The following is a 57,671-nucleotide window of genomic DNA, read 5'->3' as shown; positions in this document are numbered from 1 at the left end:
TTCCCGTTCACGCCTGCTGGACGCCAGGCTGTGGGCGAAACGTCCGCTGTGGCAGCGAATTGCCGAACGACTGTTTTACTTCTTTAGTCCGTTGCTGTAAAACGTGCCCAACGATGTTTAACAGGTAGTCATCATGGAAATGGATCTGAACAATCGCCTGACCGAAGACGAAACGCTCGAGCAGGCCTACGATATTTTTCTCGAACTGGCGGTCGATAATCTCGACCCGGCTGACGTGATTCTTTTCAACCTGCAATTTGAAGAGCGTGGCGGCGCCGAGCTGTTCGATCCGTCTGAAGACTGGGCCGAACACGTCGATTTTGACCTCAACCCGGATTTCTTTGCCGAAGTGGTGATTGGCCTGGCGGACGAAGACGGCGGCGAAATTAACGACATCTTTGCGCGCGTGCTGCTGTGCCGCGAAAAAGACCACAAGCTGTGCCATATTCTCTGGCGCGAATAAAAAAAAAGGCTGCCATCGCAGCCTTTTTTAATTAATCCGGTAAGGCATTTCCACAGCGGTGACAAAACCGCGCGCCGGGTTCATGATTCCCCTGCTGACACCGCGTGCATTTACGCTGCCGTTTGCTGCCCTGAAACGCGCTGCTCATGTGGGTGGTAATTAGCCCCGTCGGGATCGCTATCACCGAATAGCCGATCAGGATCAGAACGGATGCCACGATTCTTCCGAGCGGCGTATGCGGCGTGATATCCCCGTAGCCCACGGTCGTTACCGTGACGATGGCCCAGTAAACGGAAGCATTAAGCGTGGTAAACCCGTACTTCGGCCCTTCAATTAAATACATCAGAGAGCCAAAAACGATCATCACGATGGCAATAAACGAATAGAAGAGAATAAGCTGGTGGCGGGCGCTAACAATCGCGACCCAAAACACCCGCAGCGACGGCATAAAGCGCAGCAGCTTCAGTATGCGCAACACGCGAATCGCCCGCATTGCGCGCCAGGCAAACACATAGTTCAGGCTTATTTCCGGCCACAGCCACATAACGTACAGCGGCAGAATGGTGGCTAAATCAATAAAACCCCAAAAGCTAAAAACATATTTTGCCGGATTTGGCCAGCTAATGACCCTGAGCACATATTCTGCGGTAAACACCAGCGTGACGATTAATTCCAGCCAGACAAAAACGTGCCACTCATCATACGTCATGTGGTACTGCGTGCCGGCGCCGGATTCGATAAAGATAATAATGACGCTAATCAGCGCAAATAAACCGCACAGTCCTTCGAAGCGGCGACCGGAAACCGTTTGAGGATCAAATAAGAAATGATACAGCCGCTGACGGGCCGACGTGAGTAATCGCGACACATTAACCTCGAAAATAAGGGCTGACATCATGTCAGCCCTTGCGATTATAACGGGTCTACTTTCAGGCAGGAAACCGCATGTCGGAAACTGCCTTCCAGAACCGGACGCGTTTTTGCACATTCCGGCCCGGCGATGGGGCACCGCGTACGGAATACGCAGCCTGAAGGCGGATTGATTGGCGAAGGCAGTTCACCTTCCAGAAGCTGAATGGTTTTATTCTTTTCCAGATCGGGATCCGGAACGGGAACCGCAGACATCAGCGCTTTGGTGTAAGGATGCAGCGGATTGTGGTACACCTCATCATAGGTGCCCAGCTCCACGGCGTGCCCCAGATACATTACCAGCACACGGTCTGAAATATGTTTTACCACCGCCAGATCGTGGGCGATGAAGATCAGCGATAGCCCCATTTCCCGTTGCAGTTTCTGGAGCAGGTTAACAACCTGAGCCTGAATGGAAACGTCCAGCGCCGAAACCGGCTCATCACAGATAATCAGTTTCGGCTCAAGGATCAACGCACGTGCGATGCCGATACGCTGACACTGACCGCCGGAAAACTCGTGTGGATAGCGGTTGATGAGGTTAGGCAACAGACCCACCTTGAGCATCATCGCTTTCACGCGGTCGCGCACTTCCTGACGCGGCATCTTCGGATGATAGGTGCGCAGCGGCTCGGCAATGATTTCACCGATGGTCATGCGCGGGTTCAGGGACGCCAGCGGATCCTGGAAAATCATCTGGATATCGCTGCGCACGTCGCGCCACTCATCCGGCTTCATCCCCAGCAGATCTTTGCCCAGCCAGGCCACTTTGCCGTCGGTGGCTTTTACCAGGCCGATGATCGCACGCGCAAACGTCGATTTGCCGCAGCCGGATTCGCCCACCACGCCCAGAGTTTCCCCTTCGTACAGGCGCAGCGTAACGCCATCCACCGCTTTCAGGGTTTTGGCAGGCTGCCAGAACCACTGTTTGCCGTCTTTGATATCGAAATGGACCTTCAGGTCAGCGATTTCGAGCAGCACATTTCTTTTTTCGTCGATTGCGTTCATACCAGCTCCTCCTGCGGCTTAAAGCAGGCGCGCAGACGGCCTGGGGCAAACGCTTCCAGCGGCGGTGCGCTGTTACAAATTTCCATCGCGTGCGGACAACGCGGCTGGAACGGACAACCTTTCGGCAGACGCAGCAGGTTTGGCGGGTTGCCCGGGATGGTCAGCAGGGACTCCCCTTCCGCATCAAGGCGCGGTACGGCATTCAGCAGGCCAATAGAGTATGGATGGGCGGGCTGGTAGAAGACATCGCGTGCATTACCGTATTCCATCGTGCGGCCTGCATACATGACTAACACTTTGTCGCAGATCCCGGCAACGACGCCCAAATCGTGGGTGATCATGATTATCGCGGTGTTGAACTCACGCTTAAGCTCGTTCAGGAGCGTCATGATCTGCGCCTGTACGGTCACGTCCAGGGCGGTGGTCGGTTCATCGGCGATCAGCAGTTTTGGCCGACAAAGCAACGCCATCGCGATCATGACGCGCTGACGCATCCCGCCGGAGAATTCGTGCGGGTACATGCGCATGCGCTTGCGTGCTTCAGGCATTTTCACCGCATCCAGCATTTTGACAGACTCTTCAAACGCTTCGGCTTTGCCCAGGCCCTTGTGGAGCATCAGCACTTCCATCAGCTGCTCGCCCACACGCATATAGGGGTTCAGGGAGGTCATCGGATCCTGGAAAATCATTGAGATTTGCTCGGCGCGCAGCTTGTTCAGCTCATGCTCCGGCAAATTCAGGATATCTTTCCCGTTGAACTTCGCTGAACCGCCGATCGCACCGTTTGACGCCAGCAGGCCCATCAGCGCAAATGCGGTCTGGGATTTACCGGACCCGGATTCGCCCACAATGCCCAGCGTTTCACCGGCACGCAGGTCGAAGTTGAGATCGTTAACGGCAGTCACATCGCCGTCGGGGGTTTTAAACGTCACACGGAGGTCTTTTACGTCCAGCAGTGCACTGGACCGCTGTTGCGCCTGTGGCGCGGTTGCCGTTTCAATAATGGTCATGACGGCGCTCCTTAACGGTCTTTCGGGTCGAGGGCATCACGCAGGCCATCGCCGATAAAGTTGAAACAGAACAGAGTAACCACCAGGAAGCCCGCCGGATACAGCAGTAGCCACGGTGATACTTCCATGGAGTTTGCGCCATCGCTTAACAGCGCGCCCCAGCTGCTCAGCGGCTCTTGCGTACCTAATCCCAGGAAGCTCAGGAAGGATTCAAACAGAATCATACTTGGCACCAGCAGGGAGGCGTACACCACGACCACGCCCAGCACGTTAGGAACGATATGACGCACCACGATATTGGCGGTAGAAACCCCACCAACCTGTGCCGCTTCGATAAACTCCTTACGTTTAAGGCTCAGCGTCTGGCCGCGCACAATACGCGCCATGTCCAGCCAGGAGACCATCCCGATGGCCACGAAGATCAACAGGATATTTTGACCAAAGAAGGTCACCAGCAAAATAACGAAGAACATGAACGGGAAGGAGTTCAGGATTTCAAGCAGACGCATCATTACGGAGTCCACTTTCCCACCAAGGTAACCGGAAAGCGAACCGTATAGCGTGCCGACGATTACCGCCACCAGCGCCGCCGCAATGCCGACCATCAGGGAAATGCGGCCACCGATCGCCACGCGCACCAGCAGGTCACGGCCGGATGAATCGGTACCAAAATAGTGCCCGGACTCCATATCCGGCGCGCTGGACATCATGCCCCAGTCCGTATCGAAATAGGTGAACTGCGACAGCATTGGCGCCAGGGTGACGAACAGCGCGATAAGCACCAGCACGACCAGGCTGGCAACGGCGGCGCGGTTATGCATAAAACGACGGCGGGCGTCCTGCCAAAGGCTACGACCTTCAACCTCCAGCTTTTCACTGAAGTTTTCCAGCGCCTCGCTGTTTTTCTTACTCAACATCATGGCGTGCTCCAGTTAGTAACGGATTTTCGGGTCGATAACGGCATACAGCACATCGACAACGGCATTAAACAGAATGGTCAGCGCGCCCACGAGGATCGTAAGGCTCAGCACCAGCGAGTAGTCACGGTTAAGCGCCCCGTTAACAAACAGCTGTCCGATGCCCGGCAGGCCATAAATGGTTTCGATTACCATTGAACCGGTGATAATGCCGACGAAAGCAGGCCCCATGTAGGAGAGCACCGGTAACAGTGCAGGCTTGAGCGCATGACGGAAAATAATCCGGCGCATCGGCAGCCCTTTCGCACGGGCGGTACGGATGAAGTTCGAGTGCAGAACTTCAATCATTGAGCCGCGGGTAATACGGGCGATGCTGGCAATGTACGCCAGAGATAATGCCACCATCGGCAGTATCATGAACTTCAGGGCTCCGCCGTTCCAGCCGCCTCCGGGCAGCCATTTCAGGGTGATGGCGAATATCATGACCAGCAACGGCGCGACAACGAAGCTGGGAATAACCACCCCGGTCATTGCGACCCCCATGACGGTATAATCCCATCGAGTATTTTGTTTTAGCGCGGCGATAACGCCCGCAGTGACCCCGAGAACAACGGCCAGGATAAATGCAGCAGCCCCTAATTTAGCCGATACCGGGAAGCTGGACGCCACCAGGTCGTTAACGGAATAGTCTTTATATTTGAATGACGGTCCAAAATCACCGTGTGCAAGTTGCTTCAGATAATTGAAGTACTGCGTGGTAATGGGATCGTTTAAATGGTATTTCGCTTCGATGTTGGCCATGACTTCTGGCGGCAGCGTACGTTCACCGGTGAATGGACTGCCCGGCGCAAGGCGCATCATGAAGAAGGAAATTGTAATTAGAATAAATAACGTTGGAATCGCTTCAAGACAGCGACGCAGGATAAATTTCAACATTGCCCGTACCTTCTGGCGTGTGCCTGATGAATGTTACAAAGTAGACACAGTGGGGCAAGCTCGCTCGCCCCACGTATTGCCATTAATGCTTGATAATATAAAGATTCTTAACGGAAATATTATCCAACGGGTCTTTACCGGTATAACCCCCTACCCACGGTTTCACCAGGCGGGCGTTGACGTAGTAGTAAACCGGCACGATCGCAGAGTCTTTATCGAGCTGTTGTTCTGATTTCGCGTACAGATCGGCGCGCTGGGCGTCATCTGCCACTTTCAGGGTGTCGCCAATCAGCTTATCAAACGCCGGGCTCTTATAGTGTGCCGTGTTGTTTGAGCTGTCGCTGAGCATGGTGTTCAGGAAGGAGGTCGGTTCGTTATAGTCCGCACACCAGCCGGCGCGCGCCACGTCAAACGTTCCCTGGTGGCGCGTATCCAGGAAGGTTTTCCATTCCTGGTTTTCCAGCTTAACGTTCACGCCCAGGTTTTTCTTCCAGATTGACGCCACGGCGATAGCCAGTTTTTTATGCAGATCCGAGGTGTTGTACAGCAGGTTAAACGTCAGCGGCTTATCAGCGGTGTACCCGGCTTCAGCCAGCAGTTTTTTCGCTTCTTCGTTACGTTTTTCCTGGGACCATTTGAACCACTCAGGCTCAACCAGTTTCATACCGTCAGTATAAGGCGGGGTGTAGCTGTAAGCTGGCAGGTCGCCCTGATTCTTCACTTTATTAACGATAATATCGCGATCCAGAGCCAGCTTCAGCGCGGTACGCACGCGCACGTCGGTGAACGGTGCTTTCTGGTTGTTAATTTCGTAGTAGTAGGTGCACAGATAAGGATCGACGTGCACTTCTTTCGGGATCTCTTTTTTCAACTTCTGGAACAGTTCAATCGGCATGTTGTTATAGGTCATGTCGATTTCACCGCTGCGGTAGCGGTTGACGTCGGTCACTTCTGAAGAAATTGGCAGGTAGGTGACCTGATTGATGACGGTCTTCGCGTTATCCCAATACTGCGGGTTGCGCTCCAGTACCATACGTTCGTTAACGACCCAGCTTTTCAGCTTGTACGCACCGTTGGTCACGATATTCGCAGGCTGCGTCCATTTTTCACCAAATTTTTCTACAGCGGATTTTGGTACCGGGGAAACAGACGGGTGAACCAGCAGCTTATAGAAGTACGGAACAGGCTCGCTCAACGTCACTTCAAAGGTGTTGGCATCAATGGCTTTTACGCCCAGATCGGTAACAGGCTTCTTGCCCGTGATGATGTCATCAATATTGGCAATATGACCGTACTGAAGGTAACTCGCATACGGGGAGGCGGTATTCGGATCCGCCAGACGCTGCCAGCTGTAAACGAAATCTTCGGCGGTAACCGGCGTACCGTCGGACCATTTGGCATCTTTACGCAGATGGAAGGTCCAGACTTTAAAATCTTTATTGTCCCATTTTTCCGCCACGCCCGGCGCCGGATGGCCGTCTACGTCCGTCACCAGCAGACCTTCAAACAGATCGCGGTTAACGTTAGACTCTGGAACACCTTCAATTTTGTGCGGATCGAGAGACTGCACTTCCGCACCGTTATTACGCACCAGCGTTTGCTTCTCAGCCAGCTGAACACCGGCAGGAACGTCCGCAGCCATTGCAGCGTTCCCCGCGATTAGCGCAGTTAAAATCCCCGCCGCTACCAGACTTTTTTTTGTGATGATGGACATTGTGTTGATACTCCACTCATTATAATGACTGGCCTTCGCCAGTTGTGTAATCCCCTGTCGGGGCCTGTACAGCGCAGGAGTTTTTTTTGCTACTGTCAGGTTCTTTTTTTACTTCTTGCTATCACCGACTTCATTATTACTGACCGCTCGTACGGCGATCTTGCGTCGATTCTTTACACCTCTCCCCTGTCAGAGAGATGCATTGGATATCTTTCGTGAGGCCTATATGAAAATAGTTCTCATCAACTTGATTAATGCTGCGAAATATAAGGCCGGAAAGTACCAAATGGTGCCAACTCTCGCCAATACATTTTGCAAATTTGTTAAGTATTTCTCTTTTACGGTGGATGGCTCATCTAAGCCATAAATCTTCAACCCCACCAATACAAAATAAACACACTTAAAATCAAAGGATTACAAGATTGCATCGCTGAGAGCGTAATGCCATGACCAATCTGAACGATTTTTCACGAAAATTTAACAATTGGTTATTATTTAGCACATTCGTCTGGGTCAGCCTCGAAATTACTAATATCATTTCGGTTATCTGTCAGCAAGCCCCAGAGTATCATGTGAGTAAAATAACAGAGGGTTCGAAGGATTTATACGCAGAGGGGGAAGCTGAAAATAAACAACCTCTTGAAAAACAACAAGAGAGCGTTATTAGTAGAACTTATTATGGCTGGACCGTAATTCAACTTTATTTATATGATTTGCTGATAATCACGTAAAAAAAACGGAGCCGTCGGCTCCGCTCTTTCAAATGAAAGTCAATGTAATAATCCTGGGAATATGCTTTTTATACCGGTAACGATAAATTCGATGCCCAATGCCATTAACAGCAGGCCCATGATACGGGTGATCACGTTGATGCCCGTTTGTCCCAGCAAGCGAACCAGCCATGGCGCCATGCGAAAAACGCCCCAACAGCACAGCGCGAACAGCGCAATGGCGACAGAAAAGCCGATCAGATGCATCAGGCTGTGATAGCGCGTTCCCCAGACGATGGTTGAACTGATTGCCCCCGGGCCTGCCATCAGCGGCAATGCCAACGGCACAACGCCGATGCTTTCGCGGATTGCGGTCTCTGATTTCTCCTGCTTGTTCTGTTTATCCTCCCCCAGCTTGCCGCTGATCATCGACATGGCAATCGTCACCACAAGGATCCCACCCGCTATTCGGAACGAATCAATCGAGATGCCGAAGACCTGAAGGATGGCGTCCCCCAGATAAAGAGAGGTCAGCAAGATGATAGCCACCGACAGGTTTGCCGTCAGGTTGGTTTTGTTTCTTGCAGCGGCCGTTTGATAGCTGGTCATACTAATGAAGACAGGGATGATCCCTACCGGGTTGACCAGCGCAAACAAACCGATAAAAAACTTAAAATATGTAGGGAAATCAAAGAGCGTTTGAATCACATTAAGCTCCGCAATTGAGCATGGCCAGGGAGAAACAGCGTGTCATGATAAATCCGCGCTGAAGATACGCTTTTTAGCCGCACACTTCACCAGAAATGTGTTCTAAAACGTTATCAATTCATGATGTTAAACGTTTGTATAATCAATGATAGCGCCACTTCCAATAGTTACTTAATTATTTAACACTGGAAAAATTAGCACGAAATAACCCTGCTGAAAGGTATCAGCTTAGGACAAAATTGATCCTGATCATAATTTTCGTACTCAGAAGTGAGTAATCTTGGTTACGCCGCCAGGGAGATCACCTATCAAAAAGGTATGATGCTAAGGTAAGGCTCTTTTAGTAAATTAGTGAGCATAAGCAGTGCGTAATCCTTTGTTTTACTGTGTGTTACGCAAGTGGGATCGGCACTGACTATACTGTCAGACGTATCGAGCGCTGGTTTACTAAAAGAGTTTAAACATTATCAGGAGAGCATTATGGCTGTTACCAATATCGCTGAACTGAACGCCCTCGTCGAGCGCGTTAAAAAAGCCCAGCGTGAATATGCCAATTTCACCCAAGAACAGGTTGATAAAATCTTCCGCGCGGCCGCTCTGGCTGCTGCTGATGCTCGAATCCCTCTCGCTAAAATGGCCGTTGCCGAATCCGGCATGGGTATCGTTGAAGATAAAGTGATTAAAAACCACTTTGCTTCAGAGTATATCTACAACGCCTATAAAGATGAGAAAACCTGCGGCGTGCTGTCAGAAGACGATACTTTCGGCACCATCACCATAGCAGAACCGATCGGCATCATTTGCGGTATCGTTCCAACCACTAACCCAACCTCTACCGCCATCTTCAAATCTCTTATCAGCCTGAAGACACGTAACGCAATCATTTTCTCCCCGCATCCACGTGCGAAAGACGCCACTAACAAAGCAGCAGACATCGTGCTCCAGGCGGCTATCGCGGCGGGCGCACCAAAAGATCTGATCGGCTGGATCGACCAACCTTCTGTCGAGCTGTCCAACGCCCTGATGCATCACCCGGACATTAACCTGATCCTGGCGACCGGTGGTCCTGGCATGGTTAAAGCCGCTTACAGCTCCGGTAAACCGGCTATCGGCGTAGGCGCAGGTAACACCCCAGTTGTTATTGACGAAACCGCTGACATCAAACGCGCCGTCGCGTCTGTGCTGATGTCTAAAACCTTCGATAACGGCGTTATCTGTGCATCTGAACAGTCCGTTGTCGTTGTTGATTCTGTATACGACGCCGTTCGTGAACGTTTCGCCAGCCACGGCGGCTACCTGTTGCAGGGTAAAGAGCTGAAAGCCGTTCAGGACGTGATTCTGAAAAATGGCGCGCTGAACGCCGCTATCGTGGGTCAGCCAGCCTATAAAATTGCCGAACTCGCGGGCTTTAGCGTTCCTGCTTCCACCAAGATCCTGATTGGTGAAGTTAACGTCGTTGATGAAAGCGAGCCGTTTGCTCACGAAAAACTGTCTCCGACGCTGGCCATGTACCGTGCGAAAGATTTCGATGACGCGGTAGAAAAAGCAGAGAAACTGGTTGCCATGGGCGGTATCGGTCACACCTCTTGCCTGTACACCGACCAGGATAACCAGCCTGAGCGTGTTGCACACTTCGGTCAGAAGATGAAAACGGCACGTATCCTGATTAACACCCCTGCTTCTCAGGGTGGTATTGGTGACCTGTACAACTTCAAACTCGCACCTTCCCTGACTCTGGGTTGTGGTTCCTGGGGTGGTAACTCCATCTCTGAAAACGTTGGTCCAAAACACCTGATCAACAAGAAAACCGTTGCTAAGCGAGCTGAAAACATGTTGTGGCACAAACTTCCGAAATCTATCTACTTCCGTCGTGGCTCTCTGCCAATCGCGCTGGATGAAGTGATTACTGATGGCCACAAGCGTGCGCTCATCGTGACTGACCGTTTCCTGTTCAACAATGGCTATGCAGACCAGATCACCTCTGTTCTGAAAGCGTCTGGCGTCGAAACTGAAGTCTTCTTTGAAGTTGAAGCTGACCCAACCCTGAGCGTTGTTCGTAAAGGTGCTGAACTGGCAAACTCCTTCAAACCCGATGTGATCATCGCACTGGGTGGCGGTTCCCCAATGGACGCCGCGAAAATCATGTGGGTCATGTACGAGCATCCGGAAACTCACTTCGAAGAACTGGCGCTGCGCTTTATGGATATCCGTAAGCGTATCTACAAATTCCCGAAAATGGGCGTGAAAGCGAAAATGATCGCCGTCACCACCACTTCCGGTACCGGTTCAGAAGTCACGCCATTTGCGGTTGTGACGGATGACGCAACGGGTCAGAAATACCCGCTGGCCGACTACGCGCTGACGCCAGATATGGCTATCGTTGACGCCAACCTGGTGATGGATATGCCGAAATCACTGTGTGCGTTCGGTGGTCTGGATGCGGTGACTCACGCTCTGGAAGCTTACGTTTCTGTACTGGCTTCCGAGTTCTCTGACGGTCAGGCCTTGCAGGCGCTGAAACTGCTGAAAGAAAACCTGCCAGCCTCTTACAACGAAGGTTCAAAAAACCCTGTTGCCCGTGAACGTGTACACAGTGCTGCAACCATCGCGGGCATCGCGTTTGCTAACGCCTTCCTGGGCGTGTGTCACTCCATGGCGCACAAGCTGGGTTCACAGTTCCACATTCCTCACGGTCTGGCGAACGCCCTGTTGATCAGCAACGTTATCCGCTATAACGCCAACGACAACCCAACCAAGCAGACTGCATTCAGCCAGTACGACCGTCCACAGGCTCGTCGTCGCTACGCTGAAATCGCAGACCACCTGGGTCTGAGCGCACCGGGCGACCGTACTGCCGCGAAGATCGAGAAACTGCTGGCATGGCTGGAAAGCCTGAAGGCTGAACTGGGTATTCCTAAATCTATCCGCGAAGCGGGCGTTCAGGAAGCTGACTTCCTCGCTCACGTAGATAAGCTGTCTGAAGATGCATTCGATGACCAGTGTACCGGTGCTAACCCACGCTACCCACTGATTTCCGAACTGAAACAGATCCTGCTGGATACTTATTACGGTCGTAACTTCACTGAAAGCGATGTCGCTGCTGTGAAAGCTGACATCCCCGCAGTGGTAAAGGCTGACAAGAAAGCGAAGAAAAACGCTTAATTGACAGTGTGACAAAAAAACCCGCCGATGGCGGGTTTTTTTATATCTTAAAAAGAGTAAAAAATTCCTGTTACTTTCGACTGTCGCCCTGTAACGCCGTCAGCGAGCCTACAACCAGCGCCTCTTTATAATGCTTGCGGCAGACCGAGACATAGCGTTCATTGCCCCCTATCACCACCTGCTCGCCATCAGCATAAGGTTTACCGGACTGGTCAAGGCGAAGAACCATGCTTGCCTTACGGCCACAAAAGCAGATCGTTTTTAGCTCCACCAGTTTATCCGACCAGGCAAGTAAATATTGGCTGCCGGCAAACAGCTCACCGCGAAAATCGGTGCGTAAACCATAGCAAAGAACGGGAATATCCAGCTCATCCACGACCTCAGAAAGCGCATGGACCTGCTCACGGGTCAGGAACTGGCTTTCGTCTACCAGGACGCAATGGACAGGCTTAGAGGCGTGCTCAGCACGAATGTCCTCCAGCAGGTCCGTTTCAGGGTTAAACAGCCTTGCAGGCGACGAGAGGCCTATTCTTGAGCTTACCTTCCCCGCTCCAAAGCGATCGTCGATTTCGGCGGTATAAACAACGGTACGCATCCCCCGCTCTTGATAATTGTATGAGGATTGAAGTAACGCCGTCGATTTCCCTGCATTCATTGCCGAATAGTAGAAATAAAGTTGTGCCATTGGCCAAAGAACCCTAATCAATGTGTAATATTCCCGATGAATCATTGTACCATATTTTGTACCGTTATCAGCCGTGGGCTGCGCGCGCAAGGCTCTTCTTCACCAATAAACCCTTTGTGGATAGCGCAAAATAATGCGTTAAAACAGGTAGTAAAGGCATTAAGCACGGACAATAAGGTGAGCACCAGTCCAGAGATAACACTTCTTTTTATAGTGGCTTCTCCGTTCATTAAAATTCACTATTTATTAACTATTCCGGCCCTCGCTACGCTTAGCGGGGGTAATACAAAAGGCTGATATTTATCAACCGCAACTATAATTCCTGAGGTAAAAGTCACAAAACAAACATGCAAATGACAAGCTTTTGCCGTTTGAAACGATATCTCACAGACCGAGCAAACAATGAAATTTAAGTTAGCGTAATTAATAATAGCGTCGTTTATTTTGTATTTTTTGAATTCCTTACATTCCCACCTATTGCACAAGTGAAATTAACGCTCTATTATTAGGACAACAAACCCACCCCCATTATAAGTTTGAGATTACTACAATGAGCGAAGCACTTAAAATTCTGAACAACATCCGTACTCTTCGTGCGCAGGCAAGAGAATGTACCCTTGAGACGCTTGAAGAAATGCTCGAAAAATTAGAAGTTGTCGTTAACGAACGTCGTGAAGAAGAAAGCGCAGCTGCGGCTGAAATCGAAGAACGTACACGTAAACTGCAACAGTATCGCGAAATGCTGATTGCCGATGGTATCGATCCAAACGAATTGCTGAACAGCATGGCTGCGGCTAAAACCGGCACCAAAGCAAAACGTGCAGCACGTCCAGCTAAATATAGCTACATTGATGAGAACGGCGAAGAGAAAACCTGGACTGGCCAGGGTCGTACTCCTGCTGTAATCAAGAAAGCAATGGACGAACAAGGTAAACAACTGGATGACTTCCTGATCAAGGATTAATCTGGAAAGATTCTGAAAATCCCGCCTGGTGCGGGATTTTTTATGCCCGTAATATTCGCCCGAACATCTCCTTACATTCTGTCATATTGCGAGATTCACTATTTAACGTCCTTGACAATCCGCCGACAATTACCAGGCGACAGGCATAAAAAAAACCGGTGGGCATCGCCACACCGGTCTTGTTCAGCAGCCTGTGGGTTTATTACTTAATACCCATGCTGCCTTTGAGCCAGGCTTTAAATTCTTCACCCAGGCTGTTATGGCGAATACCATATTCTACGAAGGCCTGCATATAACCGAGTTTATTCCCGCAGTCATGGCTCTTACCTTTCATATGGTAGGCTTCTACGGTTTCTTTCTCGATCAGCATATCGATAGCATCCGTCAGTTGGATCTCATCGCCCGCACCTGGAGGCGTTTTCGCCAGCAGCGCCCAGATTTCAGCACTCAGCACGTAACGACCCACGACAGCAAGGTTAGACGGCGCGACGTCAGCTTTAGGTTTTTCAACAACGCCAACCATCGGTACGCTTTCGCCAGGCTTCAGAGCAACGCCTTTGCAGTCAACCACACCGTAAGCGGTTACGTCGTCAACTGGCTCAACCATAATCTGGCTGCTGCCGGTTTCATCAAAGCGTTTAATCATCTCTGCCAGGTTTTCCTGGGAAAGATCGGACTCGTACTCATCAAGAATCACGTCCGGCAGAATAACCGCGACCGGCTCATCACCCACTACCGGGTGTGCACACAGTACTGCGTGCCCCAGACCTTTCGCCAGGCCCTGACGAACCTGCATAATGGTAACGTGCGGAGGGCAAATAGACTGCACTTCCTCCAGCAGCTGGCGCTTGACGCGTTTTTCCAGCATCGCTTCGAGTTCGAAACTGGTATCAAAATGGTTTTCGATAGAGTTTTTAGATGAATGCGTAACCAGCACAATTTCGGTGATGCCTGCTGCAATACATTCATTCACGACATACTGGATTAATGGCTTATCAACCAGAGGCAGCATCTCTTTTGGGATTGCCTTCGTTGCTGGCAACATCCTGGTACCCAATCCCGCCACCGGGATAACGGCCTTTCTGACTTTCGAATTTAGGGCAGCCATTGAAATTCTCCTGAACTGTTCAAGTTTTGAACTTTTATGCATTGAATAACGCGTTGAGTATACAGTCTCAGCCACTAATACGGGTCTGAAAAGAACGCGTTGCCGATCAATTAAGACAAATACGCATGAAACTTGCCGCGATAGTAGCACCGCCAGCAAAAACACAGGTAAAGCAATCTGAAAAATAAAATCTGACTGCTTACTCTGTGGACAACATTAAGCGTAACCGCCCTCCTGCCCCCCAAATTTGGCACTGCCATGAGGTGCAGCGGTGGCTAATTTGATTAAGGTAAGTATTACCCAGCGTGCCCAACGGCACGCCGTTACTCACCTGAATATGGTGTTCTCCAGTATTCAGTGTGGCATTTAAACCCGCAGACACCAGAATAAGGTTATTCAACCCGCTGTGATAATAGCCAACCAGAAGCGGGAACTGCCCCGGTAAATTGGCCTGGCGAAAAAGTTGGTTCACCTGTTTTAGCAAACTGCCTAACTCAGGAAGCCGTTGCCCCTGATGGGATAATTGTTCCTGTAGCAATCCATTAAAGAGCGCTCGCAGTAATAAGGCCGCCAAAACGCCGTTATCTCCCGCTCGGGTAACATCCAGGCAATAAAAGGCGAGGTCGGCATCCGATAACGGCGCAATATCCAGCACCAGTCCAGGCTGGTCAGCCGCTACCAGCTGGCGATAATTTACTCTGCAATGAGAAATATTTTGCTGCACCGGCGGCTGGAGTTCCTGAAGCAGCTTTGCCGCCGCGAGCGGATTACTGACTAAGGCATCCCAGTCCTGAAATAGACGCTCCTCTTCTTCAACGCGGGAATTAAACATATTGGGATACAGGCAGGCCAATACCGTTTCACGTAGTCGGTTTAAATCTTTGACCGGTTTGAGCAGGATATCCTGCACCCCCAAACGCAATGCCCTGGCAATGTCGGCCATATTTTCGGTGGCCGAAATCACGAGTATCGGTGTCTGGTAACCTTCATTACGCAGCTTTTCTACCAGCATTAAGCCGTTCATCCGCGGCATCTCGAGATCGCAGATCATCAGGTCAGGTGCAATGCTGGCCATCTTTTCCAGCGCCTCGACGCCATCTTCGGCAAGGGACGTGGTTGCACCCAGCGAGGATAACCACGAATCCAGTAGCGATCGGAAAACGGGCTCGTCTTCAACTATCAAAATGTGTTTTCCGGCCAATGGCTGTGTCATGGTTCCTCCCCTGGCTGACAGTTACTCAATAGTGGCATGCTATTAGTACTATCGCCTGTCAGATTTTGCTGAAGTAATCAAAAAAGTGCTTAACGTGCTGTACGCACAAAAGGCAACAGTTCATCTATTTTCTTTTCGACGGCTAACGAGCCCGCTGCTATGGCGGCCTCAGCCCGGTGGAAATCAAGTGTAGAGACTTGCGGACAATAGGGTTGAATAAGAATATCCGGAGGATCGCCCGCCATACGGTTTCGCTTCAGGCGATTCTCGAGAATTTGTATCGAAGTCGTCATGATTTCAACGGCGTTCGGTGCGGTCACTGCACGACGCGCAGTCAGGCGCCCTATTCTGCCGCGTAAACGCGCATGCCAGGCAAGTTTCTCTTCTTCGGCATCATTGCTGTGAAGATTAACCGACATCAAATCCTGCTGCATAAGGTGAGCATCGTGTTGTAAATCCACGGCGATGACGATATCCGCGCCCATGGCCCGCGTCAGTGAGATGGGGACAGGATTCACTACGCCACCGTCAACGAGCCAGTAGCCGTTATGAGGCACAGGCGCCATTAACCCAGGTATACTACAGGAGGCACGTACGGCGAGATGGATATCCCCTTCGGTGAGCCATAACTCCCTGCCCGTACTGAGGTTGGTTGCAACGGCACCAAAAGGCATTTGGCAGTGACTGAAGTCAGCGAGAGGCATTATCTTACGAAACTGATTGAACACGCGTTCGCCGCGCAGCAGGCCACCACGCTGCCAGGAGAGATCCATCAGGCGCAGCACATCCCAGTAACTGAAGGAGCGCACCCAGCTTTCAAGCTCCGGAAGCTTACCGCAGGCGTACGCGGATCCGACCAGCGACCCTATCGAACACCCTGCAACAACATCAACGTCAATTCCCATCTGCTTTAAAGCATTAATAACGCCAATATGTGACCAGCCCCGGGCGGCACCTGAGCCCAACGCCAGTCCAATTTTTACCTTTCTCATTAGCCCTGTTTTACTTCCCCTGGATTCCCGACATAGCGTCAACGTAACTGCTCAGTTAACATATTGCTACCTTAAGCGTTTAACGCCTTATTTTTTGTTCCAGGAAAAGAATTGTGTCTCAACTCTGCCCCTGTGGTAGCGCTCTGGAGTATAGCCTATGTTGCCAGCGATATCTTTCTGGCGAGCAGGTTGCACCAGACCCGTCACACCTTATGCGCTCACGGTATACTGCTTTTGTGATCAAAAACGCAGACTACCTGATTAAAACCTGGCATCCGTCCTGCCATGCGCCCGATTTTCGGCAAGAGATTGAAGCCGGATTTGCCAACACCGTCTGGCTGGGCCTCACCGTCTTTGATGCCGCTCCCGGCCGCGATGCCAACGAAGGCTATGTCAGTTTTGTCGCCCGCTTTAGCGAACAAAACAGACCTGGCGCCATCATTGAACGCTCCCGGTTCTTAAAGGATAGCGGGCAATGGTATTATATTGACGGCACACGTCCGCAGTTCGGTCGTAACGATCCCTGCCCCTGTGGTTCAGGAAAAAAATTTAAAAAGTGTTGCGGCAGTAATGCCTGACAACTCAGACTTCGCAAATACATAAACAGGATTTCCCGGCGATGCAATCACTACAACGTAAAGTTCTGCGCACCATCTGTCCCGATCAAAAAGGGCTGATCGCACGAATCACTAACATTTGCTACAAACATGAACTGAATATCGTGCAGAACAACGAGTTCGTTGACCACCGTACCGGTCGCTTCTTTATGCGTACCGAGCTGGAAGGCATTTTCAACGACACCACCCTGCTTGCCGATCTGGACAGCGCCCTGCCGGAAGGCTCGGTGCGCGAACTGAACCCGGCGGGTCGTCGCCGCATCGTGATTCTGGTCACCAAAGAGGCGCACTGCCTGGGCGATCTGCTGATGAAAGCCAACTACGGTGGCCTGGACGTCGAAATTGCTGCCGTCATCGGCAACCATGAAACGCTGCGTACTCTGGTTGAGCGCTTCGACATTCCGTTCGAGTTGGTCAGCCATGAAGGCCATACCCGTGAAGAACACGATAACCTCATGGCGCAGGCCATCGAGGCGCATAACCCGGACTACGTTGTGCTGGCAAAATACATGCGCGTCCTGACGCCGTCCTTCGTGGCACGCTTCCCAAACAAAATCATTAACATTCACCATTCGTTCCTGCCAGCCTTCATTGGCGCGCGTCCATATCACCAGGCTTACGAGCGTGGGGTGAAGATCATTGGTGCGACCGCCCACTACGTGAATGATAATCTGGACGAAGGTCCAATCATCATGCAGGACGTGATTCACGTGGATCACACCTACACGGCAGAAGATATGATGCGAGCGGGCCGTGACGTTGAGAAGAACGTGCTGAGCCGTGCGCTGTATCAGGTTCTTGCCCAGCGCGTTTTCGTGTACGGCAACAGAACGATTATTCTTTAATCCTTTGTAAAATGAATTGATTAGCTTTGCGCCTTTACGGATAAAAAGCAGGCAAACAGCGTTATTTACCTAAAGGAATGCTTTACAGGGGCGTCTCATTTGATATGATGCGCCCCGCTTCCAACAGGAAGCAGGCCAGTAAAAAGCATTACCCCGTGGTGGGGTTCCCGAGCGGCCAAAGGGAGCAGACTGTAAATCTGCCGTCATCGACTTCGAAGGTTCGAATCCTTCCCCCACCACCATCACTTTCCAGATCCTTCAGCACTCTCCAAAAGCACAATGCGCCATGTTTCTCCAGTGCGGGGAAGGATGAGAAGCTTCGACCAAGGTTCGATTCGAGCGTAGCGAGAAAGCGTTGCCGCAGGCAACGACCCGAAGGGCGAGGCGCAACGCGCCGAGTAATCCTTCCCTGCCTGTTTTCCCCGGTGGCGCTTCGCTTACCGGGGCTACAAAAATGGTAAGCGAAGCGCCACCGGGCATACGACAGCCTTTGTAGGCCGGGTAAGGCGCAGCCGCCACCCGGCATCCGACCGCGACATCCGCGCTAAACCCAGGCACCAGGCCAAAAAAAACCCCGCAAAAGCGGGGTTCTTTCAAAACAACGGAATCAGCGACGCGCACGAACTACCTGATATTTGCGCGTCAGGTACTCCACCGGTGCGCTCCAGATATGCACCAGACGGGAGAACGGGAACAGCACAAACAGCGTCATACCCAGCACCAGGTGAACGCGGAAGATAAACGCCACGCCGTCCAGATGCTCAGATGCACCGCCGTGGAAGGTCACGACGGACTGCGCCCACCCCACCAGCTTCATCATTTCACTGCCATCCATATGCTGCGCAGAGAATGGAATAGTCAGCAGACCCAGCGCGCATTGCACCATCAGCAGGGAGAGGATCAAGATGTCCGCGCCTGTGGTGGTAGCCCGCACGCGTGGGCTGAACAGACGACGTTTCAGCAGCAGCAGACCACCCACCAGGGTCATCACGCCGCAGGCACCGCCGGCGATCATCGCCATCTTCTGCTTCACTTCAATCGGCAGCCACGCTTCGTACATCCAGTGCGGCGTCAGCATCCCCAGGAAGTGACCGGCGAAAATCCCCAAAATCCCGATGTGGAACAGGTTTGACGCCAGGTTCATCCCCTTACGATCCAGCATCTGGCTGGAGGCAGCACGCCAGGTGTACTGGCCATAGTCATAACGCAGCCAGCTTCCCACCAGGAACACGGTGCCCGCGATATACGGGTAAATGTCAAAGAAGAACATATTCAGGAAGTGCATTAGTGCTGTCCTCCGTTAGAGATATTCAAATATTGCGGAGCCACCGCTCCGGCAAAACGACGCTGATGCGCAGAGATTTCAGACTCGCCACAGTTCTGGTCAGCAAAGAATTTCACCTGCTCTTCTTCCCAGACGGCGTCCAGCGCTTGCGGGGTATCGTCGCGAGCTTCATCCGCGATTTTTTCCGCCACTTTTTCGCTGTCGACCGAGGCGTTCGCCAGCTTCACCAGCAGATCGAACAGTACGGCATAGCGGCTCTCACGCTGCTGTAGACGTGCGCCGAGCAGCGCCAGAATGGGAGCGATGTCCTGCAACCCCCCAAGGGCCTCTTCTTTCGGCAGCTGCGCCAGATACTCCAGGTACAGCGGCAGGTGATCCGGCAGCTCGCGGCTGTCGAGTTGCAGGCCGTGCTGTTCGTACTGGGCCATCAGATCCACCATCGCCTGACCACGGTCGCGGGATTCACCGTGAACGTGTTCAAACAGCAGCAGAGACGTCGCACGACCACGGTCAAACAGCTGGCTGTAGTCCGCCTGCGCGTCGAGAAGATCGCGCGCCAGCAGGTCGCGGAGGAAAACGCCCAGCTTCTGGGCATCCTCTTTATCCAGGTTTTCAGACGACGCGAGTGCATCAAAGAGTTCCTGTTGATGCTGCGCAAGCGCAGCATCAGGGTACTCGAGCAGACGCGAAACAATGACGAGTTCAATCATTGGTGCGGCTCCGTTTTGCTGGTCACATCCATCGCGTCAATGCGGCGGCTGTTGAACAGGTTGAATTTACTGTCTGACCCGTGGCAACCGTCGCCAAAGGTAAAGCCACACCCGCTTTTCTCCGGGAAGGCCTCGCGAGCCAGCTCGCGGTGGCTGCTTGGCACCACGAAACGATCTTCGTAGTTAGCGATTGCCAGATAGCGGTACATCTCCTGCGCCTGCGCTTCGGTCAGGCCGACCTCTTCCAGCGCGCGGGTATCGTTAACGCCGTCAACGGTTTCCGCACGTTTGAAGTGACGCATTGCCAGCATACGTTTCAGCGCCAGCAGCACCGGCTGGGTATCTCCGGCGGTCAGCAGGTTGGCCAGGTACTGAACCGGGATACGCAGGCTTTCCACGTCCGGCAGAATACCGTTGCTGCCCAGCTCACCCGCGTCCGCCGCAGACTGAATTGGCGACAGAGGCGGCACGTACCAGACCATCGGCAGCGTGCGGTATTCCGGGTGCAGCGGCAGGGCCAACTTCCAGTCCATCGCCATTTTGTACACCGGAGACTGCTGCGCGGCGTCAATCACGCTCTGCGGAACGCCGTCTTTCAGCGCCTGCTCAATCACCTTCGGATCGTTCGGATCGAGGAAGACGTCCAGCTGACGCTGATAGAGGTCTTTTTCGTTCTCGGTGCTTGCGGCATTTTCAATCGCGTCCGCGTCGTACAGCAGCACGCCGAGGTAGCGGATACGGCCTACGCAGCTCTCGGAGCAGACGGTCGGCATACCGGCTTCGATGCGCGGATAGCAGAAGATGCACTTCTCTGACTTACCGCTCTTCCAGTTGAAGTAGATTTTTTTGTACGGGCAGCCGGTGATGCACATACGCCAGCCGCGGCACTTGTCCTGGTCGATCAGCACGATGCCGTCTTCTTCACGCTTGTAGATGGCGCCGCTCGGGCAGGTCGCGACGCACGCCGGGTTCAGGCAGTGTTCGCACAGGCGCGGCAGATACATCATGAAGGTGTTTTCGAACTGGCCGTACATCGCCTTCTGCATGTTCTCGAAGTTCTGGTCCTTCGCGCGTTTTTCGAACTCGCCGCCCAGAATTTCTTCCCAGTTTGGACCGCTGGTAATTTTGTCCATGCGCTTACCGGTGATCAGCGAGCGAGGACGGGCGATCGGCTGGTGTTTGCTTTCCGGCGCGTTGTGCAGGTTCTGATAGTCGTAATCAAACGGCTCGTAGTAATCGTCGATGCCCGGCAGATGCGGGTTAGCGAAGATTTTACCGAGCAGCATCGCACGGTTACCCATGCGCGGTTGCAGTTTGCCGTTGATTTTACGGATCCAGCCGCCCTTCCACTTCTCCTGGTTTTCCCAGTCGGTCGGAAAGCCAGTGCCCGGCTTGCTTTCCACGTTGTTGAACCAGGCGTACTCCATACCTTCACGGCTGGTCCAGACGTTTTTACAGGTGACCGAGCAGGTATGACAGCCGATGCATTTATCCAGATTCAGCACCATGCCGACTTGTGAACGAATTTTCATTTTACGCTCTCCTGTACCTGGTCATTACCTTCGCCGTCTAACCAGTTAATATTCTTCATCTTACGTACCACCACGAACTCATCGCGGTTCGATCCTACGGTGCCGTAGTAGTTAAAGCCGTAGGCCAGCTGAGCATAACCACCGATCATATGGGTCGGCTTCGGCGTAATACGGGTCACGGAGTTGTGAATACCGCCGCGCTGCTCGGTGATCTCTGAACCCGGCAGGTTAACGATTCGTTCCTGCGCGTGATACATCATGGTCATCCCGGCCGGCACGCGCTGGCTCACCACGGCTCGTGCCGTCAGGGCACCGTTACTGTTGAACACTTCGATCCAGTCGTTATCTTCGATACCCAGATCTTTGGCGTCCGCTTCGCTCATCCAGACAATCGGCCCCCCGCGCGACAGCGTCAGCATCAGCAGGTTGTCGCTGTAGGTGGAGTGGATACCCCACTTCTGGTGCGGCGTCAGGAAGTTCAGCGCCTTCTCCGGGTTACCGTTCGATTTCGCGCCCATTACCGCTTTCACAGAGCGGGTGTCGATTGGCGGACGGTACACTAGCAGGCTTTCACCGAAGTCGCGCATCCACTGGTGGTCCTGATACAGAGACTGACGACCAGAAAGCGTGCGCCATGGGATCAGCTCGTGAACGTTGGTATAGCCAGCGTTATAGGAGACATGTTCATCTTCCAGACCAGACCAGGTCGGGCTGGAGATAATTTTTCGCGGCTGGGCCTGAATATCGCGGAAGCGAATTTTCTCTTCCTCTTTATTCTTCGCCAGATGCGTGTGGTCACGACCGGTAAATTCACTCAGGGCCGCCCACGCTTTCACCGCCACGTGGCCGTTGGTTTCCGGTGCCAGGGTCAGGATCATCTCCGCCGCATCAATTGCCGTGTTCAGCATTGGCTGGCCTTTGGCCGGGCCGTCTGCTTTGGTGTAATTGAGCTTGCGCAGCAGGTCCATTTCGCTCTGGGTATTCCAGGCGATGCCTTTGCCGCCGTTACCGATTTTCTCCATCAGCGGGCCGATAGAGGTAAAGCGCTCGTAGGTTGCCGGGTAATCACGTTCAACCGGAATGATGTGCGGCGCGGTCACGCCCGGGATCAGGTCGCACTCGCCTTTTTTCCAGTCCTTCACGTCAAGCGGCTGCGCCAGTTCGGCAGCGGAGTCGTGCTGGATTGGCAGCGTCACCACGTCGGTCTCTTTGCCCAGGTGGCCTACGCAGACTTCGGAGAATTTCTTCGCGATGTCTTTGTAGATATCCCAGTCGCTTTTCGATTCCCACGCCGGGTCAACGGCGGCAGACAGCGGATGAATAAACGGATGCATATCCGAGGTATTCATGTCGTCTTTTTCGTACCAGGTGGCGGTTGGCAGCACGATATCGGAGTACAGGCAGGTGCTGGACAGACGGAAGTCCAGCGTCACCACCAGATCCAGCTTGCCGTCCAGACCGTTGTCTTTCCATTCCACTTCTTCTGGCTTCACGCCGCCCTGCTTGCCGAGGTCTTTACCCTGAATACCGTTCTCGGTGCCCAGCAGGTATTTCAGCATGTACTCGTGGCCTTTACCGGACGAGCCCAGCAGGTTGGAGCGCCAGATGAACAGGTTGCGCGGATGGTTTTTGCCGTTCTCAGGCTGTTCTGCCGCGAAACGAATTGAGCCTTCCTTGAGCGATTTCACGGTGTAATCCACCGGGGACATGCCCGCTTTCTTCGCCTCTTGTGCAATGCGCAGCGGGTTAGTGCCCAGCTGCGGCGCCGACGGCAGCCAGCCCATGCGTTCAGCGCGCACGTTGAAATCAATCAGGTGGCCGCTGTAGCGGGATTTATCCGCCATCGGCGACAGCAGTTCCTGCGCGGTAACCGTCTCGTAGCGCCACTGGCTGGAGTGGTTATAGAAGTAGGAGGTGCTGTTCATGTGACGTGCCGGACGCTGCCAGTCAAGGGCAAACGCCAGCGGCTGCCAGCCGGTCTGCGGACGCAGTTTTTCCTGGCCCACGTAGTGCGCCCAGCCGCCGCCGCTCTGACCGACGCAGCCGCAGAAGATCAGCATGTTGATCAGGCCGCGATAGTTCATATCGAGGTGATACCAGTGGTTCAGACCGGCACCCACGATGATCATCGAACGACCGTGAGTTTTGTCGGCGTTTTCCGCAAATTCACGCGCGATACGGGTGATCTGCGCGCGCGGCACGCCGGTGATCTGCTCCGCCCAGGCCGGGGTATAGGCCTTCACGTCGTCGTAGCTGGTTGCGCAGTTTTCGTCGTTCAGACCGCGCTCCAGGCCGTAGTTCGCCATGGTCAGGTCGTAGACCGTCGTGACCAGCGCGGTAGAGCCGTCCGCCAGTTGCAGGCGCTTAACCGGCAGTTTGTGCATCAGGACGTTTTGCAGCTCAACCTTGTTGAAGTGCTCGGAACCTTCACCGCCAAAGTACGGGAAGCCGACATCGGCGATCTCGTCCTGGCTGCCCAGCATGCTGAGGCGCAGTTCCGTCTCTTCGCCGGTGGTGCCGTTACGCTGCTCCAGGTTCCATTTGCCTTTCTCGCCCCAGCGGAAGCCGATAGAACCGTTAGGTGCCACCAGCTCGCCGTTGCTGTTGCAGGCGACTGTTTTCCACTCTGGGTTGTTTTCCTGCCCCAGCGCGTCCACCAGATCCGCAGCACGCAGCATACGGCCCGCCGCGTAGTAGCCGTCGCGCTCTTCGAGCATCACCAGCATAGGCATGTCGGTGTAGCGACGGACGTAATCGGTGAAGTACTGGCTTGGCTTGTCGAGGTGGAACTCACGCAGCATGACGTGGCCCATCGCCAGCGCCATTGCGGCATCGGTACCCTGTTTCGGTGCCAGCCACAGGTCGCACAGCTTGGCGATTTCCGCGTAGTCCGGCGTTACCGCGACGGTTTTCGTCCCTTTGTAACGTACTTCGGTGAAGAAGTGCGCATCCGGGGTACGGGTCTGCGGCACGTTAGAGCCCCAGGCGATGATGTAGCTGGAGTTGTACCAGTCAGCAGATTCCGGCACGTCGGTCTGCTCACCCCAGGTCTGCGGTGAGGCAGGCGGCAGGTCACAGTACCAGTCGTAGAAGCTCAGGCAGGTCCCGCCGATAAGCGACAGGTAGCGCGCGCCGGAAGCGTAAGAGACCATCGACATCGCCGGGATTGGCGAGAAGCCCGCCACGCGGTCAGGACCGTAGGTTTTCACGGTGTAGACGTTAGAGGCGGCAATCAGCTCGTTCACCTCTTTCCAGGAAGAACGAACAAAACCACCGCGACCGCGCGCCTGCTTGAAGCTTTTCGCTTTGTCGGCATCTTCAATAATAGAGGCCCACGCATCAACCGGATCGCTGTGCTGCACTTTCGCTTCACGCCACATTTTCATCAGGCGTTTACGCATCAGCGGATATTTCAGACGGTTGGCGCTATAGAGATACCAGGAGTAGCTGGCCCCACGCGGGCAGCCGCGCGGTTCATGGTTCGGCATATCCGGACGGGTACGCGGATAGTCGGTCTGCTGCATTTCCCAGGTCACCAGACCGTTTTTAACGAAAATCTTCCAGCTACATGAGCCAGTGCAGTTTACGCCGTGGGTAGAACGGACAACTTTGTCATGCTGCCAGCGTTGACGGTAACCGTCTTCCCAGTCCCGGTTGGTATCCAGAACCTGGCCGTGCCCATCGGCAAAAGTTTCACCCTTCTGTTTGAAGTAGCGAAACCGGTCCAAAAATTTGCTCATCGGGTATCTCCTGTGTGGAGCCTGTGGCTCTCTAAATCGACATTGCTGATTTGCAGCGAAGGTAACGCTATGAAAGATGGTGAGAATTGATAACGATCAAGGCGAAGGGGGTCTGTCACGGGGGGTATTAGATCAAATACCACCAAAGCGGTAGTTGTGAATATTTTTTATATTCATGATTTATATGGGTATTTTTTATTTATCGTACAAAAGACGAAGCAAAATTTAACATCTTAGGTATTAAGGGGTAGAAACACCTGTAAAGCGATGGCGATCACAGTGTTACCTGCGGGTGAAGGTGAATAGACTTTTTAGTATGTTGTAACTAATTAAGCATAAAAAAAAGCGCGGCACTGAGGCCGCGCAAACGGATAATCAAGCTTACTTGTTTTTCTTGGTATTACGGCCGTATACCAGCCACGTGATGGCCACGCAGGCGATATAGAAGACGAGGAAGACTTTCATCGCACCCGCCGGAGAGCCGGTCAGATCCAGTGAGATACCAAACGCTTTTGGAATAAAGAATCCACCAATCGCGCCAATTGCAGAGATAAAACCTAGTGCCGCAGCGGTATCGGTGGCGGCTTCACGCATCGCCTGCTCGTCGCTCCCACCCTGCGCTTTCACGCGGTCCATGGTCAGCTTGCGGAAGATGACAGAGATCATCTGGAAGGTAGACGCACTGCCCAGCCCGGCCGTCAGGAACAGCACCATGAAGACGCCGAAGAAGGCAAAGAAGTTACCGCCCTGACCATCAACAGGCAGCGTCAGGAACAGCAGCGCGCAGAAGATAGCCATCACAACAAAGTTCACCAGCGTAACGCGAGTCCCGCCCAGACGGTCGGAGATCATCCCGCCCAGCGAACGTGCCAGCGCGCCAATAAACGGACCGAAGAAGGCAAACTGAAGGATCTGCACGTCCGGGAACTGGGTTTTCGACAGCATTGCAAAGCCCGCGGAGAAACCGATGAACGAGCCGAAGGTTGCCAGATACAGCAGCGCCATCACCCACAGGTGGCCGCGTTTCAGCACCGGCAACTGTTCGCTCAGGGAAGCTTTGGACGCGGACAGATCGTTCATGAAGAACCACGCCGCCAGCGTAAAGACCACCAGGAACGGTACCCAGATCCAGGCTGCGTTTTGCAGGAACAGCATTGAACCGTCAGGCTGCGTCACGCCACCGCCACCAAAGGCGGCAAAGATGGAGACGGAGATCGCCAGCGGCGCAAGCAGCTGCATCACGCTCACGCCCATGTTACCCAGACCGCCGTTAATGCCCAGCGCACCGCCCTGCTTCGCTTTCGGGAAGAAGAAGCTGATGTTCGCCATGCTGGACGCAAAGTTCGCACCCGCAAAACCGCACAGCAGAGAGATAATCACGAACACGCTAAACGGCGTGGAGGTATCCTGCACCGCAAAACCGAGCCACACGCACGGGACGATCATGATCCCGGTACTGAAAGCCGTCCAGCGACGACCGCCGAAGACAGGCACCATAAATGCGTAAGGCACGCGCAGCAGTGCACCTGAAAGCGACGGCAACGCGGTCAGCATAAACAGCTGATCGGTGGTAAAGGTAAAGCCCACTTTAGGCAGGTTAACCGCAACCGCACTGAACAACATCCAGACGCAAAACGCCAGTAACAAACATGGAACGGAAATCCACAGATTACGACTTGCTACACGGTGGCCGCGCTGTTGCCAGAACGCCGGATCCTCTGGACGCCAGTCTGTAATTACGGCACCAGTTTCCCTTTCGGGAGCGGAAGAGTGACTCATAGACACCTCTGATTCTCGAATGATGCTGCAAACATTAGGGCTTTAGAGCGGCGGTAAGTTGATATAAATCAAAGGAAAAGTGGGAGGTTTCGCGGTGAAAAAAAAGCCATCACTCTTAATGAGTAGATGCAAAACGTAAAAAAGGTGTGGTTTTTCACGGTGCTGACGCATCCCTGCTTCGTCCACCCACTAACCGTTACCCCTCCGGCAATTTAGAGGTAATCCTTTATTGGTATGGGTATACTCCGGGGTATGCACCAGAATAGCGCCATTCCTGCAAGCAGGTCACGTCAGGAGCCCGTCAACTCTATGTTAAAAAGATGTTTATCTCCGCTAACGCTGGTTAACCAGCTGGCGCTTATCGTTCTGCTGTCCACCGCTATCGGTGTGACAGGCATGGCTATTTCTGGCTGGCTGGTACAGGGCGTACAGGGTAATGCGCATGCCATCAACGAGGCAGGCTCGCTACGCATGCAGAGTTACCGGCTGCTGGCGTCGGTTCCGCTGACGCAGGCTGACCAGCCGCTTATCGACGAAATGGAGCGTACCGCATTCAGCCCTGAGCTGGAACGAGCCGCTATTCGTGACGGCCAACAATCTCAGCTTAAGGCGCTTCAGGGCTACTGGCACACCCAACTGGCGCCCGGGCTAAAGCGGGCGGAAAATCGGGAAACGGTCGCGCAGGATGTCGCCGGGTTTGTGTCACGCATCGACCATCTTGTCAGCTCTTTCGATCGCACGACAGAGTTACGCATTGACCGTGTGGTGATGGTTCATCGTGCGATGGCGCTGTTTATGGGTTTGCTGCTGATTTTCACGGTTATCTGGCTGCGCGCGCGGCTGCTGAACCCCTGGAAACAGCTTCTGGCGATGGCCCGCGCCGTCACTCAACGCGATTTTACCCAACGCACGCACATCAGCGGGCGCAACGAAATGGCGATGCTCGGCGAGGCGCTCAATACCATGTCGGCTGAACTCTCGGAAAGCTACGCGGTACTGGAAAAACGCGTCCAGGAGAAAACCGCCGGGCTTGAGCAGAAAAACGAGATCCTCTCTTTCCTGTGGCAGGCGAACCGTCGCCTGCATATGCAGGTGCCGCTTTGCGAGCGTCTTTCGCCGGTTCTGAACGGCCTGCAAAACCTGACCCTGCTCCGCGATCTTGAGCTACGGGTTTACGACGTTGAAGACGAAGAAAACCACCAGGAATTTACCTGTCAGTCGGACATCTCCTGCGACGATAAAGGGTGTCATCTGTGCCCGCGCGGCTTGCCTCCGCTGACCACCAGCGGCACGACCCTCAAGTGGCGGCTGATGGACAGCCATACCCAGTACGGCATTCTGCTGGCAACCCTGCCAGCCGGGCGTCACCTTAGCCACGACCAGCAGCAGCTTGTGGATACCCTGGTTGAGCAGCTCACGGCCACCCTCGCGCTCGATCGCCACCAGGAGAAACAGCAGCAGCTAATTGTAATGGAGGAGCGCGCCACCATCGCCCGCGAGCTGCACGACTCCATCGCCCAGTCCCTATCCTGCATGAAGATGCAGGTGAGCTGCCTGCAAATGCAGGACGAAGGCATGCCCGATAGCAAAAAACAGCTGCTCAGCCAGATCCGTAACGAGCTTAACACCTCATGGGTTCAGCTTCGCGAGCTGCTGACCACCTTCCGTTTGCAGCTCACCGAGCCGGGGCTGCGCCCGGCGCTGGAGTCCAGCTGCCAGGAATTTAGCGCCCGGCTGGGCTTCCCGGTAAAGCTGGATTACCAGCTGCCGCCGCGTTTTGTCCCCTCTCACCAGGCGATCCATGTGCTGCAAATTGCCCGTGAAGCCCTGAGCAACGTGCTCAAGCATGCCGAGGCAACGGCCGTTACGGTCACCGTCAGTTGCCAGGATAATCAGGTGAAGCTCAGGGTTCAGGATAACGGTCGCGGCGTGCCGGAAAATGCCGAACGAACGAACCATTATGGTTTAATTATCATGCGAGACCGCGCGCAAAGCCTGCGCGGTGATTGCCAGGTTCGCCGGGGAGAGTCAGGTGGCACCGAAGTCGTGGTCACCTTTATACCCGAAAAGTCCCTTATAACTGCTCAAGGAGAAAACCATGACTAATCAGGAACCGGCATCGATCCTGCTGATTGACGATCACCCGATGCTGCGCACTGGCGTTAAACAGCTTGTCAGTATGGCGCCGGATATCACCGTCGTCGGTGAAGCCAGCAACGGTGAACAGGGGATTGAACTTGCCGAATCGCTCGATCCTGATTTGATCTTGCTCGATCTCAACATGCCGGGCATGAATGGCCTGGAAACCCTCGACAAGCTGCGGGAGAAATCCCTTTCTGGCCGGGTGGTAGTCTTCAGCGTCTCCAACCACGAGGAAGACGTGGTTACCGCCCTCAAGCGGGGGGCAGACGGCTATCTGCTGAAGGATATGGAGCCGGAAGATCTGCTCAAGGCGCTGCAACAGGCTGCCGCAGGCGAGATGGTGCTGAGCGAAGCGTTAACGCCGGTGCTGGCCGCCAGCCTGCGTGCGAACCGCGCTACGTCCGATCGTGACGTCAGCCAGCTGACCCCGCGCGAGCGCGACATTCTGAAGCTGATTGCCCAGGGTCTGCCTAACAAAATGATCGCCCGCCGTCTGGACATCACTGAAAGTACGGTCAAGGTGCATGTCAAACACATGCTGAAGAAAATGAAGCTAAAATCCCGCGTCGAAGCTGCCGTCTGGGTGCATCAGGAACGCATTTTTTAACTTAGTCGTCCGGCAGCAACTTCCACCGTGGATCGTCGTCAGGCATTGCGACGAGCGGTTGCACCACGGAAAGCGTGATCTCATTGGAGGAGACACGCTGCCCATCCTTATCTTCCACCACGGCCACAAGCCGCCATTCGTTTTTCGCCCCTTCCGCGTCGTTCCAGGCGGGCATAATCACGCTCCAGCCATCGCTGCTGTTGCTGTTTGCCGGTGAGGTCAGGCTGAGCGCCTGGGTATCACCCAGCCAGTGGATCTGACGGATACCGTGGGTGCTGCGAATTTGCAGCTTCAGCATGACGGTTTCGCCCGGCTTAAGATCCCACGGCGGCGTAGCCAGGTAGACCGAGAGGGTTTTTCGCTGACGAAACTCCATGACGGGCAGATTATCGCGCTCAGGTGAATCATAGCGGCTTCCCCGCAGCGAGCGCGTCGCCGCCACTTCCCCGGCGGAAAGCTGTTTCGCCAGCGGCACGCCAAAACGATAGTTGAGCTTCAGCCCGAGGTTATTCTGGCTAACCCCGCTCTCCCCCTGCTTATGGGCAGCCGTCAGGGTGACCAGTGGAACGGGGGTATAGTTCAGCCCCAGGTTGACCGCGACCGGGTTGTGATACCCCGTACCGCTGTTAAACAGATCGACGTTATCGCCGAAATACTGTTCAAAGCTGACGCTGGTGTTCAGATGATGAAACCAGGGTAGCCAGGCTTTGGCCGTTACGTCGTACCCGCGCGCCATGCGCTGCTCCCGAATGTCGGAACCCGGCTGCCAGCCGGCAAACGGCTGGTAGTAATTGGCCGACAGGCGCAGGTTTTCTCCCCACGCCTCTGCGCCCAATCCGGCGCGTTGCAGGTTGTCTTCAAGCAGGTTGTCGTAAAAGGTGTTGTAGCCAAGCAGCCACTTTCCGGCCACCCAGCGCTGGCCAATCCCTACGTTGCTCACCAGCCCATCCGTCTGCTGCGTCAGGCCCAGCTGGCTCCAGCTCAGATAACGGTTGTTATCGTTCCAGGGGATAAACCAGCTGCCGCTGCTGCCGTTGAAGTTCCCTTCGTCATCCACCAGCACGTTGACGCTGGCATTCCCCCAGGGCGAAAGCCAGGATTCAATCTGCTCGTTAACTTCCCCGCTCACGGCATCCCGCACCTTGCCAAACGCGAACTCTCGCGCCTGCTGCCCGGCGGTCAGGCCGTTATCGGTCATACTGGCTTCACCGAAGGCTTTTGCCATTTCAGCCAGGTGCTTTTCGCCCTCGCTCGTTGGTTGTGCCATACCCAGATCCGGCAGGCTATCGCCGTTGTTATCAAACGGATTTTGCGCCTGCTGCACGAAGGATTTCGGCGCACCGTGAACGGCTCCAGCCGAAATAAGGGGGAGTAACAGCAAAAAAAGGGTGCGGGACGATACAGCCTTCAACGTCGTCAATAAGAACCTGTGTTTTTGAACAAGCACTTATATGTTAACGCCATAAGCCCTGAAAACCAGCCTTAACATAAATTTCAGGAATATCCTGAAAAGATTTGTCGGGTGGCGGCTACGCCTTACCTGACCTACGGGCCGGTACGAATTTGTAGGTCAGGTAAGGCGTAGCCGCCACCCGACGCCATTATCCCAACAGCCCTTTCAGCTCCGGCAAGCAGGAGCCGCAGTTAGTCCCGCAGCGCAGCTTCACTCCCAGCGCTGTCGCAGAATCACAGCCGCCGGCTATCGCCTGGCGTATCGTGTTTTCACCCACGCTGAAGCAGCTACAGATAATTCGACCGGGATCGGCACCTTCACCCGGCCGTTGTCCGTGCAGCAGCGCATGGCGTTCAGCGATTTGTACGGGCGCAGAAGCAAAGGCTTCTTTAATAAACGCATGCGCCAGCGCCGGCAGCGTATTGCCCTCCCAGTAGCCAAGCATCAGTTCGCCGAGATGCCAGGCCAGTATGCTGCTGCGTTCCCCTGTCTGAGCCACCTGTAGCTGCCAGCCCCGGGCGCTGGCATACGCCATAATCCACGACAGCAGAGGCCGATCTCCCGCTACCGTCAGACGTGAGGCTTTACGCCACCAGCAGACCGACGGCGGCAACGCCGGCAGCTCGCGGGCATACAGTTCTCCCTGCCAGGCGGGGAGCCAGGGCATGATCCTTACCGCCGTTTGTTTACTCTCAGGCTGGCCGGAACAGGCATCCACCCGTCCCTCCACCAGCGCATTGACCTTCCCCTGTCGGGCAAACTGCGCGTTCCAGTGCATCGGCGCAAACAGCTCGCCCGCACGCTGTCCGGGGAAAATACGTACTCTGGCAACCATCACTCCGCGCGGGGAGCTTATCCGCGCCAGCTGGCCGTCCGTCAGGGCCGCGCGGGCCGCATCGGCTGCGCTTAACTCAACAAATGGCTCGTCGATATGCTGCATCAGGCGCGGAACATACCCCGTGCGCGTCATGGTGTGCCACTGATCGCGGATGCGCCCGCTGTTCAGTATTAACGGGTACAGTTCGTTAACGCAGGCGCCATGTGTTGAGGGCTCAACCGGAACAATCGTTCTTTGCGGGAAATCACCGGCGCGCCACTGGTACGGCGCCAGATCGTCCCACGCCTCTCGCGTCAACGACGCCAGCTCGTGCAGGTTCAGGGCCCGTTCGCCGTTATTTTCATACGCCGTCAGCGCCGCATGCTCACAAAAGATCTCCTGAGGATGTTCCCAGGCGAAGGCCTCGCCATAGCCGAGCTGCTCTGCGATCCGGGCGACGATCCACCAGTCCGGTTTGGCCTCGCCGGGCGCAGGCAGAAAGGCGCGCTGGCGGGAGATACGGCGTTCAGAGTTCGTCACCGTGCCGTTTTTCTCGCCCCACCCCAGGGCGGGAAAACGGATATGGGCAAACCGGCTGGTGTCCGTCTCCTGCATCACTTCAGAAACAATAACCAGCGGACAGGCCGCCAACGCCTGGCACACCGCGTGGCTGTCCGGCAGCGACACGGCGGGGTTGGTGCCCATGATCCACACCGCCTTTACCTCGCCGCGGGCAATGGCGTCAAACAGTTCCACCGCCATCAGGCCCGGGGTCTGCGCCAGCCGCTCGGTGCCCCAGAAGCGGGCCACGCGCGCGAGATCGTCCGGCTCAAAATTCATGTGTGCCGCCAGCTGATTCGCCAGCCCGCCCACTTCCCGCCCGCCCATGGCGTTTGGCTGTCCGGTCAGCGAAAACGGGCCGCAGCCCGGACGGTTGAACTTCCCGCTGGCAAGATGCACGTTAATGATGGCGTTACACTTGTCGCTGCCGCTGGAGGACTGGTTGATCCCCATGGTGTAGAGCGTGATCGCGCGGGGCGCGGTGACAAACCAGTCGTAGAAGGTGCCAATCTCGTCTGGCGTCAGGTCGCAAAACGCCGCCACACGAGGGATAGTCCACTCGCCGCTCCCCTGAATCAGATTGAGCAAACCCACAAACAGCCCGGCGTCGCTGCCGGGTTTCAGCGCCAGATGCAGGTCTGCGACGTCGCAGGTGGCGGTTTTGCGCGGGTCAATCACCACCACTTTCATCTGCGGATTGTTGTGTTTGGCCTGCACCAGCCGCTGATACAGCACAGGATGCGTCCAGGCCGCGTTTGACCCGACCAGTACCACCAGATCGCTGTTTTCCACATCTTCGTAGCTGCACGGCACCACGTCTTCACCGAAGGCGCGTTTGTAGCCCACCACCGCCGACGACATACACAGCCGCGAGTTGGTATCAATGTTCGCCGCCCCGATAAATCCTTTCATCAGCTTGTTGGCGGCATAGTAATCCTCGGTCAACAGCTGGCCGGAGGCGTAAAACGCTACCGCCTGCGGGCCCCATTCGTTGATGATGTTCCGCAGCCGCTCGCCCGCTTCGCCCAGCGCCTCGGGCCAGTCGACCTCCAGGCCGTCGACCATCGGGCGCAGCAGGCGTCCCTGCAACCCCGTCGTTTCTCCGAGGGCGGATCCCTTCACGCACAGCCGCCCAAAATTCGCAGGATGGGTTTCATCTCCCCGAATGCTTACCTTTTCGCCGTCTACGCTGGCGACCACCCCGCAGCCCACGCCGCAGTAAGGGCACGTTGTCCGGGTTTCCGTCATGAGGCCTCCGCGCGCATCACCAGCTCTTCGTTGCCAACCCACACCTTGCCGTTTTCAATTTTAACCGGCCAGGCGCGCACCGCGGGTTCGCCGCTCTCCACCTGACAGCCGTCGCGCAGGCGAATACGCTGCTTGTAGAGCGGAGAGACAACGACCGGTTCACCCGCCGCATCGCCGAGGATGCCGCGCGAAAGCACGTTCGCGCGGCTACCCGGTTCCCGATCGTCGAGGGCATAAACGGTTTGACCAAAGCGGAACAGCGCAATCGGTTTGCGCCCAAGATGCGCGCCGATGCCCGCCTGCTCAGGAATATCGTCAATGCCGCAAATTTCCTGCCAGCGCTTGCTTTCCTCCACGACAGGGAGGTTCACCGCGGTGCGGAACAGCGCCATGCGGTCAGGATCGTTAAGGGTGGTTTGCCATTCACACTGGTACGTCTCAACCACCCGGGCCATCTCCTGCTCCAGCTCGTGGGCGATCCCGAGGCTGTCGTTCAGGATCACCTCGCGCAGATAGTCGAGGCCGCCTTCCAGGTTGTCCATCCAGGTACTGGTGCGTTGCAGGCGATCTGCCGTGCGAATGTAGAACATCAGGAAGCGGTCGACGGTGCGGATCAGCGTTTCGTCGTCCAGATCGCTGGCGAAAAGATCCGCGTGGCGCGGCTTCATCCCGCCGTTGCCGCACAGGTAGAGGTTCCAGCCTTTATCCGTGGCAATCACCCCCACGTCCTTGCTCTGCGCCTCTGCGCACTCGCGGGTACAGCCGGAAACCGCCATTTTAATTTTGTGCGGCGCGCGCAGCCCCTTGTAGCGGTGCTCCAGCCTGACCGCGAGGCCGGTAGAGTCCTGAACGCCGTAGCGGCACCAGGTCGACCCGACGCAGGATTTCACCGTGCGCAGGGATTTTCCATAGGCGTGCCCGGTTTCAAACCCTGCCTCAACCAGCGCCTGCCAGATTTCCGGCAACTGTTCGAGCGTGGCGCCAAACAGGTCAATACGCTGTCCGCCGGTGATTTTGCTGTAAAGGCTATAGCGTTTCGCAATCTGGCCGATGGCGATCAGTCCGTCGGCGGTCACTTCACCCGCAGGCATGCGCGGCACGATGGAGTACGTTCCGTCCTTCTGGATATTGGCGAAGTATCGGTCGTTGGTATCCTGCAACGGTAGGTGCGCCGGTTTGAGCAGATACTCGTTCCAGCAGGAGGCCAGCACGGACCCCACCAGCGGCTTACAGATCTCGCACCCGTGCCCCTGACCGTAGCGGCTGATAAGCTGGTCGAAGGTTCGGATATGGTTGACGCGTACGAGGTGGTAAATCTCCTGGCGCGAGTACGGGAAGTGTTCGCAGATGTCCTTTTTCACCTCCACGCCCTGCTCCGCAAGCTGGAACTCCATCACCTGCTTCACCAGCGCGCTACAGCCACCGCAGCCGGTCGCCGCTCTGGTGCACTGCTTAATGGCGCCGAGATCCGTTGCCCCCGCGCCCACCGCCTGACAAATATCGCCTTTGCTGACGTTATGACACGAACAGATCTGCGCGCTTTCCGGCAGTGCCGCCACGCCCAGCGCTTTCGGCGCGCTGCCTGACGAAGCCGGTAAGATCAGCGTTTCTGGCGCTTTTGGCAGACTGATGCCGTTGAGCATCATTTGCACCAGCGTGGCGTATTCGCTGGCATCGCCCACCAGCACGCCGCCTAGCAGAGTTTTGCTGTCGTGGCTGACCACGATTTTTTTGTAGATTTGCTGTGGCCCATGCGTCCACTGGTAGCTTAGCGCCCCCGGCGTGCGCCCGTGGGCATCCCCAAACGACGCCACGTCCACGCCGAGCAGCTTGAGCTTGGTGCTCATATCCGCACCGGTGAAGCGTTTCTCCTCACCCGCCAGCACGGCGGCGGCCACGCGCGCCATCTGGTAGCCCGGGGCCACCAGACCAAAGATTTTTCCCTCCCAAAGCGCGCATTCACCGATGGCAAGCACGTTCGGATCGGAGGTCTGACAGCCATCATCAATGCAAATCCCGCCGCGCTCACCGATAGCCAGCCCGCTGCTGCGCGCCAGCGCGTCCTGCGGGCGAATACCGGCAGAGAAGACCACCATGTCCGTTTCGAGATGTTCACCGTCGGCGAAGCGCAGCACCAGCCCGTCGGGCGTCGAAGCAATTTCCGTGGTGGCTTTACTGGTGTGAACGCCAACGCCCAGCGCCTCGATTTTCCTGCGCAGCATCGCCGCGCCGTCATTGTCGAGCTGCACCGCCATCAGATTCGGCGCGAACTCCACCACGTGGGTTTCCAGCCCGAGCTGTTTGAGGGCATTCGCGGCCTCCAGCCCGAGCAGGCCGCCGCCAATCACCACGCCGCGGCGCGAGCCCGCCGCGTGGGCCGCGATATTGTCCAGGTCATCAAGGGTGCGGTAGACAAAGCACCCCGGCAGATCGTTGCCCGGTACCGGCGGCACGAAGGGGTACGAGCCGGTCGCCAGCACCAGCTTGTCCCAGTGGATCTCATGGCCCCTGGCGGTACGCACCACGTGCGCTTCACGATCGACAGCGACGATCTGCTGCGACAGGCGCAGCTCAATGCCGTTGTCGGCAAAGAAATCTCCCTCCACCAGCGAGAGCGAGTTTGCGCTGCGTCCGCCAAAATACTCCGACAGATGCACGCGGTCGTAGGCGGCATAGCGCTCTTCGCCAAAGACAACGATCTGATACTGCTGATGCAGATTGCGGTTAACGCAGTCTTCGAGGAAATGATGGCCGACCATACCGTGCCCAACCACCACCAGAGTAGGTTTTGTCATAGCGTTCTGTCCTGCAACCTGCGGTTGCGTTGTGAAACGATCGAACAGCCAGTCCGCGTGTGCGGGCGCAGCCGTTGCCAGTAAATCGGTAAATGTCGCCGCGCTGCGGCAGTCGCCCATCAGCAGCACGCCAGCCAGCGCCCCGCGATGGATCAGTAAACGACGATAGTGGCGGGTCAGCGGATCCCATGAGCTCCAGACCACATCGTCCGCGCACGCGGTGGCGCGACCGAGGCTAAACAGCTCCACGCCGGTCACCTTTAGGCGCACGCCGTTGTCAGTCAGGGTAAAGGGCGCGGTTACGTCACCGGCGAGGCGCGCGGCGAGGATGTCCGCCTGCGCCAGACAGGGGGCGACCAGGCCAAACGTCTGGCCGTCAATTTCGCAGCACTCGCCAATGGCGTAGATATTCGGCACGGAGGTTTGCATCTGCTGATCCACCACAATGCCGCGCACACAGCGAATGCCGCTGGCCCGCGCCAGCGCAACGTTGGGCTGCACGCCAGTCGCCAGTACCACGCGCGCGGCGTCGACGCGGCGTCCGCTGAGCAGCGTCACGCTATTCGCGTTGATCGCCGCGATGCCGGAGGCGAGTTCACAGTGCACGCCCCGCTCCGCCAGCGCCTCTTCCAGCAGCACGCTCGCCTGCTGGTCAAGCTGCTGCTCCATCAGCCACGGGCCGCGATGCACGAGCGTGACGTTGTCACCTGAAAGGGCCAGCGCGGCCGCCGCCTCCACGCCGAGCACCCCGCCGCCCAACACGACTGCCGGTCCGGAGATGTTCTGAATGGCGCAGGTCTCTGCCAGGGTGCGAAAGGTAAACACGTGCGGCGCGTCGCCGCCGGGGATCGGCGGCACAACAGGTGTCGACCCGGTGGCAAACACCAGCACATCCCAGCTCAGCGTGCGGGCGGTGGTAAGCACTTCATGCGCGTTCAGGTCAACGCCGAGCGCCGTTTCTCCTCGCAGCACCGTCACGCCTCGTGCCGTATACCAGCCTTCATCGTGCAGACAGAGGTGCTCCGCCTGCTTTTCTCCGCCGAGAACCGGTGAGAGCTGGATGCGGTTATAGGCGTGCTGCGGCTCGTCACCGATTACCGTAATCGCAACGCGACCGGGGGCACACTCGGTCAGCGAAGCAATCAGCCGGGTTGCCGCCATACCATTACCGATAATGACCAGTCGCATCGTGCCTCCTCGTTACGCCGCTTTCGGCTGTTTTTCGTAGAGGAAATGGAGGATTTGCTGGCGCATGTGGTGATAGCGGCCGTCGTCCGCCAGCTGCACCCGGTTGCGCGGGCGCGGCAGATCGACGCGCAGGATCTCGCCCACGGTGGCCGCCGGACCGTTGGTCATCATCAGCACCCGGTCAGAAAGCAGCACCGCCTCGTCCACGTCGTGGGTGATGAGCACAATGGTGGTATTCAGCGCCTGCTGGATCTGCATCACCGAGTCCTGCAAATGGGCTCGCGTCAGGGCATCCAGCGCGCCAAACGGCTCATCCATCAGCAGCACTTTGGGTTTCATCGCCAGCGCCCGGGCAATCCCCACGCGCTGCTTCATGCCGCCGGAGATCTCCCCGGGGCGCTTATGCAGCGCGTGGCCCATCTGCACGCGGTCGAGGTTGTGCTCAATCCACTCTTTGCGCTCGGCCTTGCTCATGGCGTGACGGAAGACCTGATCCACCGCCAGCGCCACGTTGTCGAAGCAGGTCAGCCACGGCAGCAGCGAATGGTTCTGGAACACCACCGCGCGCTCTGGCCCCGGCCCGGCGATTTCGCGGTTGTCGCAAATCAGTCCGCCTTCCGTAGGCAGCGCGATCCCGGCGATCAGGTTTAACAGCGTCGACTTGCCGCAGCCGGAGTGACCAATCAGACTGACGGTTTCCCCCTCATGGATATCGAAAGAGACGTTTTGCAGCGCCAGAAACTCGCCGCTGGCAGTGGAAAAACGCTGGCTCACGGCCTGGACCTGAATTAACGGTTTCATCTTTGCTCCTTATTTTTCCTGCCAGCTAAAGCAACGGGCGATCAGCATCAGCCCTTGCTCCAGCAGCAACCCGACCACGCCAATGATGACGATGGCGATGAGAATGTTTTCAACGTTGAGGTTGTTCCACTCGTTCCAGATCCAGAAGCCAATGCCCAGGCCCCCGGTGAGCATCTCGGCGGCGACAATCACCAGCCAGGCAATGCCGATGGAGAGGCGTACCCCGGTCAGCACCGCAGGCAGCACGGCGGGAAAAAGAATGCGACGCATGATGGTCCACTCGGAGAGTTGCAGCACGCGGGCCACGTTCAGGTAGTCCTGCGGAATGCGGCGCACCCCTTCGGCGGTGTTGATGACCATTGGCCAGATGGAGCAGATAAAAATGGTCCAGCTCGATGCCGGCTCCGCCTTCTGGAACAACAGCAGGCCGATGGGCAGCCAGGCCAGCGGGCTGACCGGGCGCAGGAGCGCGATCAGCGGGTTAAACATGCGTGAGAAAAAGGTGAAGCGGCCAATCAAAAAGCCCAGCGGAATGCCCGCCAGCGCCGCCAGGCCAAAACCGATGGCGACGCGCTGCAACGACGCAAGCACGTTCCAGCCGATGCCCATATCGTTTGGCCCGTCGCGATAAAACGGATCGGCGAACAGGGTTATGGCCGAATCAAGCGTGCTGAGCGGCGTCGGAAAGCCTTTACTGCTTATCGCTGCCAGCTGCCAGAGCATCACCAGCAGCCCGAGACCGAGCAGCGCCGGGATGACGCGCTGTAAAAAATCGTTCATCCGGCGCGCAAAGGCGGGCGTGCGGCGGCGAACCTGTAACGGAGGCAGGACAATCACTTCCCCGCTCTCTGACGTCTCTTGTGGTTTCCTATTTTGCAGATGCGGCATACTCAGGCCCCTTTACGGTGAATGGCGAAGCGGTTGGCGTATCCTTCCGGATCGGTGCCGTTCCAGACGGTGCCGTCCATCAGGGTGCTGCTGCGATACGGTGATGACGGTGTAGACATGCCGCCCACGGCGGTAGCGGCATCCTGCCAGACCACGGTCTGGTTAATGCGCTGTGCGATGCCCGCATAGTCCGGCGCGGCGTTAAGCAAGCCCCAGCGGCGGAACTGGGTTAAGAACCACATCCCGTCGGAGAGGTACGGGTAGCTCACGGCCCCCTCGTTGAAGAAGCGGATCGGGTGCGCATCCTGCCAGCGCTGGCCCAGGCCGTTGTCGTACTCGCCGAGCATGCGTCCGGTGAGGTACTGTTCCTTGCAGTTCAGCCAGGCGCGGCGAGAGAGGATCTGCGCGGTTTCACGTTTGTTTTCCGCCGACGCGTCGATCCAGCGCGCGGCTTCCATTACGGCGCTTACCAGCGCCCGCGCGGTGTGCGGATTTTTCGCCACCCAGTCGCGGCGGGTGCCGAGGATTTTTTCCGGGTGATCGGCCCAGATGGACTGCGACGTGGCGGCGGTAAAGCCGATGCGGTCGTTAATCGCCCGCGCGTTCCACGGCTCGCCGACGCAAAACCCGACCATGTTGCCGATGCGCATGTTCATTACCATCTGCGGTGGCGGCACCACCACGGTGCGGACGTCGTCAAAGGGATTGATGCCCGCGCTGGCCAGCCAGTAGTAGAGCCACATGGCGTGGGTCCCCGTCGGGAAGGTATGCGCGAAGGTGTAGGTTCCCGGCGCCTGCTGGCCGATCAGCTTTTTCAGCCTGTCGAGGTCACGAACGCCCTTCTCCGCCAGATCGCCTGAAAGCGTGATGGCCTGGCCGTTCTGATTGAGGGTCATCAGGTTCGCCATCTGCTGTGGCTTGCCCGCGATCCCCAGCTCCAGCCCGTACAGCAGGCCGTAAAGAATGTGCGCGGCGTCCAGTTCACCCGCCACCAGCTTGTCGCGCACCGCCGCCCAGCTCGCCTCTTTGGTCGGCACAATGGTAATGCCATGCTTTTTATCGAACCCCTTCAGGGCCGCGATAACCACTGGCGCGCAGTCGGTCAGGGGAATAAACCCGATACGCACGGTATCCTGCTCTGGCTTATCTGACCCCGCCGCCCACGCGGCCTGCATGACACCCGGCAACAGCATCGCGCCACTCGCCAGTAGGCTGGCCTGCAATAACCGCCGTCTCGACAAATCCGCCATAATCGCTCCTGAAAAAAAGCAAAAAAAAGCGCCCGACGGTGCTGAAGCACCGCTGGACGCCTTTATCCCGAAGACGCATGCACCGCCGTTGGCGCATCGTCAGAAATGGTTAATCTGTTAATGCAAAGGTAATGCCAGCTTTTAATCCCTTGTTTTTCAGGCCTTACTTCGCCTGAATGTGATTTGACGCACTCTAAACAGGCAGAAAATGCCCACCGATCGTGCAACTACTCCTTAGGGATGACTGGCAAGAGGTTCTTGACGGTGAGCAGCGCACGGGCGATATCCACCATGCGCTGGTTTTTATCCATCGCCATTTTGCGCAGGGCAGTCCACGCCTGCTCTTCGCTCATATTCTGGTGAGCAATCAGTATGCTTTTGGCTTTGTCGATGGTCTTCCGCTCTTCCAGCGTATCGCGCAGCGAGGCAAGCTGGCGGGAAAGCTGTTCTATCTCGCGCGCCTGCTGGCGCACCAGCGTAAGCAGAGGTTTATCCGGGTAAGGCGCGAGAGGTTCATCGGGATCGCTTAACCGGCCGCGGCCGTCCTCGCTGCGAAGACGTTCCTCCACCGTCAGCATCAGATCGGCGATCATCCCCTCCTCCAGCGTGCGCAGATGCTCGAGGCGGCTTGTCTGTAAGGTAAACCACGTCAGCGCGACGTTACCGCCGTTAGCACCGGGCTGGCGGGTACAGGCCACGCGTCTCAGCTGCTCGGTTTCCAGGCCCGGCAGGCAGTTCTGGGCAAACGCCTCCTGCACCCCGGCGCGGCTGTGAGAAAGAAAGATGTCGAAGCAGGCCTGCTGCCCGTCGATCCGGTCCACCAGCCTCTGGCGGGTTTCATCATCAAAAAACCCCAGGGTAAAACCAATTGCCCCCAGCGCGCGCTCCTGCCCCACCAGCTCTTTGCCCTGCATCAGGCTAAAAAGCGCGACGAAACGGCCCGCAATGTGCGGATCGTCAATGCTGTCATTGAGCTGCGGGACGATACTGAGCAGATGGCGAAGCATCCGGCTGTAGTGCTCCATCGCCTGAGGAGCGGTAATACTTTGCTGCGTCACGCCCTCGCGAAGGGCCGGCAGCGTCTCCAGGCATTGCAGCGCAACGGCGATGCGTTCACAGACGGCACTTCCGGGCAGCGACGCCTGACCTTTCAGCAGGGTAAGCAATACCGCCAGGTTTTCATCCACCAGCCCCCGGCTGGCTTTGCATTCCGGGGCATAGAGTTTGCCCTGCGAGCAAAGCCAGACGTTTGACGCGCCGCGCTCACACTGTAGCATATGCACCAGCTGGCTAATGCTGTTCACCAGCTCTCCCAGCTGCGCAAGTCTGCTGAGCTGTTCCCTGCGCTGATATGTTGCGCGCTGGAACCATTCGGTTGCGCCGGGCAAACGGCCAGTGATTGTCGTCATCTTCTCTCTCCCGGATCGGTCATCTCCGCTGAGACAAGCAATATTCGTGCCTTTAAAAGAACAGGAGTCAACATGCAAAAAATCGTTATCGTCGCCAACGGGGCGGCCTACGGCAGCGAATCCCTCTTCAACAGCTTGCGTCTGGCGATCGCCCTGCGCGAAAAAGAGAGCGAAACCGATTTGCGGCTGTTTTTGATGTCGGATGCGGTCACCGCGGGGCTGAAAGGACAGAAACCGGCTGAAGGCTACAACATTCAGCAGATGCTGGAGATCCTCACGGCGCAAGATGTGCCGGTCAAACTGTGTAAAACCTGCACGGACGGGCGCGGCATTACCGGGCTGCCGCTGATTGATGGGGTTGAGATCGGCACGCTGCCTGAGCTTGCCGAGTGGACGTTGGCTGCGGACAAGGTGTTAACCTTTTAAATCGACTGACGCCCGGTCAGCCGGGCGTCGTATTCAGGCAAAACCGGGGCGCAGCGTATTGCTGAGCGGGTTGCCCTCCAATAGAGTTTTCACCTTCACCACCAGCTCGCTCAGACAGTCGTCCTGCATACCAAGACGCTTTAGCTCCTGATCGAGCGAGAAAAGATACTGGGCGTTCGTGCCCAGCGGTCCGCTGGCGGCGGCAATCAGCGGGGCAATCACCTGGGTTCGGGTGTCGGCTTCATAGAGCGGATGACGCGGATCCATAATAAATACCAGCGCGTTTACGGTGCGGCCATCGTCCAGTTCCAGCCTGCACCAGCTGGGCATATAGCAGCCGGTAATCATCTCGCGCTTCCACAGCAGCGTCAGTTCGTCTTCCAGGGTGGCATCCGGCAGGCGGTATGCCACGCCCGTGGTGCGCCCGCCCTCTTTTAGTGCAAGCATGCGGCCAGGCTGACAGGCGCTGCCGCGTCCGGCCGTCAGACGCAAACAGAACGCACGGTGCCAGCCCGGCAGCGTGCCGGTTGCCGATTCGACATACTCCAGCGCCGGATTCCACATCAGCGAGCCATAGCCAAAAATCCAGACCGGGCCATCATCCGGGCGACAGGCCAGCGTTGCCGCAAGCGACGCCGCACGTTGTTCAGCCGACCACAGAAGCGATTCCTCAATAGCACCAAATGCCGTTTTACAATCTGCCTTCATCAAGAAATCACGCGTTAACACATTACACCTCCGCCACTGCATGCTTCCTTGCGACATCTGTAGTTCGCCTTCCCGGCATTCTGCGCTGTTCATTTTAACAGCAGCCGAGCAACGATAAGCAATTCGCGGGCCAGATGCAATACAACGGCAGATCAACCGCCTGAAAAGTCAAAACGAAGGCAGCGTATTAGTCGGCGGCTATTTCTTTTTGTGCCACTTATCATCGTCTCCCTTTTCATAGTCATTTTTTACGGCGGCCCAGGCTACCTTATGCGCCGTCTCTTCACGGCTGGCATCATCCCGGCGGTCCTCTTTATCTTTGTACTGATCCCAGGCGCTGTTAAAGGCTTCTTTGTAGATATCCTGCGCGTGGGCAGGCAATACGTGTTGCACGTTATCCGGTAATTCGCTTTTCGATTTGTATGGCATCGTTAACCTCTCTTTTTGGCTAAAAGATAAGTGTGGACGAGGATACGCCAGGGTGCCAGCCGACAGGAAGAAATGAACGACTTAAAATCACAACGTGTTGTTATTAAATTATTATTTTATGAAGATGAGGTATTATAACCCTCAAGCATAAAAAACATTACAAAGGGTAAAATTAAGTAAAAAACAAAGGGTATTTAACAGATTTCTGTTAGTTTAATGTCCTCAAAATCTATCTATAATTACAAGCACCTGCATTGACGGAGAAGCACATGACAGCAACACACGAGGCGGTAAAGACCCGCCACAAGGAGACGTCTCTCATTTTCCCGGTTCTGGCACTGGCTGTGCTGCTCTTCTGGGGAAGCAGTCAGTCACTGCCAGTGGTGGTCGGGATCAATATTCTGGCGCTGGTAGGTATTTTAACCAGCGCATTTAGCGTCGTCCGCCATGCGGATGTCTTAGCACACCGTTTGGGAGAGCCGTACGGCTCATTAATATTAAGTCTTTCGGTTGTTATTCTTGAAGTCAGCTTAATTTCCGCATTGATGGCGACCGGCGACGCCGCGCCAACGTTAATGCGTGATACGCTCTATTCCATCATCATGATTGTCACCGGCGGCCTGGTCGGTTTCTCGCTTTTACTCGGTGGTCGTAAATTTGCCACCCAGTACATGAACCTCTTTGGCATTAAACAGTATCTGATTGCCCTGTTCCCGCTGGCGATTATCGTGCTGGTATTCCCGATGGCGCTGCCGGGTGCAAACTTCTCCACCGGCCAGGCGCTGCTGGTCGCGCTGATTTCCGCGGCGATGTACGGCGTATTCCTGCTCATTCAGACCAAAACGCACCAGAGCCTGTTTGTTTACGAACATGAAGATGACAGCGACGACGATGACCCGCACCACGGCAAGCCGTCGGCCCACAGCAGCGCGTGGCACACGGTTTGGCTGATCGTGCATCTGATTGCGGTTATCGCGGTCACCAAGATGAACGCCAACCCGCTGGAAACGCTGTTAACCGAACTGAACGCGCCGGTCGCCTTTACCGGTTTCCTGGTGGCACTGCTGATCCTGTCGCCAGAAGGCCTGGGCGCGCTGAAAGCGGTGCTGAACAATCAGGTGCAGCGTGCGATGAACCTGTTCTTCGGCTCCGTACTGGCGACCATCTCCCTTACCGTTCCGGTGGTAACGTTGATTGCCTTTATGACGGGGAATGAATTGCAGTTTGCGCTGGGGGCACCAGAGATGATTGTGATGGTGGCGTCGCTGCTGCTGTGCCAGATCTCCTTCTCTACCGGTCGCACCAATGTGCTTAACGGCGCGGCACATATGGCGCTGTTTATTGCGTATCTGATGACGATATTTGCGTAGTGTTTTTGCCCAGCGGCGCTTCGCTTGCAGGGCCTACGGTTTTGTAGGCCGGGTAAGCGCAGCGCCACCCGGCAATATGCCCCATAAAAAAACCCGCCGAAGCGGGTTTTTTATTAGTTACTGGTATCCAGCTCGTCGAAGCTCTTCACCAGATCGTCAATCGCCTTGATCTGCTTCAGGAACGGCTCCAGCTTATCCAGCGGCAGCGCGGATGGGCCGTCGCATTTCGCGTTAGCCGGATCCGGGTGCGCTTCAATGAACAGGCCCGCCAGGCCGGTTGCCATCCCGGCGCGTGCCAGTTCGGTCACCTGCGCACGACGGCCGCCGGACGCTGCACCAAACGGGTCGCGGCATTGCAGAGAGTGGGTTACGTCGAAAATCACCGGAGACTGGTTAGAGACGTTCTTCATCACGCTGAAGCCCAGCATATCCACAACCAGGTTGTCGTAACCGAAGTTTGAACCACGGTCGCACAAGATCACCTGGTCGTTACCGCCTTCGATAAACTTGTCGACGATGTTACCCATCTGACCTGGGCTCACAAACTGCGGTTTCTTCACGTTAATCACGGCACCGGTTTTCGCCATCGCTTCAACCAGGTCAGTCTGGCGAGCCAGGAACGCCGGAAGCTGAATCACGTCTACTACGTCTGCCACGGGCTGCGCCTGAGAGGCTTCGTGCACGTCGGTGATCACTTTCACGCCAAACGTCTGTTTCAGCTCCTGGAAAATCTTCATTCCCTCTTCCAGGCCCGGGCCACGGTAGGAGTGAATGGAGGAGCGGTTGGCTTTGTCAAAAGAGGCTTTAAACACGTACGGGATGCCCAGCTTTTGGGTCACGGTCACGTAGTGTTCGCAGATGCGCATAGCGAGATCGCGGGATTCCAGCACGTTCATACCGCCAAACAGCACGAACGGCAGGTCGTTTGCCACGTTGATATCACCAATGCTAACCACTTTTTGTTTCATAGGATCGCCTTATTCAGGTGTGAATCGGAATTAAGATTAATGCAGTGTAATGTGTTTATGCGCGATCGCGTTGATCTGCGCGCGAATCATTTCGCTGATCGGATCTTCCGGACATTGCTCGACGAAATAATTCAAATCATTCAGCGCCACGTGCTCACAGTCGAGCTGCGCATAAATCAGGCCGCGATCGCGGATTTCGTACGGATCTTCCGGATTGAACTGCAACAGCACTTCGCTTGCGCGCAGGGCCAGCTCCATCTGACGCTCTTCCATCAGCGCAGACTTCAGCGTATCCAGCAGCTTGCGGATCACCTCAGCGTTATCGGCTTCATCGAGATCTTCATTGAAGAGCTCAGCAATAGGGCTAATATTGCCCTTCAGCCAGACGTCCAGCGTATGTTCATCCAGCGTGTCGCCGTTAAACGGATTGATTAACCACATCTCCCCGTCCAGCCACTCCGCCCGCAAAATCATCTGCGTCGGGAAAATGACCGGCACCAGCGGAATATCCAGCCGGTGCGCAACCCACAGTAAAATGGCGCCCAACGCGACGGCGCTGCCCTGACGATTCTTCAACACCTGGTCCAGCCACAGTGCGTCAGACAGGCGGTATACGCCTCGCGTGTCGCAGAAACCCCATTCGCCGTAGAAAAGCTCTATCAGCTTCTCTAATTGCCAGTCCTGCGGACGTGCCTGATTGATCTCTTCGCGCGCCAGGCTGACCAGATTTTCCAGTTCAGCGTAAACGTACTGCGACGTGAAATCGTCGCGGATCATCTCTGAAATCAGGATCATGCCATCGCAGAGCGGCACTTTGTTAAATTCGAAATCGGCTAAGGACCTCATGACTTACCCCAGTAACGGTATTCTTGTGGTGGCGAGTTTAATGATGATGTACAGCACCACCAGACCCAGCAAAAAGCGTGCTGGCTGCGCGGACGGTAACGCCTACGCGCGATAAAACCCAAAACGATGTAGATGATAACGCCAAACAGCGTCTCAGTCAGCCATGCGCCTTTATCAGTAAATGGCGTATCGACTACTTTCATGCCCACTGCCCCAGCGTGAGGCGTTCGTTGCCGCCGTAATCCCGGCAGGTTTCCACCGCGGCGTAACCGGCACGCGTAAACAGCGCTCGCACCGCCTCCCCCTGCGTCCAGCCATGTTCTACGAGCAGCCAGCCACCGGGAAGCAAATGTTGCCGTGACGTTGTCACAATGTGATCGAGATCCGCAAGTCCGTGATTCGCAGCGACCAGCGCCGTCAGCGGTTCAAAGCGAACGTCGCCCTGCGCGAGATGCGGATCGGCTTCGTCAATGTAGGGTGGATTGCTGACAATCATGTCAAACATGCGGCCTTCAAGCGCGGCGAACCAACTGCTTTGCAGAACGGAAACATTGCTCAGCCCCAGGCGCGCAACGTTACGCTGCGCCAGCGTGACCGCATCAGGCATCACGTCCACTGCCGTGACGGTGCAGTCCGGCCGCTCGCTGGCCAACGCCAGCGCAATCGCGCCGGTGCCGGTACCGAGGTCGAGAACAGGGCAGCCCTGCGCCGGCAGCCGCGCCAGCGCCTGCTCCACCAGACACTCGGTGTCCGGGCGCGGGATCAGCGTGGCCGCCGAGACGTACAGCGGCAGCGACCAGAACTCACGTTCGCCCACCAGATGCGCCACCGGCTCGCCGGTTTTACGGCGGTCAAGGAGCACTTCCAGCTGCGCCAGCTGTTCAGCGGTCAGTTCGGTTTCACCGAAGGCCAGTAAATACGTCCGGGCTTTGCCCGTCACGTGTTCCAGCAGGATTTCAGCGTCGCGCTTCGGGCTTTCGCTCGCGGAAAGCGCGCTGGCGGCATGGCGTAGCCAGCGTTGAAAATCCATTAATCCTGCTCGGACAGCGCCGCCAGCTGGTCGGCCTGGTATTCCTGCACGATAGGCTCAATCAGCATATCGAGCTTACCTTCCATCGCCTCATCCAGACGGTAGAGCGTCAGGTTAATGCGGTGATCGGTGACGCGGCCCTGCGGGAAGTTATAGGTGCGGTTACGGTCGCTGCGATCGCCGCTGCCCAGCAGGTTACGACGGGTAGACGCTTCCGCCTGCTGGCGTTTCGCCATTTCCGCCGCGTGAATGCGCGCGCCCAGCACGGACAACGCCTTGGCTTTGTTTTTGTGCTGGGAACGTTCGTCCTGACACTCCACCACAATCCCGGTCGGCAGGTGAGTAATACGGATGGCGGAGTCGGTGGTGTTAACGTGCTGACCGCCCGCCCCTGACGAGCGGAAGGTGTCGATACGCAGATCCGCCGGGTTGATGTCCGGCAGTTCCGCTTCCGGCAGCTCGGGCATGACCGCCACCGTGCAGGCTGAGGTGTGAATACGTCCCTGCGATTCGGTCGCCGGCACGCGCTGCACGCGGTGACCGCCAGATTCAAATTTCAGCCGACCATAGACGCCGTCGCCGCTGATTTTGGCGATAACCTCTTTGTATCCGCCATGCTCGCCTTCGTTGGCGCTCATGATCTCCACGCGCCAGCGGCGTGATTCCGCATAACGGCTGTACATACGGAACAGATCCCCGGCAAACAGCGCCGCTTCGTCGCCGCCGGTACCGGCGCGCACTTCCACAAAGGCGTTACGCTCATCGTCCGGATCTTTCGGCAGCAGAAGTACCTGAAGCTGCTGCTCCATCTCTTCTGAACGCGCTTTGGCGTCCTGTAACTCTTCCTGCGCCATCTCGCGCATTTCAGGATCGTCGAGCATCATCTGCGCGGTTTCGATATCTTCCTGGACCTGTCGCCAGTCGGTAAAGCATTTTGAAACATCACTTAACTGCGCGTATTCACGCGACAGCGCGCGAAAACGTTCCTGGTCGGCAATGGTCCCGGCATCGCCGAGCAGCGCCTGGACTTCTTCATGGCGCTCGTGCAGAGCTTCCAGTTTAGCGACGATAGAAGGCTTCATAGGCGTAAATGCACCTTGTCATAGAAAATGGGTATAGGGCGCTATTCCAGCCCGAGGCTGTTGCGCAGAATAGTCAGGCGTTCATCGTCCCCGTCACGGGCAGCCTGCTGAAGAGATTTGGTTGGCGCATGGATCAGGCGGTTGGTCAGTTTCCAGGCCAGATCCTGCATAATCGCCTGCGCGTCGCCGCCCTGTTCAAGGGCTGCCAGCGCTTTGGCCGTCAGGTCATCACGCACCTGCTCCGCCTGACCGCGATACTCGCGAATAGTCTCGCTGACGCTTTGCGCGCGCAGCCAGGCCATAAATTCACTGGTTTCCTGCTCAACGATAGTTTCCGCCTGCACTGCCGCCGCTTTACGCTGGGCAAGGTTGTGCGAAATGATGGTTTGCAGGTCGTCCACGCTGTAGAGGTAGGCGTTGGCCAGTTTGCCCACTTCCGGTTCGACATCGCGCGGAACGGCGATATCCACCAGCAGCATAGGCTGATTGCGGCGAGATTTCAGCGCACGCTCGACCATCCCTTTCCCGATGATCGGCAGCGGACTGGCGGTCGAGCTGATAATAATGTCCGCCTCTTTCAGACGTTCATCGATGTCGCTCAGCGCAATCACCTCAGCGCCCACTTCATCTGCCAGCACCTGCGCACGTTCGCGGGTGCGGTTGGCGATGATCATCTTTTTCACTTTGTGTTCACGCAGATGGCGCGCCACCAGCTCGATGGTTTCGCCCGCCCCCACCAGCAGTACGGTGACGGTCGACAGCGATTCAAAGATTTGACGGGCAAGGGTACAGGCCGCGAAAGCAACCGAAACCGCACTGGCACCAATGTCGGTTTCGGTTCGCACACGCTTCGCCACGGAGAATGACTTCTGGAACATACGCTCCAGCTCGCTGGCTTTCAGATGCCCTTTCTGGGAATCCGCGAAAGCTTTTTTTACCTGGCCGAGGATCTGCGGCTCGCCCAGCACCAGCGAATCCAGACCGCTGGCAACGCGCATCAGATGGCTGACCGCATCGTTATCCTGATGCCAGTACAGGCTGTTGCGCAGCTCTTCTTCGTTGAGATTGTGGTAGTCACATAGCCAGCGGATCAGCGCCTCGTGCAGGTTGTCCTGCTCTTCTACGCTCAAATACAGCTCGGTGCGGTTGCACGTCGACAGCACCACGCCGCCCTGCACCATCGGCTGTGCAAGCAGGCTGTCCAGCGCCAGGTCGAGCGTATCCGGCGAAAACGTAACGCGTTCTCGCAGTGAAACCGGGGCTGTTTTGTGGTTAATACCGAGTGCTAATAGGGTCATGTTGAGCGGGAGTAGTACCAGCGTTAATAAGGTTAGCAGGACGCATCATACAGGATGCGCGAGATCAATAAAAGAGACCGCACCCTTTCGGAGTAATAGGTTACTCAACGCTTTGAGATAATTTGAACGTAGACGGTGACACCCTTCAACGCTAGCATTAACACTTATAACTGCAACGTATCTCAAGGATTTGTCATCATTATGACCCGAATGATTCGCCTGCTGCCTCTGGCGGCCCTGGTTCTGACCGCCTGTTCCGTTCATCAGCCGAAAGGCCCCGGCAAAAGCCCCGACTCACCGCAGTGGCGCCAGCACCAGCAGGACGTGCTGAAGTTAAGCCAGTACCAGACCCGCGGTGCGTTTGCCTATCTCTCTGACGAACAAAAGGTTTACGCCCGTTTCTTCTGGCAGCAAACGGGTCAGGACAACTATCGCCTGCTGCTGCTGAACCCGCTGGGCAGCACCGAACTGGAGCTTAACGCGAAGCCTGGCGAAGCGCAGATCACCGACAATAAAGGCCAGCACTACACGGCCACCGACGCCGAAGAGATGATTGGCAAATTAACCGGGATGCCGATTCCGCTCAATAGCCTGCGCCAGTGGATCCTTGGCCTGCCGGGTGATGCGACCGACTATACGCTCGACGATCAATACCGTCTGAGCCAGGTGAACTACACCCAGGGCGGTAAAACCTGGAAAGTGGTGTACAGCGCGTATGACAGCAAGACACAACCGTCGCTGCCGTCCAACATGGAGCTGACGCAGGGCAGCCAGCGTATCAAGCTGAAAATGGACAACTGGATCGTTAAATGATGACCGAGTGGCCCTCTCCTGCAAAACTGAACCTGTTTCTCTACATTACCGGGCAGCGCGCTGACGGCTATCATACTCTGCAAACGCTGTTTCAGTTTGTTGATTACGGCGACACGATTTTCATTGAACCGCGTCAGGACGGGCAAATTTGCCTGCTGACGCCGGTCGACGGCGTGGCGCACGACGATAACCTGATCGTGCGTGCCGCGCGCCTGCTGATGAAAGCGGCGTCGGCGTCGGGTCGCCTGCCTGCGGGAAGCGGTGCGGATATCCGTATCGACAAGCGTCTGCCGATGGGCGGCGGTCTTGGTGGCGGTTCGTCAAATGCCGCGACCGTTTTGGTGGCGCTTAACCACCTGTGGGGCTGCGGTCTGACAACGGACGAGCTGGCAGCGCTAGGGTTAACGTTGGGCGCAGATGTACCGGTATTTGTGCGCGGCCACGCGGCGTTTGCCGAGGGCGTGGGTGAAATCCTCACGCCGGTTAATCCGCCGGAAAAATGGTATCTGATTGTTCACCCCGGGGTGAGCATTCCTACCCCGGTCATCTTTAAAGATCCTGACCTGAAAAGAAATACCCCGGTACGGTCAATAGATACGTTATTAAATTGTGAATTCAGCAACGATTGCGAGGATATCGCAAGAAAACGTTTTCGCGAGGTTGATGCGGTGCTTTCCTGGCTGTTAGAATACGCGCCGTCGCGCCTGACCGGTACAGGGGCCTGTGTCTTTGCTGAATTTGACACCGAATCCGCCGCCCGTCAGGTGCTTGAGCAAGCGCCGGATTGGCTGCATGGTTTTGTAGCACGCGGGATGAACACCTCCCCCCTACAGCAGGCCATTCTGGCGCAGACTGAGTTTCGGTGACAACGTCACCCTGTTCCAGACGTTGCATCGCGCTCTTTAATACACCGCCTGGATAGCGTTTGCTTAGGCCCCGCAGTTTGCGGCGAACGCTATCCACCACTGGACGCATGCCTGAGGTTCTTCTCGTGCCTGATATGAAGCTTTTTGCTGGTAACGCCACCCCGGAACTAGCACAACGTATTGCCAACCGCCTGTACACTTCCCTCGGCGACGCCGCTGTAGGTCGCTTTAGCGACGGCGAAGTCAGCGTACAAATTAACGAAAATGTACGCGGTGGTGATATTTTCATCATCCAGTCCACCTGTGCTCCAACGAACGACAACCTGATGGAATTGGTTGTTATGGTCGACGCGCTGCGTCGCGCTTCTGCTGGCCGTATCACTGCTGTTATTCCTTACTTTGGCTATGCCCGCCAGGACCGTCGCGTCCGTTCCGCGCGTGTGCCAATCACCGCTAAAGTTGTCGCGGACTTCCTGTCCAGCGTCGGCGTTGACCGCGTACTGACGGTCGACCTGCACGCAGAGCAGATCCAGGGCTTCTTCGACGTTCCGGTTGATAACGTATTCGGCAGCCCAATCCTGCTGGAAGATATGCTGCAACTGAATCTGGACAACCCGATTGTGGTTTCTCCGGACATCGGCGGCGTGGTACGTGCTCGTGCTATCGCGAAGCTGCTGAACGATACCGACATGGCGATCATCGATAAACGCCGTCCGCGCGCTAACGTTTCTCAGGTGATGCACATCATCGGTGACGTAGCTGGCCGCGACTGCGTGTTGGTAGACGACATGATCGATACCGGCGGTACGCTGTGTAAAGCCGCTGAAGCGCTGAAAGAGCGCGGTGCAAAACGCGTATTCGCTTACGCAACCCACCCGATCTTCTCCGGCAATGCGGTGAACAACCTCCGTAACTCCGTCATCGATGAAGTTGTGGTGTGCGATACCATCCCACTGAGCGACGAGATCAAGGCACTGCCAAACGTGCGTACGTTGACCCTGTCCGGGATGCTGGCCGAAGCGATTCGTCGTATCAGCAACGAAGAATCCATCTCTGCAATGTTCGAACACTGATCGAGCACGGCCAAAAAACCCGCTACGGCGGGTTTTTTTGTTTATAATTTTCATTTGTATGATTTATGCCTCCTTCACCTGCCATTCACATGACAGATGATGCGCACACGGATGATAGATAATTGTGAAAAACGTAACCTCCTCACATGTTCTGCCCTTTCGCGCCCTCATCGACGCCTGCTGGAAAGAGAAATACACATCGTCACGCTTTATCCGTGACCTGATAGCCGGGATCACCGTCGGGATTATTGCCATTCCGCTGGCGATGGCGCTGGCGATTGGTAGCGGCGTCGCGCCGCAGTACGGTCTGTACACGTCGGCGGTCGCCGGGATTGTGATTGCGCTGACGGGCGGGTCACGCTTCAGCGTCTCCGGCCCAACCGCCGCCTTCGTGGTGATCCTTTATCCGGTTTCCCAACAGTTTGGTCTGGCAGGCCTGCTGGTCGCCACCCTGATGTCCGGCGTCTTTTTAATTCTGTTCGGTCTGGCCCGTTTTGGTCGCCTGATTGAATACATTCCTCTTTCCGTGACGCTGGGGTTCACCTCGGGGATTGGGATCACCATCGGGACCATGCAGATTAAGGATTTCCTTGGTCTGCAAATGGCCCATGTTCCGGAGCACTATTTACAGAAAGTGGGCGCGCTGTTTATGGCGCTGCCGACGGCCAACCTGGGCGATGCGGCCATTGGCATCGTTACCCTCGGGACGCTTGTTGTCTGGCCTCGCCTGGGCATTCGTCTCCCGGGGCATCTGCCCGCCCTGCTGCTGGGCTGCGCCGTGATGGGCGTCGTCAACCTGCTCGGTGGACAGGTCGCCACTATCGGCTCGCAGTTTCACTATATTCTGGCGGACGGTTCACAGGGTAACGGTATTCCGCAGCTGCTGCCGCAGCTGGTTCTGCCGTGGGACATGCCAGGTTCGAGCTTCACCCTGAGCTGGGATTCCCTTCGCGCCCTGCTGCCCGCCGCGTTCTCCATGGCGATGCTGGGAGCGATTGAATCCCTGCTCTGCGCCGTGGTGCTCGACGGCATGACCGGGACAAAGCATAAAGCTAACAGCGAGCTGGTCGGCCAGGGCTTAGGGAACATCGTTGCGCCGTTCTTCGGCGGTATTACGGCAACGGCTGCGATCGCTCGTTCCGCCGCGAACGTTCGCGCAGGGGCGACATCGCCGGTGTCGGCGGTCATTCACTCACTGCTGGTGATCATGGCGCTGCTGATCCTGGCCCCGCTGCTTTCGTGGCTTCCCCTCTCAGCCATGGCTGCCCTGCTGCTGATGGTGGCCTGGAACATGAGTGAGGCGCATAAGGTGGTAAATCTGCTGCGCCGTGCGCCGAAAGACGACATCATCGTGATGCTGATCTGTATGTCGCTGACCGTGCTGTTCGACATGGTTATCGCCATCAGCGTCGGCATTGTGCTGGCCTCGCTGCTGTTTATGCGCCGCATCGCGCAGATGACGCGTCTCTCTCCGGTTAACGTTGAGGTGCCTGACGATGTGCTGGTGCTGCGCGTGATTGGCCCCCTGTTCTTTGCTGCCGCAGAGGGGTTGTTCAGCGATCTGGAGTCTCGTGTAGCGGGTAAACGGATTGTGGTACTGAAGTGGGATGCCGTCCCGGTTCTGGATGCCGGCGGTCTGGATGCCTTCCAGCGTTTTGTGAAACGCCTGCCGGAAGGCTGCGAGCTGCGGGTGAGTAACCTGGAGTTTCAGCCCCTGCGCACGATGGCGCGCGCTGGCGTACAGCCGATCCCTGGCCGACTGGCCTTTTATCCAAATCGCGAAGCGGCACTCGCCGACCTGGAATAAATTGTCTGAAAAAAAGAACGACTCCAGAAGGAGTCGTTCTTTTGTAAAGCTGGCACACTAGCTGGGTTTATGCTGGTCGCGGCGGCATCGTTTATCGTAATGGCGCACCCACCAGTATTTATCGCAGACTTCCTCATGTCCGCTTACGCGCGCCCCGGCGAGCCACAATACCGCACCGAGGAAGATGCTCAGCACCGCGCCATGCGCAAAGTATTGCGGGAGGTCAAGCTGCGGTAATTGGTTTAAAATTGAATAACCGACACCGGCGACCATCACGAACAGTCCCAACCCCATTAGCACGTTACCGAGCATCGAAGCGTTTTTGCGTTTCATATGTCACCTCCGGAACTTTGGGTTGTCAGGGAAAAGCCCCTTCTCCTTGTGTGTAAAGTATAGACAACGCCTCTTATATGAGTTGCGCGAGCGATCACATTTACAGATAACTCCCAGACAAAAATTTACAAATAAGACATTGAACAGCTTGAAATTCTAATTGTTCAAATAAGAAATTATTCGCAATTCGATGTACAGCAGGCGGAACTTTGTCAAGCGGCGCGCCAGACAGTAAACTACGCACCAGATCTGGAACCCATTAGGAAGTAAATCGTGACGATTAAACTGATTGTCGGCCTCGCCAATCCGGGCGCAGAGTATGCCGCTACCCGCCATAATGCCGGCGCCTGGTATGTTGATCTGCTGGCGGAGCGTCTGCGCGCGCCTCTGCGTGAAGAACCAAAGTTTTACGGGTATACCTCACGCATCAATCTTGCGGGTGCCGACGTGCGGTTGCTGGTGCCAACCACCTTTATGAACCTGAGCGGCAAAGCCGTGGCGGCCATGGCAACGTTCTATCGCATCAATCCGGATGAGATTCTGGTGGCCCACGACGAACTGGATCTGCCGCCAGGCGTGGCAAAGTTCAAGCTGGGTGGTGGTCATGGTGGCCACAACGGTCTGAAAGATATCATCAGCAAACTGGGCAATAACCCTAATTTCCATCGTTTGCGCGTGGGAATCGGTCATCCGGGCGATAAAAACAAAGTTGTCGGTTTCGTACTCGGTAAACCACCGGTTTCTGAGCAAAAGCTGATTGACGAAGCGGTAGACGAAGCGGCCCGCTGCACCGAGATTTGGCTTCAGGACGGCTTAACGAAAGCCACCAATCGACTGCACGCTTTCAAAGCGCAATAAACAAGGCCCTGCGGCATTTTTACCGCGCGGCACGTGGGTTACGTGTATAATAGGCATAGTTATTTACTTTTCTTCAATCGGTTATCGTTAACGGATTGATTATCAAGAGATTAAGGTGATTTAGAAATGGGATTCAAATGCGGTATCGTCGGTCTGCCAAACGTGGGCAAATCCACCCTATTCAACGCGCTCACCAAAGCAGGTATTGAAGCGGCGAACTTCCCGTTCTGTACCATCGAGCCGAACACCGGCGTTGTGCCTATGCCCGATCCGCGTCTGGACCAGCTCGCGGAAATCGTGAAGCCGCAGCGCATTTTGCCCACCACCATGGAGTTCGTGGACATCGCGGGTCTGGTAAAAGGCGCATCCAAAGGTGAAGGTCTGGGCAACCAGTTCCTGACCAACATCCGTGAAACCGAAGCGATCGGCCACGTTGTTCGCTGCTTCGAGAACGACAACATCATCCACGTTAACAACAAAGTGGATCCGGCTGACGACATCGACGTTATCAACACCGAGCTGGCGCTCTCTGACCTCGACACCTGCGAGCGCGCAATTCACCGCGTGCAGAAGAAAGCCAAAGGCGGCGACAAGGACGCAAAAGCGGAACTGGCTGCACTGGAAAAATGTCTGCCACAGCTGGAAAACGCGGGCATGCTCCGCGCGCTGAAAAACCTGACTGAAGAAGACAAGGCGGCGATCAAATACCTGAGCTTCCTGACGCTGAAGCCAACCATGTACATCGCCAACGTTAACGAAGATGGTTTCGAGAACAACCCGTACCTGGACAAAGTGCGTGAAATTGCCGCGGCTGAAGGTTCTGTGGTTGTAGCGGTTTGCGCTGCCGTTGAATCCGATATCGCCGAGCTGGACGACGCCGACCGTGAAGAGTTCATGGCCGAACTGGGTCTGGAAGAGCCGGGCCTGAACCGCGTGATCCGCGCGGGTTATGAGCTGCTGAACCTGCAAACCTACTTTACCGCAGGCGTGAAAGAAGTGCGTGCGTGGACCATCCCTGTCGGTGCGACTGCGCCACAGGCGGCCGGTAAGATCCACACAGACTTCGAGAAGGGCTTCATTCGTGCCCAGACCATCGCGTTTGAAGACTTTATCACCTACAAGGGTGAGCAAGGCGCGAAAGAAGCAGGCAAGATGCGTGCGGAAGGGAAAGATTACATCGTTAAAGATGGCGATGTGATGAACTTCTTGTTTAACGTTTGATTTGTTTTGAACGGAAAAAATCCACGCCTTGGCGTGGATTTTTTTTATTTAGTTGTTTTAACTTTAAAAAACACCTTCTTTGAGAGGGTAGCCTTTTACCCCTCCCCATGGATCGTCTAATAAAAATTTAGCAGTGATAGCGTCTTTTTCCGGAACGAGAGTGAAATTATAATAAATTTCATCTCCTTCACATATTTCATAAAAGAGCGAATACGTTTTATTGGTTACATCAATGTTTACGTCAAATTTCTCTGCCGCAGAAGCTATCTGAAGCTTATTTTTATCCGTAATAAAAAATGGCACTACCATGCAGCGTTGAGCATTTTTATCTAATATAAAAGTATTATCTATTTTAATATAGACGTTTGCTCCAAATG

The 57,671-nt window shown here is 55.8% G+C and carries 47 protein-coding genes, 1 tRNA gene, 1 other RNA gene and 2 pseudogenes (1 of these 51 running past the window's edge); 18 read left to right on the top strand and 33 right to left on the bottom strand.

Annotated features, from left to right (window positions below):
• Both cls and INF58_RS15385 read left to right on the top strand, forming a co-directional pair.
• Positions 1-100: the 3' end of a cardiolipin synthase gene (cls, locus tag INF58_RS15390; protein WP_063452252.1), read on the top strand. The gene continues 1,361 nt to the left of window position 1, outside the view; the window shows 100 of its 1,461 coding nt (coding positions 1,362-1,461); its start codon lies off the left edge, out of view; its stop codon occupies positions 98-100.
• 33 nt (positions 101-133) lie between these two features.
• Entirely contained in the window at positions 134-463 is a 330-nt protein-coding gene (locus tag INF58_RS15385; protein ID WP_006810881.1) for an HI1450 family dsDNA-mimic protein, read from the top strand.
• Between the two features lie 31 nt (positions 464-494).
• Here INF58_RS15385 and INF58_RS15380 read toward each other — a convergent pair whose 3' ends face one another.
• The 7 genes from INF58_RS15380 to INF58_RS15350 form a co-directional block, all read right to left on the bottom strand.
• Complete coding sequence (locus tag INF58_RS15380) at positions 495-1,361, bottom strand: ion transporter (RefSeq protein WP_193528023.1); 867 nt, start codon at positions 1,359-1,361, stop codon at positions 495-497.
• Between the two features lie 14 nt (positions 1,362-1,375).
• Positions 1,376-2,380, bottom strand: a complete 1,005-nt coding sequence (gene oppF / locus INF58_RS15375) for a murein tripeptide/oligopeptide ABC transporter ATP-binding protein OppF (RefSeq protein WP_003856743.1) — start codon at positions 2,378-2,380, stop codon at positions 1,376-1,378.
• A complete protein-coding gene (locus tag INF58_RS15370; protein WP_193528022.1) occupies positions 2,377-3,390 on the bottom strand; it encodes an ABC transporter ATP-binding protein in 1,014 nt (337 codons plus the stop codon). The genes oppF and INF58_RS15370 overlap by 4 nt, the downstream gene beginning before the upstream one ends.
• 11 nt (positions 3,391-3,401) lie before the next feature.
• On the bottom strand, positions 3,402-4,310 hold the full coding sequence (gene oppC / locus INF58_RS15365; RefSeq protein WP_003856740.1) for an oligopeptide ABC transporter permease OppC: 909 nt from the start codon (positions 4,308-4,310) through the stop codon (positions 3,402-3,404).
• A 12-nt stretch (positions 4,311-4,322) separates the two neighbouring features.
• Positions 4,323-5,243 (bottom strand): oligopeptide ABC transporter permease OppB, encoded by a 921-nt coding sequence (gene oppB, locus INF58_RS15360; protein WP_063452249.1) that lies wholly within the window; start codon positions 5,241-5,243, stop codon positions 4,323-4,325.
• Between the two features lie 82 nt (positions 5,244-5,325).
• A complete protein-coding gene (gene oppA / locus INF58_RS15355; protein ID WP_063866541.1) occupies positions 5,326-6,957 on the bottom strand; it encodes an oligopeptide ABC transporter substrate-binding protein OppA in 1,632 nt (543 codons plus the stop codon).
• A gap of 770 nt (positions 6,958-7,727) precedes the next feature.
• On the bottom strand, positions 7,728-8,375 hold the full coding sequence (locus INF58_RS15350; RefSeq protein ID WP_063452247.1) for a YchE family NAAT transporter: 648 nt from the start codon (positions 8,373-8,375) through the stop codon (positions 7,728-7,730).
• A gap of 480 nt (positions 8,376-8,855) precedes the next feature.
• Here INF58_RS15350 and adhE point away from each other — a divergent pair, with 480 nt between their 5' ends.
• Positions 8,856-11,537 carry a bifunctional acetaldehyde-CoA/alcohol dehydrogenase gene (gene adhE / locus INF58_RS15345; protein ID WP_063452246.1) on the top strand — a complete coding sequence of 894 codons (2,682 nt, stop codon included), beginning with the start codon at positions 8,856-8,858 and terminating at the stop codon, positions 11,535-11,537.
• A 70-nt stretch (positions 11,538-11,607) separates the two neighbouring features.
• Here adhE and tdk read toward each other — a convergent pair whose 3' ends face one another.
• Positions 11,608-12,222 carry a thymidine kinase gene (tdk, locus tag INF58_RS15340; protein WP_063452325.1) on the bottom strand — a complete coding sequence of 205 codons (615 nt, stop codon included), beginning with the start codon at positions 12,220-12,222 and terminating at the stop codon, positions 11,608-11,610.
• A 550-nt stretch (positions 12,223-12,772) separates the two neighbouring features.
• Here tdk and hns point away from each other — a divergent pair.
• A complete protein-coding gene (hns, locus tag INF58_RS15335; RefSeq protein ID WP_003856724.1) occupies positions 12,773-13,186 on the top strand; it encodes a histone-like nucleoid-structuring protein H-NS in 414 nt (137 codons plus the stop codon).
• Positions 13,187-13,388: 202 nt separating this feature from the next.
• Here hns and galU read toward each other — a convergent pair whose 3' ends face one another.
• The 3 genes from galU to rssA form a co-directional block, all read right to left on the bottom strand.
• A complete protein-coding gene (gene galU / locus INF58_RS15330; protein ID WP_063452245.1) occupies positions 13,389-14,294 on the bottom strand; it encodes a UTP--glucose-1-phosphate uridylyltransferase GalU in 906 nt (301 codons plus the stop codon).
• Positions 14,295-14,493: 199 nt separating this feature from the next.
• Complete coding sequence (gene rssB / locus INF58_RS15325; RefSeq protein WP_063866538.1) at positions 14,494-15,507, bottom strand: two-component system response regulator RssB; 1,014 nt, start codon at positions 15,505-15,507, stop codon at positions 14,494-14,496.
• 89 nt (positions 15,508-15,596) lie between these two features.
• Entirely contained in the window at positions 15,597-16,499 is a 903-nt protein-coding gene (gene rssA / locus INF58_RS15320; RefSeq protein ID WP_193528021.1) for a patatin-like phospholipase RssA, read from the bottom strand.
• 113 nt (positions 16,500-16,612) lie between these two features.
• Between rssA and INF58_RS15315 the strand changes: the two genes are divergently transcribed.
• The 4 genes from INF58_RS15315 (at position 16,613) to INF58_RS15300 (ending at position 18,380) form a co-directional block, all read left to right on the top strand.
• Positions 16,613-17,077, top strand: coding sequence for a YchJ family protein (locus INF58_RS15315; protein ID WP_193528020.1), 465 nt, complete (start codon positions 16,613-16,615; stop codon positions 17,075-17,077).
• A 41-nt stretch (positions 17,078-17,118) separates the two neighbouring features.
• Positions 17,119-17,961 (top strand): formyltetrahydrofolate deformylase, encoded by an 843-nt coding sequence (purU, locus tag INF58_RS15310; protein WP_063452241.1) that lies wholly within the window; start codon positions 17,119-17,121, stop codon positions 17,959-17,961.
• Positions 17,962-18,118: 157 nt separating this feature from the next.
• Positions 18,119-18,203 (top strand) — tRNA-Tyr (locus tag INF58_RS15305).
• 46 nt (positions 18,204-18,249) lie between these two features.
• Positions 18,250-18,380, top strand: a non-coding RNA gene (locus INF58_RS15300) — RtT sRNA.
• A 188-nt stretch (positions 18,381-18,568) separates the two neighbouring features.
• On the opposite strand, the gene narI is transcribed toward INF58_RS15300, so the two are convergent.
• The 5 genes from narI to INF58_RS15275 all read right to left on the bottom strand — a co-directional run bounded on the left by narI (position 18,569) and on the right by INF58_RS15275 (position 27,007).
• Positions 18,569-19,246, bottom strand: coding sequence for a respiratory nitrate reductase subunit gamma (gene narI, locus INF58_RS15295; RefSeq protein ID WP_063452240.1), 678 nt, complete (start codon positions 19,244-19,246; stop codon positions 18,569-18,571).
• A complete protein-coding gene (gene narJ / locus INF58_RS15290; protein ID WP_063866535.1) occupies positions 19,246-19,956 on the bottom strand; it encodes a nitrate reductase molybdenum cofactor assembly chaperone in 711 nt (236 codons plus the stop codon). Before narJ ends, narI begins: the two co-directional genes overlap by 1 nt.
• Positions 19,953-21,488 (bottom strand): nitrate reductase subunit beta, encoded by a 1,536-nt coding sequence (gene narH, locus INF58_RS15285; protein WP_063452238.1) that lies wholly within the window; start codon positions 21,486-21,488, stop codon positions 19,953-19,955. The genes narJ and narH overlap by 4 nt, the downstream gene beginning before the upstream one ends.
• On the bottom strand, positions 21,485-25,228 hold the full coding sequence (locus INF58_RS15280) for a nitrate reductase subunit alpha (protein ID WP_193037711.1): 3,744 nt from the start codon (positions 25,226-25,228) through the stop codon (positions 21,485-21,487). Before INF58_RS15280 ends, narH begins: the two co-directional genes overlap by 4 nt.
• A 381-nt stretch (positions 25,229-25,609) precedes the next feature.
• On the bottom strand, positions 25,610-27,007 hold the full coding sequence (locus INF58_RS15275) for a NarK family nitrate/nitrite MFS transporter (RefSeq protein ID WP_063452236.1): 1,398 nt from the start codon (positions 27,005-27,007) through the stop codon (positions 25,610-25,612).
• 309 nt (positions 27,008-27,316) lie between these two features.
• Here INF58_RS15275 and narX point away from each other — a divergent pair, with 309 nt between their 5' ends.
• Positions 27,317-29,113 (top strand): nitrate/nitrite two-component system sensor histidine kinase NarX, encoded by a 1,797-nt coding sequence (narX, locus tag INF58_RS15270; protein ID WP_193528019.1) that lies wholly within the window; start codon positions 27,317-27,319, stop codon positions 29,111-29,113.
• Positions 29,106-29,756, top strand: a complete 651-nt coding sequence (gene narL / locus INF58_RS15265; RefSeq protein WP_003856701.1) for a two-component system response regulator NarL — start codon at positions 29,106-29,108, stop codon at positions 29,754-29,756. The genes narX and narL overlap by 8 nt, the downstream gene beginning before the upstream one ends.
• A gap of 1 nt (position 29,757) precedes the next feature.
• On the opposite strand, the gene INF58_RS15260 is transcribed toward narL, so the two are convergent.
• The 7 genes from INF58_RS15260 to nasR all read right to left on the bottom strand — a co-directional run bounded on the left by INF58_RS15260 (position 29,758) and on the right by nasR (position 42,166).
• A complete protein-coding gene (locus tag INF58_RS15260) occupies positions 29,758-31,176 on the bottom strand; it encodes a YchO/YchP family invasin (RefSeq protein ID WP_193528018.1) in 1,419 nt (472 codons plus the stop codon).
• Between the two features lie 181 nt (positions 31,177-31,357).
• Positions 31,358-33,835 carry a nitrate reductase gene (locus INF58_RS15255; protein ID WP_193528017.1) on the bottom strand — a complete coding sequence of 826 codons (2,478 nt, stop codon included), beginning with the start codon at positions 33,833-33,835 and terminating at the stop codon, positions 31,358-31,360.
• The gene (gene nirB, locus INF58_RS15250; protein ID WP_193528016.1) at positions 33,832-37,818 is read right to left on the bottom strand and encodes a nitrite reductase large subunit NirB; all 3,987 of its coding nucleotides are present in this window, start codon (positions 37,816-37,818) and stop codon (positions 33,832-33,834) included. The genes INF58_RS15255 and nirB overlap by 4 nt, the downstream gene beginning before the upstream one ends.
• 12 nt (positions 37,819-37,830) lie before the next feature.
• Positions 37,831-38,619: an ABC transporter ATP-binding protein gene (locus INF58_RS15245; protein ID WP_063452232.1), complete on the bottom strand. Its 789-nt coding sequence runs from the start codon at positions 38,617-38,619 to the stop codon at positions 37,831-37,833.
• A 9-nt stretch (positions 38,620-38,628) separates the two neighbouring features.
• Positions 38,629-39,507: a nitrate ABC transporter permease gene (gene ntrB / locus INF58_RS15240; RefSeq protein WP_193528015.1), complete on the bottom strand. Its 879-nt coding sequence runs from the start codon at positions 39,505-39,507 to the stop codon at positions 38,629-38,631.
• 2 nt (positions 39,508-39,509) lie between these two features.
• Positions 39,510-40,757 carry a CmpA/NrtA family ABC transporter substrate-binding protein gene (locus tag INF58_RS15235; RefSeq protein ID WP_193528014.1) on the bottom strand — a complete coding sequence of 416 codons (1,248 nt, stop codon included), beginning with the start codon at positions 40,755-40,757 and terminating at the stop codon, positions 39,510-39,512.
• 227 nt (positions 40,758-40,984) lie between these two features.
• Positions 40,985-42,166 (bottom strand): nitrate regulatory protein NasR, encoded by a 1,182-nt coding sequence (gene nasR / locus INF58_RS15230; protein WP_193528013.1) that lies wholly within the window; start codon positions 42,164-42,166, stop codon positions 40,985-40,987.
• Positions 42,167-42,238: 72 nt separating this feature from the next.
• Here nasR and INF58_RS15225 point away from each other — a divergent pair, with 72 nt between their 5' ends.
• Positions 42,239-42,592 carry a DsrE/DsrF/TusD sulfur relay family protein gene (locus tag INF58_RS15225; RefSeq protein WP_063452228.1) on the top strand — a complete coding sequence of 118 codons (354 nt, stop codon included), beginning with the start codon at positions 42,239-42,241 and terminating at the stop codon, positions 42,590-42,592.
• A 33-nt stretch (positions 42,593-42,625) separates the two neighbouring features.
• Here INF58_RS15225 and INF58_RS15220 read toward each other — a convergent pair whose 3' ends face one another.
• Complete coding sequence (locus tag INF58_RS15220) at positions 42,626-43,321, bottom strand: gamma-glutamylcyclotransferase (protein WP_063452227.1); 696 nt, start codon at positions 43,319-43,321, stop codon at positions 42,626-42,628.
• Positions 43,322-43,498: 177 nt separating this feature from the next.
• Positions 43,499-43,729: a putative cation transport regulator ChaB gene (gene chaB, locus INF58_RS15215; protein WP_063865900.1), complete on the bottom strand. Its 231-nt coding sequence runs from the start codon at positions 43,727-43,729 to the stop codon at positions 43,499-43,501.
• 269 nt (positions 43,730-43,998) lie between these two features.
• On the opposite strand from chaB, the gene chaA reads away from it, so the two are divergent.
• Positions 43,999-45,099 (top strand): sodium-potassium/proton antiporter ChaA, encoded by a 1,101-nt coding sequence (gene chaA / locus INF58_RS15210; RefSeq protein WP_024907071.1) that lies wholly within the window; start codon positions 43,999-44,001, stop codon positions 45,097-45,099.
• 113 nt (positions 45,100-45,212) lie between these two features.
• Here chaA and kdsA read toward each other — a convergent pair whose 3' ends face one another.
• The 6 genes and pseudogenes from kdsA to hemA form a co-directional block, all read right to left on the bottom strand.
• Positions 45,213-46,067 (bottom strand): 3-deoxy-8-phosphooctulonate synthase, encoded by an 855-nt coding sequence (gene kdsA, locus INF58_RS15205; protein WP_003856671.1) that lies wholly within the window; start codon positions 46,065-46,067, stop codon positions 45,213-45,215.
• A gap of 36 nt (positions 46,068-46,103) precedes the next feature.
• Positions 46,104-46,913, bottom strand: coding sequence for an invasion regulator SirB1 (gene sirB1, locus INF58_RS15200; RefSeq protein WP_022648376.1), 810 nt, complete (start codon positions 46,911-46,913; stop codon positions 46,104-46,106).
• A 3-nt stretch (positions 46,914-46,916) separates the two neighbouring features.
• A pseudogene (locus INF58_RS15195) lies at positions 46,917-47,098 on the bottom strand (SirB2 family protein); the annotation flags it as partial.
• 14 nt (positions 47,099-47,112) lie between these two features.
• Positions 47,113-47,943: a peptide chain release factor N(5)-glutamine methyltransferase gene (prmC, locus tag INF58_RS15190; protein ID WP_193528012.1), complete on the bottom strand. Its 831-nt coding sequence runs from the start codon at positions 47,941-47,943 to the stop codon at positions 47,113-47,115.
• A complete protein-coding gene (gene prfA / locus INF58_RS15185) occupies positions 47,943-49,025 on the bottom strand; it encodes a peptide chain release factor 1 (RefSeq protein WP_003856667.1) in 1,083 nt (360 codons plus the stop codon). Before prfA ends, prmC begins: the two co-directional genes overlap by 1 nt.
• A 41-nt stretch (positions 49,026-49,066) precedes the next feature.
• Complete coding sequence (gene hemA, locus INF58_RS15180; protein WP_063452225.1) at positions 49,067-50,323, bottom strand: glutamyl-tRNA reductase; 1,257 nt, start codon at positions 50,321-50,323, stop codon at positions 49,067-49,069.
• Positions 50,324-50,524: 201 nt separating this feature from the next.
• Here hemA and lolB point away from each other — a divergent pair, with 201 nt between their 5' ends.
• The 4 genes from lolB (at position 50,525) to dauA (ending at position 54,882) form a co-directional block, all read left to right on the top strand.
• Positions 50,525-51,136: a lipoprotein insertase outer membrane protein LolB gene (gene lolB, locus INF58_RS15175; protein ID WP_003856665.1), complete on the top strand. Its 612-nt coding sequence runs from the start codon at positions 50,525-50,527 to the stop codon at positions 51,134-51,136.
• Positions 51,133-52,002, top strand: coding sequence for a 4-(cytidine 5'-diphospho)-2-C-methyl-D-erythritol kinase (gene ispE / locus INF58_RS15170; protein WP_193528011.1), 870 nt, complete (start codon positions 51,133-51,135; stop codon positions 52,000-52,002). Before lolB ends, ispE begins: the two co-directional genes overlap by 4 nt.
• A 125-nt stretch (positions 52,003-52,127) precedes the next feature.
• A complete protein-coding gene (gene prs / locus INF58_RS15165) occupies positions 52,128-53,075 on the top strand; it encodes a ribose-phosphate diphosphokinase (protein WP_003856663.1) in 948 nt (315 codons plus the stop codon).
• Between the two features lie 124 nt (positions 53,076-53,199).
• Positions 53,200-54,882: a C4-dicarboxylic acid transporter DauA gene (gene dauA, locus INF58_RS15160; RefSeq protein ID WP_193528010.1), complete on the top strand. Its 1,683-nt coding sequence runs from the start codon at positions 53,200-53,202 to the stop codon at positions 54,880-54,882.
• 57 nt (positions 54,883-54,939) lie between these two features.
• On the opposite strand, the gene ychH is transcribed toward dauA, so the two are convergent.
• Positions 54,940-55,215: a stress-induced protein YchH gene (gene ychH, locus INF58_RS15155; protein WP_063865908.1), complete on the bottom strand. Its 276-nt coding sequence runs from the start codon at positions 55,213-55,215 to the stop codon at positions 54,940-54,942.
• A 273-nt stretch (positions 55,216-55,488) separates the two neighbouring features.
• Here ychH and pth point away from each other — a divergent pair, with 273 nt between their 5' ends.
• Positions 55,489-56,073 carry an aminoacyl-tRNA hydrolase gene (gene pth / locus INF58_RS15150; RefSeq protein ID WP_006810922.1) on the top strand — a complete coding sequence of 195 codons (585 nt, stop codon included), beginning with the start codon at positions 55,489-55,491 and terminating at the stop codon, positions 56,071-56,073.
• 126 nt (positions 56,074-56,199) lie between these two features.
• Positions 56,200-57,294, top strand: coding sequence for a redox-regulated ATPase YchF (ychF, locus tag INF58_RS15145; RefSeq protein WP_010432886.1), 1,095 nt, complete (start codon positions 56,200-56,202; stop codon positions 57,292-57,294).
• Positions 57,295-57,357: 63 nt separating this feature from the next.
• On the opposite strand, the pseudogene INF58_RS15140 reads toward ychF, so the two are convergent.
• A pseudogene (locus INF58_RS15140) lies at positions 57,358-57,671 on the bottom strand (hypothetical protein); the annotation flags it as partial.

The sequence above is a fragment of the Enterobacter cloacae complex sp. P24RS genome (assembly GCF_014982165.1).
Taxonomy (GTDB): Bacteria; Pseudomonadota; Gammaproteobacteria; order Enterobacterales; family Enterobacteriaceae; genus Enterobacter; species Enterobacter quasihormaechei.
Note: the sequence above shows the minus strand (reverse complement) of the source record. Positions and strands in the feature narration are given on the sequence as shown.

What these genes read in the sequence shown, in the direction of transcription:
- INF58_RS15385 (WP_006810881.1), top strand. Translation starts at nt 134, where the DNA reads ATGGAAATGGATCTGAACAATCGCCTGACCGAAGACGAAACGCTCGAG.
- INF58_RS15380 (WP_193528023.1), bottom strand. Translation starts at nt 1,361, where the DNA reads ATGATGTCAGCCCTTATTTTCGAGGTTAATGTGTCGCGATTACTCACG.
- oppF (WP_003856743.1), bottom strand. Translation starts at nt 2,380, where the DNA reads ATGAACGCAATCGACGAAAAAAGAAATGTGCTGCTCGAAATCGCTGAC.
- INF58_RS15370 (WP_193528022.1), bottom strand. Translation starts at nt 3,390, where the DNA reads ATGACCATTATTGAAACGGCAACCGCGCCACAGGCGCAACAGCGGTCC.
- oppC (WP_003856740.1), bottom strand. Translation starts at nt 4,310, where the DNA reads ATGATGTTGAGTAAGAAAAACAGCGAGGCGCTGGAAAACTTCAGTGAA.
- oppB (WP_063452249.1), bottom strand. Translation starts at nt 5,243, where the DNA reads ATGTTGAAATTTATCCTGCGTCGCTGTCTTGAAGCGATTCCAACGTTA.
- oppA (WP_063866541.1), bottom strand. Translation starts at nt 6,957, where the DNA reads ATGTCCATCATCACAAAAAAAAGTCTGGTAGCGGCGGGGATTTTAACT.
- adhE (WP_063452246.1), top strand. Translation starts at nt 8,856, where the DNA reads ATGGCTGTTACCAATATCGCTGAACTGAACGCCCTCGTCGAGCGCGTT.
- tdk (WP_063452325.1), bottom strand. Translation starts at nt 12,222, where the DNA reads ATGGCACAACTTTATTTCTACTATTCGGCAATGAATGCAGGGAAATCG.
- hns (WP_003856724.1), top strand. Translation starts at nt 12,773, where the DNA reads ATGAGCGAAGCACTTAAAATTCTGAACAACATCCGTACTCTTCGTGCG.
- galU (WP_063452245.1), bottom strand. Translation starts at nt 14,294, where the DNA reads ATGGCTGCCCTAAATTCGAAAGTCAGAAAGGCCGTTATCCCGGTGGCG.
- rssB (WP_063866538.1), bottom strand. Translation starts at nt 15,507, where the DNA reads ATGACACAGCCATTGGCCGGAAAACACATTTTGATAGTTGAAGACGAG.
- rssA (WP_193528021.1), bottom strand. Translation starts at nt 16,499, where the DNA reads ATGAGAAAGGTAAAAATTGGACTGGCGTTGGGCTCAGGTGCCGCCCGG.
- purU (WP_063452241.1), top strand. Translation starts at nt 17,119, where the DNA reads ATGCAATCACTACAACGTAAAGTTCTGCGCACCATCTGTCCCGATCAA.
- narI (WP_063452240.1), bottom strand. Translation starts at nt 19,246, where the DNA reads ATGCACTTCCTGAATATGTTCTTCTTTGACATTTACCCGTATATCGCG.
- narJ (WP_063866535.1), bottom strand. Translation starts at nt 19,956, where the DNA reads ATGATTGAACTCGTCATTGTTTCGCGTCTGCTCGAGTACCCTGATGCT.
- narH (WP_063452238.1), bottom strand. Translation starts at nt 21,488, where the DNA reads ATGAAAATTCGTTCACAAGTCGGCATGGTGCTGAATCTGGATAAATGC.
- INF58_RS15280 (WP_193037711.1), bottom strand. Translation starts at nt 25,228, where the DNA reads ATGAGCAAATTTTTGGACCGGTTTCGCTACTTCAAACAGAAGGGTGAA.
- INF58_RS15275 (WP_063452236.1), bottom strand. Translation starts at nt 27,007, where the DNA reads ATGAGTCACTCTTCCGCTCCCGAAAGGGAAACTGGTGCCGTAATTACA.
- narX (WP_193528019.1), top strand. Translation starts at nt 27,317, where the DNA reads ATGTTAAAAAGATGTTTATCTCCGCTAACGCTGGTTAACCAGCTGGCG.
- narL (WP_003856701.1), top strand. Translation starts at nt 29,106, where the DNA reads ATGACTAATCAGGAACCGGCATCGATCCTGCTGATTGACGATCACCCG.
- INF58_RS15255 (WP_193528017.1), bottom strand. Translation starts at nt 33,835, where the DNA reads ATGACGGAAACCCGGACAACGTGCCCTTACTGCGGCGTGGGCTGCGGG.
- nirB (WP_193528016.1), bottom strand. Translation starts at nt 37,818, where the DNA reads ATGCGACTGGTCATTATCGGTAATGGTATGGCGGCAACCCGGCTGATT.
- INF58_RS15245 (WP_063452232.1), bottom strand. Translation starts at nt 38,619, where the DNA reads ATGAAACCGTTAATTCAGGTCCAGGCCGTGAGCCAGCGTTTTTCCACT.
- ntrB (WP_193528015.1), bottom strand. Translation starts at nt 39,507, where the DNA reads ATGCCGCATCTGCAAAATAGGAAACCACAAGAGACGTCAGAGAGCGGG.
- INF58_RS15235 (WP_193528014.1), bottom strand. Translation starts at nt 40,757, where the DNA reads ATGGCGGATTTGTCGAGACGGCGGTTATTGCAGGCCAGCCTACTGGCG.
- nasR (WP_193528013.1), bottom strand. Translation starts at nt 42,166, where the DNA reads ATGACGACAATCACTGGCCGTTTGCCCGGCGCAACCGAATGGTTCCAG.
- INF58_RS15225 (WP_063452228.1), top strand. Translation starts at nt 42,239, where the DNA reads ATGCAAAAAATCGTTATCGTCGCCAACGGGGCGGCCTACGGCAGCGAA.
- chaB (WP_063865900.1), bottom strand. Translation starts at nt 43,729, where the DNA reads ATGCCATACAAATCGAAAAGCGAATTACCGGATAACGTGCAACACGTA.
- chaA (WP_024907071.1), top strand. Translation starts at nt 43,999, where the DNA reads ATGACAGCAACACACGAGGCGGTAAAGACCCGCCACAAGGAGACGTCT.
- kdsA (WP_003856671.1), bottom strand. Translation starts at nt 46,067, where the DNA reads ATGAAACAAAAAGTGGTTAGCATTGGTGATATCAACGTGGCAAACGAC.
- sirB1 (WP_022648376.1), bottom strand. Translation starts at nt 46,913, where the DNA reads ATGAGGTCCTTAGCCGATTTCGAATTTAACAAAGTGCCGCTCTGCGAT.
- prmC (WP_193528012.1), bottom strand. Translation starts at nt 47,943, where the DNA reads ATGGATTTTCAACGCTGGCTACGCCATGCCGCCAGCGCGCTTTCCGCG.
- prfA (WP_003856667.1), bottom strand. Translation starts at nt 49,025, where the DNA reads ATGAAGCCTTCTATCGTCGCTAAACTGGAAGCTCTGCACGAGCGCCAT.
- hemA (WP_063452225.1), bottom strand. Translation starts at nt 50,323, where the DNA reads ATGACCCTATTAGCACTCGGTATTAACCACAAAACAGCCCCGGTTTCA.
- lolB (WP_003856665.1), top strand. Translation starts at nt 50,525, where the DNA reads ATGACCCGAATGATTCGCCTGCTGCCTCTGGCGGCCCTGGTTCTGACC.
- ispE (WP_193528011.1), top strand. Translation starts at nt 51,133, where the DNA reads ATGATGACCGAGTGGCCCTCTCCTGCAAAACTGAACCTGTTTCTCTAC.
- ychH (WP_063865908.1), bottom strand. Translation starts at nt 55,215, where the DNA reads ATGAAACGCAAAAACGCTTCGATGCTCGGTAACGTGCTAATGGGGTTG.
- ychF (WP_010432886.1), top strand. Translation starts at nt 56,200, where the DNA reads ATGGGATTCAAATGCGGTATCGTCGGTCTGCCAAACGTGGGCAAATCC.